Below are 57,238 nucleotides of genomic sequence, written 5' to 3'. Positions count from 1 at the left end.
GGTGATTACCCACCGCCAGAGTCCGGGTGAGGTCGATCCGGCGGTCGTCTCGCCCCGGGTTGCCGCGCTGCCCTTCCGTCTGCCGGTCGCGGTGAAGGCCGGCGGGCCGGCGAAGACACGCTTGGCGCACGCCGCGCGGGACGGGATGATCCCGGCATGACATTGGTCGGCCGGGCGCAGGAACTCGGTGACGTCCTCGCCGCGGTACGCGATCCGCGGACCGGCGTGGTTCTGGTCACCGGCGAGGTCGGAGTGGGCAAGACGCGACTGCTCGACGCCGTGTCCGCCGCGCTTCCGGCCGTCCGCGCCTGGGGCACGCGGGGACTCGCGCACGTCCCGCTGGCGGCCCTGGCGCACTTGGTCGACCCGGCGACGACGTCGCTCGCGAACATGGTCGCCCAGGTGCTCCGGGCGGTGCCGGCCGGAGCGATACTCGCGGTCGACGACCTGGACGGTTGCGACGAGGTCTCCCTGGCCGTCGCGGTGCGGGTGGCCCGCGACGCCGGACGCACGCTGGTCAGCACCGTGCGGACCACCGACGGTCGCGTGCCGGCCGTCGTGGCCGAGTTGGCGGCGGCGTCGAACACCATCGTCCTGCCGGTCGCGCCGTTCGACCGGACGTCGACCGAGCAACTGGTTGAGACGCTGCTCGACGGCCCGGTGGACGCCGGAGTGGTGGACGACGTGTGGCGGCGCACCGGCGGGAACGCGCTGTTCGTCACCCAGCTACTCGATGGTGCGCGGCGCTCCGGCGCGTTGCGCCGCTCGGCGGCCGGCTGGCATGCCGTCCGGCCGCTACCGATCCCGGCCGGGCTGCGGAGCCTCTTGCCGACCCGCCTGGCGGGCCTGCCCGACGACGCCGTCGCCGCCGCCCGCTTCCTGGCCGCCATCGGCCGGGCGAACGACGGCGAGATCGAGCACGCCGGGCACCTGGCCGGAATCGAGCACCTGGTCGGCCACGGGATAGCCGTGTGGGCGGCGGAGACCGTGCGTTTCGTCCACCCGCTGTTCGCCGAGGTGCTGTGGGACGACCTGTCCCCGGCCCGGCGTCGAGCCGTACTCCGGGAACACCTTGCGGTCGCTCGCAGCCTCGCGCCGCACGACCACGTACGGTGCACCATGCTGAGCCTGGACGCCGGCGAGGCGGTGGAGCCGGCGCCGCTGCTGGCCGCGGCCCGCGTCGCCGCCGCCGGTGGCGCGACCGACGTCGCGGTGCGGCTGGCCCGGGCCTGCCTCGACCGGGTCCCCGACGTCTGGGCCACCCACCACGAAGCGGCCGTCGGCGCCGCCCTCGTCCTCGCGGTCACCCTCTGGGAGACCGGGCGCGCCGACGAGGCCGGGACCGTCCTGCGGGACGCGCTGGAGCGCACCCCGCCCGGCGGGGACGCCGCCCTGCTCGCCGTGACCCTGCACAAGGTGATCCTCTGGGGCCATTACGACCTGCCCGCCGCCCAGGACGTGCTGCGGCAGCAGTTCGCCCGGTATCCCGCCGGGGCGCCGGTCGGGGCCCTGTTCGCGGTCGCCGAGGTGGACGCCCTGGCCTACGCCGGAATGCCGGACGAGGCGCTGGCGCTCGCGTCCGGCATCGGGGACGGCACCGGACTGCCGCTGCCGGTCCGCACCATGCTGGCGACCGGCCGCAGCAACGCCCTGGCCCACATCGGACGGACCGCCGAGGCGGTCGCCGTCGTCGAGGAACTGCTCGACCAGATCGCCGGCGCCGGGCCGGAAGCCGCCGCCGGCACCCGCGACAAGCTGCTCGTCTACGCGAGCCACGCGCTGCGCGAACACGGCCGCTTCGACGACGCCGCCCGCACTGCCGAGCGCGCCTACGACAACTCGCTCGCCGACGGCGTCGTCTTCGAACGCGCCTGGGCCGCCGTGTGCGTCGGCGCGGCCCGGCTGCAGGCGGGCCACCTGGACGACGCGGCGCTCTGGGCGCGGCGCAGCCTCGTGACCGCGTCGGCCGCCGGGATGACGGACTGCACCCGGGTCGGCCTGTCCGTGCTGACCGCGGCGTACGGATCCCGCGGCCGCGCTCCGGACCAGGCGTGGGTGCAGCACCTCCGCTCGCCGGAGGCAGGCCTGGGGTTTCTGCGGCACACCGTCCCGATCGCCCTGAGCTGGGCCGCGCATGCCGAGGGTCACCACGCGGTCGCCCGCGACGTGCTGCGGCAGGGGCAGGCCCGGGCCGCTCAGGAGCGGGCGGTGGCGGCAGAGTCCTGGATCCTGCACGAGCGCCTGCGGATGCGCGACGGCGCCGGGGTGCGCGCCCGGCTGGCCGAGCTGGCGGGGGGCTCCCCGATCAGCGCCGCCCGGCTCGCACTGGCCACCGGGCTGGAACGGGCCAGCCCGGAAACCCTGCTCGATGCCGCGGCGGCCTTCGAGGCCACCGGTTCGCCCCTGTATGCGGCGGAGGCCGCGGCTGCGGCCGCCCAAAGCGCGACCGGCCGGGTCGCGGCCGCCGCCCGGCGCCGGGCCGACGAGTTCGCGCGCCGGGTGGGTGACCCGCCCACCCCGCTGCTGGCCGGGTCACCCGCGCCCGCCGACCGGCTGACCTCCCGTGAGCGCCTGGTCGCCGAGCTGGCGGCCGGCGGGGCGAACAACGCCGAGATCGCCGGGCGGTTGGTCCTGTCGGTGCGGACGGTGGAGAACCATCTGTCCCGCGCGTACGCGAAGCTCGGCATCACCTCGCGGGCCGAGCTCGCCCGGTCCGGGCTCGGGAAGCGGTAGGGGATGTCAGCAGGTGCCGCCGGATGCGCAGCCCCCGGCGCCGCTGCCCGGCGCCCCGTCGAGCGGGCTGGGCAGGTCGGGCCGGGTCTCGGGGTTGGCGGTGTTCCAGCCGGTGCCGACGACCATCGGCCCGACGTTGCTCCGGTCCTCGTCGCCGGAGAACAGCGAGATCAGGTCCCGCTTGTGCAGGACCGCATTGACGTCGTCGTCGGTCCAGACGCCGATCACGTCCGGGGCATTCTGAGCCGGGAGGACGGTCGTGCCCTTCGCGGTGAGCAGGGCGCCCATCGCGGCCGCCGCCACCTTGTGCGAGAGCCAGGCCGTGCCCGGCAGAACCCGGCCGGAATCCTCGTCACCGGTGGTCATCCCACCGGTGCAGTTCTCGCCCTTCTCGTCGCACTTCTCCCGGTTGGTGCTTGATCTCTCCGTGCCGTCGACCTCGGACCTCGTCTGCGTGTGCTCCTTCGCCGTCCCGGCGCCCTTCTGGGTGTCGGTGGTGTCCCGCCGGGAGGCGTCGTTGTGGTCCATCCACGATTGGCGGACCTCCTTGAGAACGGTGCCGTTGGCGTCACGCACGGTCTGGTCGTGGTGCCACCGGCCGGTCGGGTCCTGATACACCTCGTCGGTGGAGGTCGCCGCCAGGTTCAAGTCCGAGTCGTAGTACTCGGTGTAGCCGCTCGTGGTGCAGATGATCTCGCACCCCGCCAGGCTTGGCCAGGACCGGGACGAGGAGCCGTCGATGTACCCCCGGACGATCGTCTCCCCATCTTCGACCGCTTTGCCCTCCTGGCCACCGTGCGCGGCCGCCCATATCCCGGTCGAGTCGTCGAAGTCGCCGTACCAACTCGGGTCGAATCGGCCGAGGTCGATCTTCATGTTCTTCCCGGAGCCGTCGGAGTCGAACAGGCCGAAGGACAACCCGGTCACCCACGGCATGTCGAGTCCCGCGCTCTTGAGCAGCCCGTCGTCGATCCCGGCGAGCGCGAAACTGTCCCGGCGGGTGGGGATACCGAAGACCTCGGACGGCAGCCCCGATCCGGCGCCGGCGCCCGCGTACCACTTCTTTTCCAGGCCCGCGACGAACTCCGACGGGAAGACGGCCCACGTGCCGTACCCGAGCTCGTAGGTCGGCAGTTTCCCGTCGAGCGTCGCGTCGAGCACCTTCCGCAGTAACGGACGGCTCGCCGGGTCGAGCGGATCGGAGCCGAGGGCGATCTCGTCGGCGTCGGCCGTACCGTCACCGTCGGAATCCACCACCTGCAGCGCGAGGTAGCAGGCGGACAGGTCGCACACCCGCAGGTCGGACCGGTCACTGCCGCGCCGCCCGTCGTCGGCCCGGGCGGCCGGCGCGCGAAGAATGGACAGCAGAAGGGCACCGCAGGTCAGGACCGTCATGGCGGCCCGGAACCGAGCATCGGATCGGGAGAGCATCATGAGCCGAACCTAGGAAGCGGCCGGCCGTCTGTCCTGAGTGGTGAGTACTCAAACGCGTTTCCGTCTCGGAGCGGCGTCCGCAGACCACCCCGCATTTGCGGTGGCACACCAACGCACGTGAGCGTCCGCGGCGCGTCAGGCGGCGGTGGCTTGCTCCAAGGGAGAGGCCGGCTCGTTCTGACCGAGCACCGCGGCATAGGTGAAGCCGGCGATCAGCCCACCCATGATCGGCGCGACGATGAAGAGCCAGAGCTGGCCGAGCGGCCCGCTGCCGGCGAACAGGGCAGGGCCGATCGAGCGCGCCGGGTTCACGGACGTGTTCGTCACCGGGATGCTGACCAGGTGGATCAGGGTGAGGCTCAGCCCGATCGCGATCGGAGCGAAGCCCCGTGGCGCCCGGGTGTCCGTCGCGCCGAGGATGACGAACAGGAAGACGGCGGTCAGCACGACCTCAGCGACCAGCGCGGCCGTCAACGAGTAGCCGCCGGGCGAGTGGCTGCCGTAGCCGTTCGTCGCGAAGCCGGACTCGGTGGCGTCGAAGCCGGGACGGCCGGCCGCGATGACGTACAGGACCCCGGCACCGGCGGCACCGGCCACCACCTGGGTCACGATGTACACGGGCGCGTCCCGCCACGGCAGCCGGCCGGCGGCGGCCAGACCTAACGTCACCGCCGGGTTGAAGTGGCCGCCGGACACGTGCCCGACGGCGTACGCCATCGTCATGACGCTCAGCCCGAACGCGAGGGCCACCCCGAGAAAGCCGATACCCAGGTGGACGCCCGCGGGCGTGCGGAACCCGGCGGCGAGGACCGCGGACCCGCAGCCGGCGAATACCAACCAGAACGTGCCCAGGAACTCGGCCGCGACGCGCTTCGGCATGGTTGGTGCGGAGGTAGCCATGTCCGCCAGGCTCGCATGACTCCCAGCCCCGCAGCAGGCGTTCACTCGTAAGAGCAGCCCCGGAGGCGATCCCTGGCCGGATCGGGACGCCTACCTAAATACGGCGAGGTCGCAGCGCCCAATCGGTTCACATCGGCCGGCCTCCCACATCGGGGTCGAGCCACCCCCGTTGTACATGGCTCGACCCCGACCGCGGAGTCCTCCCGGTCACCGAGCATGGTCGCGCACAGCTAATAAAATGCTGTCGCCGAGGCTCGGCGGACGTGACGGACGACGGGAGACCATGGTGGAGGTCCGCCTGCTGGGTCCGGTGGAGATCTGGGCGGACGGCCGGCCGGTCGAGATCGGTCCACCGCAGCGACGGCACACGCTGGCGGCCCTGGCGGTCGATGCCGGTCGCCCGGTCACGATCGATGCGCTTGCCGTCCGGGTGTGGGACGAGCCGCCACCGGCGGCGGCCCGCATTCTGCAGGTGCACCTCACCCACCTGCGGCGGCTGCTGGCCGAAGCCGTGGGCACGCCACCGACCCGCCTGCTGCGCCGCTCCAGCGGCTACGTCCTCGACATCGCGCCCGAACGGGTCGACGCCAACCGGTTCGCCGACCATGTCCGGCGTGCCCGCGGCGCCGACCCGTCCACCGCGTTGACGCTGCTCCGCACGGCCCGCGGGTGCTGGCGGGCCGAACCGCTCGGCGGGCTGAAGGGCGGCTGGGTCGAGCGCTGCCGGCACGCGTACGGGGCGCTGTATCTCGACGCCACGGTGGCGTGGGGGCTCGCCGAGCTGCGGACCGGCAACCCGCTCGCCGTGCTCGGGCCGCTGGTCGAGCTCGCCACTGATCACCCGCTGACGGAGCCGCTGGCCGACGTGGTGATCCGCGCCTATGCCGCCGCCGGCCGGCCCGCCGATGCGCTGGCGTACTACGCGGAGTTCCGCCGTCGGCTCGCGGACGAGCTGGGCACCGATCCCAGTGCCGCCCTGCAGGCACTGCACCAGGCCATGCTGCGAGGGGAACCGGTGGCGACGCGGGAGACCGCCGACGTGGCGGCCGGAGTGCCGGTCACCGTTGTCGTGCCGGCCCAGCTCCCGGCGGATGTTCCCGGTTTCGCCGGCCGTGCCGCGACCCTGCGCATCCTGGACAACCTGCTCACCGAGACGGCGATGGCCGTCGCCGTGGTGTCCGGCACCGCCGGGGTGGGCAAGACCGCCCTTGCCGTGCACTGGTCCCACACGGTGCGGTCCCGCTTCCCGGACGGCCAGATTTTCCTGAGCCTGCGCGGCTTCGACCCCACCGGACAGGTCGTCGCACCGCAGGAGGCGCTCCGCAGCCTGCTCGATGCGCTGGGCGTCGCACCCGAGCGGGTGCCGGCCGGCCTCGACGCGCAGGCCGCCCTGTACCGCAGCGTGGTGGCCGGCCGGCGGATCCTCCTGGTGCTGGACAACGCCCGCGACGCCGAGCAGGTCCGGCCGTTGCTGCCGGGCACCGCCACCGTTGTCGTCGTGGTGACCAGCCGAACTCAGCTCACCGGCCTGCTGACCGACGGCGCGTCCACCGTGCCGCTGGGCGTGCTGTCCTGGGTGGAGGCCGAGGAGCTCCTGACCAACCGGCTCGGTCCGGGGGTCCTCGCGCAGCGCCACGCGCTCGATCAGGTCATCGCGGCCTGCGCCCGGCTGCCGCTGGCGTTGAGCATCGCCGTGGCCCGGACCCGGCAGACGAACTTTCCGCTGACGGCGCTCGCCGCCGAGCTCAGCCAGGTCGGTGACCGGCTGACCGCGTTGGAGGTCGGCGACCCGGCCGGTGATCTGCGGGCGGTGCTCTCCTGGTCGTACGCCGCCCTGAGCGAGCCCGCCGCTCGGCTGTTCCGGCTGCTCGGGCTCACCGTCGGACCCGACTTCGACGTCCCCGCGCTGACCAGCCTGGCCGGGCTGCCGGAACGCGAACTGCGCACACCCCTGCGCGAGCTGACTCGGGCAAGCCTGGTGACCGAGTACGACCTCGGCCGGTACAGCCAGCACGACCTGCTGCGCGAGTACGCCGCCGAACTCGCTCGCCGCGATGACGCGCAGGACGTACACCGGTCGGCCACCGTCCGCCTGCTCGATCACTACACGCACACCGCGTACGAGGCGGATCGCCTGCTCAACCCGGCCCGCGAAGCTATCGTGCTGCCCCTCGGCGAGCCGGCCGCAGGCGTGTCTCCGGAGCCGCTCAAGGATCACGGCGCCGCGCTGGCCTGGTACGGCGCGCACCGTCCCGTCCTGGAGGCCGCGCTGCGGCAGGCCGCCGCGGTGGGGCTCGACCGGCTCGCCTGGCAGCTCGTCTGGTCGCTGGACACCTATGCCGCCCGGAAGGGCCACCTGCATGATCAGGCCATGGCCTGGCAGACCGCCATCGAGTGCGCGGACCGCCTCGGCGAACTGCCGGCGCGCGCCTACGGCCACGGTGGCCTGGCTCGGGCCGACCTCCGGCTCGGCCGCTACGCCGAGGCGGACGACAACCTGAACCGCGCGCTGGAGCTGTTCACGACGATGGGCGACCGCAACGGGCAGGCACGCACCGAGAAGCACCTCGCGTACCTGTGGGGCCAGCGGAAGCAGCCCGCGATCGCCCTCGGGCACGCCCGCCAGGCCTTGGCGCTCTTCGCCGGCACCGATGACCGGACCGGGCAGGCCGAAGCGCTCAACGCGATCGGGTGGTACCACGCGTTGCTCGGCGAGTTCGAGCACACGCTGTCGTACTGCCGGCAGGCGCTGGAGCTTTTCGAGGCGGACGCCGACCTGTTCGGCGCCACCAGCGCCTGGGACAGCCTGGGATACGCCCACCACCACCTCGGTCGGCACACCGAGGCCATCGACTGCTATCAGCACGGCCTCACCTTGGCCCGGACCCTGGACCACGACCTGTTCGTCGCCGATCTGCTGGTGCACCTCGGCGAATCACACCGCGCGGCCGGGCGCCCCGCCGAGGCACGCACCGCGTGGACGGAGGCGGAACAACTGCTGACCGCCCTCGACGACCCGAGCGCCGCAGGCGTCCAGGAGTCACTGCGCCAACTCGACGACTAACTAGACCGGCCTCTACCCCGTGACCTCGAAGTCGTTACCTGCAACTTTGTCGCGCGCCAGCACTACTTCAGACCATTGCCACCAGTCAACCGGATTGTCCCGGTGCTGGAGAAAGATGGGGCGAGGCCGCATCAGCAAGGCGATTGACCCTGTCCCACCTTCTCACGCACCCTCCGGACCACTACTCGTGGTCGAGGTAGGTGTCCCAATCCGGTTCCCCCGGTCCAGGCCGCAGGTCAGTACCGGAACTCAGCCGTAGACGGATGCCGTCTTCCCATTCGGTCGCCCACGCCCGCAGGTCTTGGATCTGCCGGTCGTCAAGGCCGTAATCGGTGAAGGTGCGGTCATCGCGGTCGTCGATCGAGGCGAGCCGGTCAGCGAGGTCGGACAGGGTGAAGTGCGGGGCGTGTCGACGGCCGAGGCGCTCAAGGTCGCTCGGGGTATATCCGGATCGTGCTGCTGCTTGCACGTCGATGAAGTCGCGGTGCAACGCCCGGTCGTGCAGGGCGCGTCGGCCAACTGCTCGACGATCTGCGGTAACGGCAACGGCGAGGCAGTCGCGAAGTCGACATCGTGCGAGGGCCTGCTGGTCAACTCATGCATGGCGATGGCGTACCCACCCGCAAGCACCAGACCCAAGTCGTCGCCGGCGTCGAAAGCGATCTGAGCGAGCCGTCGGTGGAAGTCGTCCATCCGGGTCAGGCCGCCGCGAGGCCGGGTAGGCGCTGCTCCCAACGACGGGTCACCTGCGATGTCGTTGCTCGGCACAGCCGGGGCCAGTCGCCGCGCAGCAGGTGGGGGTCCACGTACCTGACGATGTCTTCGCGTTGGCCGCAGTCGAGCAGGATGGAGAACAGGGCGAGCCGGTTCGGCAGATGCACCACGCCGCTGGCCGGCCCACGGAACTCATCCCACGACTCAGGGATTCGCTGCTCCAGCCCCTCGAATCGATCGGGCAGTTCACTGGCTTCCATAGCGAGATTATGACGCACCGGACTTGTCAGGTCGCACTCTTGGTCGACGGGGACCGCATACCGAGGACCAGGATTGGGACGCCTGCCTCGACAAATAGTCGCCGGTCGACCCATGCCTCGCAGCCGGGGCGGGCGTTGTATTCACTGTGATTGCGCCTCTCGCTGACGAGCAGCTCGGGTCCATGTCGCGGCGTCATCCGGCCTGGGATGCCGTTGGGGTCGGCACGGTGGTGGTGCCGACGGTGGTGCTGGCGCCGCTGATGACGCAGGCGCCGTGGGCGGACGATCAGCTGAATGTGTACGCCTTCGGCGGGGTCTACCTGGACCGGCCGTGGGAGGTGCCGGTCGACGCGTTCCGGGCGGTGCCCTACTTCCTGAACCTCGGCAACTTCCGGCCGCTGGGGCGCACCTACGAGTGGGCCCAGAACGTCGCCGTGTTCGCGCTGTCGGACGTGTTCGGGATTCCGGTCAACGTCGGGCTGCGGCTCGCGGCTCTCGTCACGGCCATCGTGCTGACCGGCTGTGCGGTGCTGTTCGCCGCGTACGCGACCGGCCGCACCCGGCCGTTGCGTACCGCCCCGCCGGTGCCGGTGGCGCTGCTGCCGTTCGCGGTCGGCGGCGGTCTCGTCGCCGCCGGGCCGGTGAGCACCACCGTGCTGTTCAGCGGCCTGTATTTCATGACCAGCAGCCTCGTCCTGGCCGTCGCCGCGTGGGCCTGCGCAACCGTCGGCCTGCCGCGGCTGTCGCTCCTCCGGGGCACGCTGGCCGTCCTGGCCGGGGCCGCGATCGCCGCCTTCAACGAGATGGCCTGCCTAGCGATCCCGCTCTGCGTCGTCGCGGTCGGCCTGCGCGCCCGGCTGGTGTTCGCCGTCCGCCTGCGGAACATGCTTCGCGACAGCGGGGTCCGGTTCGTGCTTCTACTGTGCGCCGGGTTCCTGCCGGTCATCGTGCCGGTGCGGATGGCCATCGCGGAGACCTGCAGCCGCGGCGACTGTTACGAGGGGTCGGCGGTCTCCCTGCCGGGCGCGGCGGCCGCCGTCCCCGACCGCCTGATCTCCTGGCTGCCGCCGCTGATGTGGCAGTGGGCGACCGCGGGAACCCGCGGCTGGCTGGCCGCGCCGGTGACCGCTCTCGCCGCGGCCGCCCTGCTGGTCGTCGCCGGGCTGCTGCTGCGAGCCCTGCCGGCCCTGCCGAGCCTGGACGCTCGGCAGACGCTGACCCTGGCCGGCGTGTCCGCGACGGTCCTGGCCCTGGCCGCCGGGATCGCGTCTCTCAACGTCTGGATGCAGCAGGCCGCGGCCGCGGGCCAGTACGGCGTCGGCTGGCGCGACAGTGCCCTGACCACGGTCGGCGGCAGCGCCCTCGTCGTCGCCGCGGCCACCGCACTGCCCCGGGCTCGCCGGTTGACCGCCGCCGTGACCCTGATCGCACTGAGCGGCGTCACGGTGGTCTCGGCCGCGGCAAACAGCGCCTACCACCAGCGCTCCGCGACGGAGCGCGTGCCGTACCTGCACAACCGGATCGCCCAGGAGATCGCCGACGTCGACCCCACCGCCGACGGCGACCACCGCCGCTGCGCGCTGCGCACCCGCCTGCTGTCGGTCAAGAACCCCCTCGACACCCAGCGCATCGACCAGACCCTGGACGCCGCGACCGCTCAGGCCGCAGGCCGCCGCTTCTGCACTCGAGCCCCGAACTGGCCGGGCCCGCTACCGCTCTACCGCGACGCCACCGCCTGACCGAACGCTCACCGCCAGACGGAGAGCCCATGGCTCGGCCACCGATGCGGTCGGCCGGCAGTCCCCGGGGACTCGGCAAAGGCTGGGTGATGGCAGGGCGCGGAACCCTATGTTGCGCATGATCAGTTGGCAAGGTCTTCCGCTCAGCGCCACATGAACGATGAACAGTCCTAACTGGAGTGTCGCCACAACCTACCCGTTACGCCGTGACAGTCGGTCGATGGAGTCATGACTGCATGCAACGCCACGTGAGTATGGTCCCATCGATCCAAATTCCCGGTTCCCAGGTCAGGACCTTTCCAACGTAGCGCGGGCGCGGACTTTCCGCCGTCGCCCAGAGGGTGAGCGATGATGACTGCAGGAGCGCGCCAGCGTCTGCGTGCGCGGCGGCCGTTCGGCAGCGGAACGCGGATGTTGTTTCCCATTGCCCTGATGGTGTCGGCGACAGTGCTGTTCTCCCTGGTGTGGCAGTCGGTCGGGGAGCAGTCCACCTTCGCCTCGCTGGAGCGCGACGGCATCCGGTACATCCAGGCGCTGGAACCGTTGGAGATCGCGTTGACGAATGCGGAATCCGTGGCGGTCCGCGGCGGTTCGGCGCCACGCGAGCCACTGGCCCTTGCGGTCGCTGACGTCGCCAAGGCCGACAAGGAGCTCGGCGAACGGTTGCGCACCGAGGACCGATGGACCGAGTTGCGGACCAAGGTCGAGTCACTTCCCGCCGAGGGTGCCGCTGCGCCGATCATCGCCGCGTACGGCGGGGTCAGCGAACTGCTGCTGGCCCTGATGGACAAGGTTCGCAACACGTCCCAACTGATCCGCGACCCGGAGGTCGACACCTACTACCTGGAGGACGGCGCGGCCCAGGAACTGCCCGAGGGCATCGTCGCGGCCGCCCAGTACACCGATCTCCTGCTGAGCGTCGTCGGCGAGTCCCCGGCAGCCCAGGCCAAGGTGGCCGACGACGTCAGGTCCGCGTATTCAGGCCTGGCCGGCAACGCCAAGGACCTCTCCGACGACATCCGACTGGCCGTGGAGGGCTCCGACGGCGGGGCGCTCGGAACCGCGCTGCTGAGCAAGCTCGACCGCTTCAACCGGTCGATCGACGACCTGGCGCCCTTGATGTCGCCGCTGTCGAACGGCACGGGCCGGATCGACACGGCCAAGGTCGTTCGTTCCCGCGACGAGATGCAGGCAGCCGCGGCGGACCTCTCGGCGACGCTCCTCACCCAGATCGACAGCGCCCTGGCCGACCGGCTTGCGTCGCTGAGCCATCGTCGTCTCCTGGCGATCGGAATCCTGCTGGCGCCGGTGCTGCTGGGGCTCGCGCTGGTCGTGCCGTCGCTGGTGGCCCGGCGGCGCCAGGACAAGGGGGCACCGCCGCGGGAACGGCCGACGGCGGGCCGGCACGATCCGGCGCACCCGGCGCCGGCTCAGCCAGTGACCGTACCGCCGACTCCATGGCCGACCGGTCCGGTGCAGCGGCCCGAATCCCGGCCGAGCGAGACGGCCGGCTCCGAATACGCACGGTGGGAGCAGTTCAGTGCTCCTCAGTAAGCTCCGTATCCGCGGCAAGCTGACGCTGCTGGTCATGATCCCGCTGCTGGCGATGGCCGGCCTGGTCCTGCCCGTGATCCGCAACCTGGTCACCGACGCCAACCGGGCGAACGACGTCAACGCGGACGCCGTGGTGGCCGGGCAGGTCGGGCCGCTGTTGCAGGACCTCCAGCGCGAGCGGCTGCTCTCGGTCGGCTATCTGCTCGGCGCCGTGGACGCGGACGCCCTCCAGCTGCAGATCGCGGCGGTCACCGACCGGGTCCGCGACATCCGGCTGGACCTGGGTGACGAGCTGCCGTCCGCGGTGCGCACCGAGATCGACAAAGTGGCGGACCTGAACAAGGTGCGGCAAGGGGTGCGATCCCGGACCATCACGCCCGATCAGGTGCTCGAACAGTTCGCCCCGGTGCTGGACGACATGATCGAGTCGCTCCAGCTCACCCAGCACGCCGACGCCGGCAGCACCGCCGGTCGGCAGCTCATCACGCTGGACGCCGTGCTGGGCCTGAACGAGTCCAGCACCGAGAGCACGGCGCTGCTCGCCGTGATGGCGGCGGGTGGCGACATCGATGGCATGGCCGAGCGTTACCGCGAGGAGACGGTGGAGTACGAGGTCTATCTCGATCGGTTCGAGGCCTTCGCCACCCAGTCCGAGCGGGAGCTGTACGACCTGGTGGCATCCGCGTTCCAGGAACGCGTCGGCCAGAACTTCAACGCCAGGCTCGAGGCCGATCCGGCCAAGACGATGGCGGCGCTACCACTCGACACTCTGTTCCCCACCCTCCAGTCGTTCAGCGTGCTGGGTGGCTTCGTCGAGAAGCGTCTCGTCAGCGACACCACCGCGCTGGTCGACCAGCAACGACGGGAACAACTGACTATCGCGTACGGGATCGGCGCTCTTGCCCTTGTCGTTCTGCTCGCGGTTTTGATTCTGGTGGCGATCGTGGCCCGGGCCGTGGCGGTGCCGCTGACCCGGCTGAGCCGTTCGGCCGAGCAGGTGGCCGAAGCCGGTGAGGCGGAACTGCGGCGGGTGGCCGACGACGAGAGCGAGCCGGACGAGCCGGTGCGGCTCGACGTGCTCGACGTGAACACCAACGACGAGATCGGCGAGCTGGCGCGCGCCTTCGAGCGTGTCCGGAACACCGCGTCCCAGCTCGTCGAGCGCCAGGTCCTCAGCCGGCACAACGTCGCTGAGATGTTCGGCCACATCGGCCGGCGTACCCAGAACCTGGTCGGCGGGCAGGTGTCGCTGATCGACGAGTTGGAGAACGACGAGACGAGTTCGGATCGCCTGGCCAAGCTCTACCAGCTCGACCACATCGCCAACCGCCTGCGACGCAGCGCCGACAGCCTTGTGGTGATCTCCGGTGCCACCCGGGAACAGAACCACTCCGCGCCGGTCCGGCTGGTCGACGTCGTACGCCTCGCCCTCGCCGAGATCGAGGAGTACAACCGCGTCGACATCGACGTTCCGCTCGACCTGTTGCTGGCCCCCGCGGTCGTCAGCGACATGGTCCTGGTCTGCGCGGAGTTGCTGGAGAACGCCACCACCTTCTCGCCGCCGCACACCCGGGTCGCCGTCATCGGCCGGGCCGTGCCGGGCGGCGCGCAGCTGGTCGTCGTCGATCACGGCATCGGGATGCCCGACGAGCGGCTCGCCGAGGAACACGCCCGCATCGGCCGCCGCGAGCGACTCGACCTCGTGCCGACCCAGGTTCTCGGGCTGTTCGTGGTCGGCCGGCTGGCTCGGCGCCACGGTCTGGACGTCGCCCTGCAGCACACTCCCGGTGGCGGCGTCACCGTCAGCGTGCAGATCGGCGGTGGGCTGCTGGCCGGTGAGCGGGTCGCCACGTCCGCGGAGCCGGTCGAGCTCGTCGCCGTGCCGGAGCAGCGGCAGATCTCCGTCGAGTGGTCGCAGCCGCCGTGGGACACCGCCGGCCCGACGGCTCCGGCGGCCTCGGCCTCGTACCGGCCGGCGCCCGAGCCGGCGCCGCGGCTTCCGTCCCAACGCCGGCCCGACACGATATCCCGGGTCGCCGAGGCGATGGGCGATCCGCTGACCTGGAACGGCTTCCAGGTGGTTCGTAGCCTGCCGACGGCACCGCCGCACCGTGACACGCCGACGGTCACCTTCCGCGAGCCGCCGGCCGCGCCGCGGCCGCAGAGCCTGGTCCAGGCACCGATTCCGGACACGGCCCACCCCCCGGTTCCCGGGCTGAACCGGCGGATCCCGGGTGCGCGGCTGCCGGCGGGGACGTCCGCCGAGGTGCCGAGTCGGGAGCCGGTGCTCGCCGATGCGGCCGCGGCGCTGGAGGTCGTGGAGGCATTCGAGGACGGCGTTCGACGCGCGCTGAACGTCGTCGCTCCGGCTCCGCCCGGGGAGATCCGGGCGCTCAGCCGGCGGGTACCGGGAGCGACCCTGCCCGCATCCCCGAGTTCCCCTCGCCGCTCGATCGTCGACGTCGCGGCGGTCGAGCAGGATCCGGACGAGGCCCGCAGCCTCGTCGAGCAGTTCGAGTCGGGCGTGGCGCGGGCGCTCGAATTCGACGACTTCTCGCAACGAAACTGACAGTGAGCAAGGAGCGGCACCATGGACAGCATCCAGACCCCCGTCGTCGAGTTCAGCGCCGAAGTGAAGACGTTCAACTGGCTTCTCGGTTCGTTCGCCAAGAAGACGGCGGGCGTGGAAGAGGCGATCGTGGTCTCCTCGGACGGCCTGCTCATGGCGAAGGCCTCCAAGCGGGAACGGGCCGACTGCGACCGCCTGGCCGCCGTGGTTTCCGGCATGACCAGCCTGGCCGCGGGCGCGACCGAGTGGTACAAACTGGGCGCGCTGAACCGGGTCGTGGTCGACCTGGTGGACGGTTACCTGGTGATCACCTCGATCAGCCGCGGCTCGGCGCTGGGCGTCATCGCGACCAAGTCAGCGAACCTCGGCACCGTGGCGTTCGAGATGACGCTGTTCGGAAGCCGGGCGGGAGCCACCCTGACGCCGGGATTGATCGCGGAACTGAAAAGCGCTGTCCAGTTTTGAATGGCGGACATCGCGGCACACCGGACCCCGAGCCCGTCGGGAGAATCCCCCCATACCTTCGGGTACCCCCGCCCGGCGCCGCGCCGGCCGGGAGCCCGAGCCGCGCTGTCGGCAACACCGGCGAGCCGAACCGGGCGCCGGCCGACCGCTCCGCTGCCCTGCGCCCGTTCATCCTGACCGCCGGACGGGTCAACGCGGTCGATCGCGAGATCGAGCTCGAGACCCAGGTGACCGTCCGGCGTCCCGATCCACGAGTGGGCCGGCTGCCGCTGACGTCGCTCAGCCCGGAGATGCAGGCGATGGTGGCGCTCTGCGTCGAGCCAGTCTCGGTCGCGGAGATCTCGGCACGGTTGGGCCTCCATCTCGGCGTCACCAAAATCCTCGTCGGTGACCTGCGCGCCGCCGGCTACCTCGACGTGCACGTCGCCGACACCCTGAACCCGCTCACCTCCGACACCATTCTGCGAGTTATGCATGGACTACGTGCGATTTCCTGACGGGCCGAGCCCGATCCTGCCCGGCCCTGAGGTCAGGGTGGCGCCGGTCCCGGTGAAGATCATCGTGGCGGGCGGCTTCGGCGTCGGCAAGACCACCACCGTCCGGTCCATCTCCGAGATCGCCCCGCTGACCACCGAGGCTGAGATGACCTCGGTGGCCGCCGGCGTCGACGAACCGCGTGCGGACAGCCTGAAGACCACCACCACCGTCGCCATGGACTTCGGCTGCGTGACCATCGACACCAGCCTCAAGCTCTATCTGTTCGGCACCCCGGGACAGGATCGATTCGGCTTCATGTGGGACACCCTGATCCATGGCGCGCTAGGTGCGCTCGTGGTGGCGGACAGCTCCCGGCTGGACGACTGTTACCAACCGGTGGACTACTTCGAACGGTCCGGGCTTCCGTTCGTCGTCGCCGTGAACACGTTCGACGGTCAGTTGCCGTACAGCCTCGACGATGTCCGCTGGGCGCTCGCCGTCAACGAACGAGTGCCGGTCGTGACGTTCGACGCGCGCAGGCGCGCGTCGGTGCGCGACGCCCTCCTGATGGTGCTCGAACAAGCACTCGAACGCGTACGCGAAGCCGAGCTCCGGTAGGCCGTCACGGCAGGTAGATGCCCTTCATCGCGGTGATCTTTCCGTTCTTGACGGTCAGCTTGAACAACGTGCTGTTGTCCTTGACGGCCAGGAACGCGGGCAGCTTGGTGAACGACCCCGGCGTGAGCTCCGGGCCGCCGCCGGGGCCGAGCACCGCGACCTCGACGGTCTCCGCCACCGGCAGGGTGCGCACCAACTTGTTCGCGTTGACCAGCATGTAGTCGTTGGGCGGCCCGTCGGTCGCGCCCGGATTCTCCTTCTGGGAGGCGGCGAGCGCCGCATCACCCGTCAACATCTCCACCTTGTCGAACGAGACGGTGCGGGCACCCGTGTCGACCTTCACCAGGTAGGCGTCGTGGACGCCGTCCGGCAGCGAATTCTTGCCGGGCGTGGCCGTGCCGGACGGGCTCGCGGGCGAGCCGGCTGCGCTCGCAGCCGGAGCGGCGCTCGTGGTGGTCGCCGTGGCGGACGGGGCGGCGCTGTCCTTCTGAGCGCTACAGGCGCCCAGGGCCAGGGCCCCGCCCAGCACCGACAGGATCAGGCCGCGGTGGGCAAGGCGTCCGGCAGTCGTTCGGGGCATGTTCGTGTCGCTCCTCGGTCATCCCTCACTGGTCCACACAGCGTATGGAGACCAAGGCACCCGGAGATCCCGGATTCCTGCCACATCGGCCCGGCCGGCACCGCCCGGGCGTGGCGCTAGGAAGCGTCGTCGGCGCGCAGGGGGCGGATGTTGTTCGGGGCGGCCTCCGACAGCTGGGTCAAGGCCTGGACGATGCGGTCGGCCGGCATCGGCTTGCAGAAGTGGTAGCCCTGGGCGGTGGGGCAGCCCAGGGCGATCAGCGCCTCGCGCTGTTCGGTCGTCTCCACGCCCTCGGCCACCACCCGCACGCCCAGGCGGGCGCCCAGCTCGACGGCGCCGCGCACGACGGCCTCGGCGGCGGCTGAGTCGATCATGTCGTCCACGAAGGAGCGGTCGATCTTAATCTCGTGGACCGGCGCGCGCGTAACTATCGCTAGGGACGAATAACCGGTGCCGAAGTCGTCGAGGGAGATCTGCACGCCGGAGTCGCGCAGCGCAGCCAGGACCTCATCGACGATGGCCTGCTCGCTCACGGCGACCGACTCGGTGATCTCGAGGACCAGACGGGAGGCGGGGGTGCGATGACGACGCAGGGCGTCCGCCACCTGGGCGGGGAAACCCGGGTCGAGCAGGCTGCGGGCGGACACGTTGACCGAGACCGGCAGCTCGACGCCGGCCAGGTTCCATGTCGCGGCGGCGGCCAGGGCCAGGTCGAGCACCCGGTGGGTGAACGGGGTCAGCAGCTCGGTGTGCTCGACGGTGCGGATGAAGTCGTTCGGCGAGAGCTGGCCGCGGCGTGGGTGCCGCCAGCGGACCAGGGCCTCGACGCCGGTGGGCGCGGCGGTCACCAGGTCGACCGCGGGCTGCAGGTGCAACACGATCTGGTCGTCGACGGCCAGCGCGTCCTGCAGCTCGGCGAGCAGCGCCAGCTCGTCGGTGGTCAGCGCGTCCTGGCTGGTGTCGTAGGTGGCGATCGCCACCTCGGTCCGCTTCGCCTGGTCGAGGGCGAGCGAGGCGCGCCGGACCATCTCGGTGAACTCCACCCGGCCGGCGCGGGCGACAACGACGCCTACGGCGATCTCCACTGCGAGGCGTACGCCGGAGACCTCCATCGGCTGGCCGATGGACTCGACCAGCTCGCGGGCCCGCCGGACGGCCAGCGGCAGCGGGCTGGGTGTCTCGTGCAGCGGGGTGGCCGAGTCGGTGAGCGTGGCGATCGCCGGGATGAGCAGCGCGAACTCGTCGTCGCCGGTGCGCGCCACCAGCTCGGCCTCGCGGGTCAGCTCGCCGAGGCGCTCGGCGATCAGGGCCAGCACCTCGTCGCCGCAGCGGTGCCCGAGCGTGCCGTTGACCTCGCGGAAGCCGTTCACGTCGAGCAGGAGCAGCGCGACGTGCCGGTCGCGTTCGAGAGCGCGGAGCATCTGGTCGCCGTCGGCCAGCAGGCTGGCCCGGTTGCGCACGCCGGTGAGCTGGTCGTGGGCGAAGTTGTAGGTGGCCTGTTCGCGCAGCTCGGCGACCTGGACGCCGGCCGCCGCATCATGCAGCGCCGCGGCCAGTGCGTCGCCGTAGGCGGAGATCGCGGCTTCGTCCCGGGGCGCGGGCAGGGTCGGCGCGGCCAGCCACACGGTCAGCTCGCCGACCACCTCGCCGGCCACCGCCATCGTCCGGGTGATCGCCGGGCCGGGCAGGCCGGCCAGCAAGTTGTCCTGGCCGGGGCCGTCCTGGGCGTAGCGGTGCCCGCCCTCCGGGGTGTGCACCTCGAGCTCGACGCGACGGGCGCCGAAGACGTCGAGCGCGCCGCGCAGGCCGGCCGCGGCCACCTCGCTCTCGGTGCCGCCGGGCAGGGCCGAGGTCGCGGCGGCGAACGCCTCCCACATCCGGCGTTCCTCCTCGGCGCGCAGGTGGAAGCGGTAGGTGCGTTGCAGCAGCCACAGCCCGGGCACGAAGGCGAGCAGCCAGGCCGGGCCGCGGACCAGGGCGAACACGGCGCCGAGGCCGACCAGGATGTTGCCGACGACCATCGGGATCTTCGCGTACGGGATGCGGGCGAAGATCTGGCCGGTGGCGGCGTCGCGGTGCAGCGTGAGGGTGAGCGCGGCCAGGCCGAACGTGATCAGCAGATAGGTGAGCGCCCCGGCGACCAGCGCGCCCTGGGTGCGGACGCTCAGCACCGGCGCGTCGCCCCCGATCAGCCGGGCGACCGTGGCGGCGCCGGCCGCACCGAGGGTCAGCGAGGCGGCCAGGTGCGCCAGCTCGGCGACGTTGCGGTGCTCGTCCAGCCAGGACAGCAGCGCCCAGGCGGCGATCGCACCGGCCATGGTGGCCAGCGGCAGCCAGCCGGGTGGCGCCACGACGAAGCCGATGATGAACGCGGCTTCGCCCCAGGAGACGGAGACGACGCCGCGACCGAGGCGGAATCGAAGCCGGGCAAGCTGTCCGGCCGCGACGAGCAGCGCCGCGAGACCCACCCCGGCCATTACCGAGAGTGGACGGTCGGCGGGACGTGACACGGGCAACAGGACCCCGGCGACGGCCACCAGAACGGCGATTCCGACGACTCCGGCGGTGAGCGCCCGGACCGCCCGAGAACGCCCGGCGAGGCCTGCCGCGTCGATCCATGATCGACGGACACCGGCCCGGGCGACCGGCGGGGCGGTCACGAGTTGTCCCTGGTTACGAGCGGCACACGCGAATGCACGTGCATCTGCAGGAGCGAATGCCGGGGGCGGGGAATGGTCATTTCGAGCGCCCCCTTCCGCGCAGGGTCGGGGGCCGTTGGGACCCCCGGCGGAAGGCTAAATCAATCCCGATGAACACAACAAGGGTTGACGCACGACCCGTGGCCGTGTTTCGTCAGACAATTACGGAGCGTGTTGTCCACTCAGGCCGGTGCACGGCCTGCGACGTGGTCAAACGCGGCCCTGATCGCCTTCTGCGCGAGGGGCCTCACTGTCCGTAGTAATGCCTTTGACCTCGACTTCCGCAGGGGCTGCAGTAGCCTGCGATCGATCCTGGTCGACATTCTGCTCGGCCGATGCGGGGCCGGACTGTTCGAGATCGGCATTCAGGCGCGCGATCTCAGCTTCACGCTGTGTCTGCTCCACGTCCGAAAAACTGTCGGGAAGCCGACGCAAGCGCTTATTCATATTGCGAATCAGCAGAACAGTCGCTATGACCAGCAGCACGATCACGAACAGGCCCATCGGGCCGGCCAGACCGCCGGACCGGGTGTCGCCGAAGTTGTTGACCGCGAAGAGGTTCACACCTCGGATCGTACTGCCGACTCGTGGATGCCGGTGAAGAGGTCGGACTCGGGAATCGGGCTGTCGACCAGCGAACGGGCCAGCTCGAAGTCCTCCGTCGGCCACACCTTCTGCTGGAGCTCCAGCGGGATGCGGAACCAGAAGCCGTCCGGGTCGACCTGGGTGGCGTGCGCCCGCAGCGCGTCGTCACGGGTGTGGAAATACTCTCCGCACTCGATCCGGGTGGTGATCTTGTCGCCGCGGTCGTCGCGGTCGGACCACTTCTCCAGCCACTCCGTGTACGGCGACTCCAGGCCGGCGGCCAGCATGCCCTCGTGCAGGGCCAGCATGCGGGCCCTGGTCCAGCCGGAGTTGTAATAGAGCTTCATCGGCTGCCACGGCTCGCCGAGCTCCGGGTACTTCTCCGGGTCGCCGGCCGCGTCGAAGGCCACCACCGACACCTTGTGGCACATGATGTGGTCGGGGTGCGGGTAGCCGCCGTTCTCGTCATACGTCGTCATGACGTGCGGGCGGAACTCGCGGATCAGCTTGATCAGCGGCTTTGCCGCCTCTTCCGGGTCCTGCAGGCCGAAGCAGCCCTCGGGCAGCGGCGGCAGTGGGTCGCCCTCGGGCAGGCCGGAGTCGATGAATCCGAGCCACGCCTGGTCGACGCCGAGGATCTCGCGCGCCTCGGCCATCTCGGCCCGGCGGATGTTGGTGATGTCGGCCAGCACCTCGGGGCGGTCCATCTTCGGGTTGAGGACGCTGCCGCGCTCCCCACCCGTACATGTCGCAACCAGCACTTTCACGCCCTCAGCCACATACTTGGCCATGGTGGCGGCGCCCTTGCTCGACTCGTCGTCGGGGTGGGCGTGCACCGCCATGAGACGCATCTGCTCGGTCACCGTGTGAACTCCCTGCCGGTCAACCCATCGGGGCCTGCTGCGAAGATGGACTCTGCCATTCTGGCCGATCCCACCGACAAGAACTGCACGAGAGGTCGTCAGGTGAGCGAGACGCACACCACAAACCCGGTTTTCCCGCCGGGCCGCTACGGGCGCCGGCGCGAGCGCCGGCGCAGACCGGTGCTGTCGATCATCGTCCTGGCGCTGGTCATGGCGGTGTCGGTGCTGCTGTCGATCAAGCTCTACCAGCGGTACGGGCAGACCGACTACGAGCCGCAGATCGTGGGCTGGGAGGAACCGGCCGACACCACGATGCAGATCAAGTTCACCGTCCGGGTCCCGGCCGGCGGCGCCACCGAGTGTGTGCTGCGCGCCCGCGACTTCGGAGGCAACGAGGTGGGCCGCCGGACCGTGGTGGTCCGCGCGGCCGCCGGCGCGACCTCGATCGAGGCCGAGGAACCGGTGCCCACCACCGCGCGGGCGTCAGTCGGCGACATTCTCGGGTGTCAACCAGCCGATTGACCCCCTGCCGCTGCCGTCGTTATTAGTGCAAGATCGAGCATTCCAGGCACCATGCGTACCGCTGGTAAGCTTGGTGATTCGCTCCGTTCAGCATGCGACGGCGAAATTGAAGCGTGCCCCCTGTTCCAGCAGCGTTCCCGTTTCCAGCAAGGAGATCGACCGTGTCCAGTTCAGAGGCGCCCAAGACTTGGCTTTCTCAGGACGCTCACGACCGGCTGCAGGCCGAGCTTGACGAGCTGATCGCCGGCCGGCCCGCGGTGGCCGCGGAGATCAATGCTCGCCGCGAGGAGGGCGACCTGCGGGAGAACGGCGGCTACCACGCCGCCCGCGAGGAGCAGGGGAAGCAGGAAGGCCGCATTCAGTACCTCAAGGAGTTCCTGCGGAACTCCGAGGTCGGCGAGGTCCAGGCGGCCGATTCGGTGCAGCCCGGCTCGGTCGTGACGATCTACTTCGACAACGACAAGAGCGACACCGAGACCTTCCTCCTCGGCTCCCGCGAGATCGCCTCCACCACCGACCTGACGGTCTACAGCCCGGAGTCGGCGCTCGGCAAGGCGATCCTCGGCACCGCCACCGGCCAGACCGTGACCTACACGGCGCCCAGCGGCGCCGACATCAAGGTCACCGTGGTCAAGTTCGGCGCCTTCGAGGGCTGAGTTCTGATGGGCCCGCTCAGTAGCTGAGCGGGTCCATCCGGTAGCCCGCCCCGCGCAGCGCGGTGATCAGCGCCGCCGAGTGGTCCGGCCCGCGGGTCTCGACCGAGAGCGCCACCTCGGCCTCGCCGAAGCTGAGCCGCGGGTTCTGCCGGGAGTGCGCGACGTCGACCACGTTCGCCCGCTGCTCCGCGATCTCGGCGAGCAGCCGGGCCAGTTCCCCCGGCCGGTCGTCGCAGCGCACCGCCAGCCGCAGGAAGCGGCCCGCCGAGGTCAGCCCGTGCTCGATCACCCGCAGCAGCAGCATCGGGTCGATGTTGCCGCCGGACAGGATCGCCACCACCGGCCCACCGCCCGCGGGCACCGCACAGGCCCCGGTGAGCAGCGCCGCCACCGCCGCACCGCCGGCCGGCTCCACCACCATCTTGTGCCGCTCCAGCAGCAGCAGGAGCGCCGCCGACAGATCCTCGTCGGTGACCGTGACGATCTCGTCGACCAGCTTGCTGACGTGCGCGAAGGTCAGGTCGCCGGGCCGCAGCACGGCGATGCCGTCGGCGATCGTGACGCCCCGCGCCAGCTTCACCGGCGCGCCCGCGGCCAGCGAGGGCGGATAGGCGGCGGCCCCGCTGGCCTGCACCCCGACGATCCGGATGTCCGGCCGCAGCGCCTTCGTCGCCACCGCGACACCGGAGATCAGCCCACCACCGCCGGTCGCGGTGACGATGGTGGCCGCCTCCGGCAGCTGTTCGAGGATCTCCAGGCCGACGGTGCCCTGCCCGGCGATCACGTCCGGGTGGTCGAACGGGTGGATGAGGATGGCCCCGGTCTCGGCCGCGAAGAGCTGGGCGGCTTCGAGCGCGTCGTCGACACTCGTCCCGGCGTACTCGATAGCTGCGCCGTACCCCCGGGTGGCCATCACCTTCGGCAGCGGCGCACCCTCCGGCATGAAGACCGTGGCGCTCGCGCCGAGCAACTCGGCGGCGAGCGCCACCCCCTGCGCATGGTTTCCGGCACTCGCGGCGACGACGCCGCGCTTGCGCTCGGCGTCGGAGAGACGCGAGATCCGGGTGTACGCCCCGCGCACCTTGTACGACCCGGCGCGCTGCTGGTTCTCGCATTTCAGCCAGATCGGCACCCCGGTGATCGCGGACAGCGGGCGGGACTCGATCAGCGGGGTGGTCGAGACGACCCCGGTAAGCAGTTCACGCGCCGCCCGGACATCAGCGAGGGACAGGAGCTCCATGGCACCGATCGTGCCATGGAGCCGGTCACCCGAAAGCGTGACGTTGCCAGGGGTTGCGGACCTCGAACTGACCGGCGATGCCGAGCAGCAGCAACTCCGAGTCGGGCGGCCCGATGATCTGCACGGTGAGCGGCAGGCCATCGGGGCGGACGCCGACCGGGAAGACGATGGCCGGGAGGCCGGCCACGTTCCAGGGTGCGGCGTACGGGGCGTACTTCATGCTCACCGACATGTTGTGCCGCCAGGACCCGGTCGAGTACTGCTCGGCGGCCGGCGGCGCCGCGGCCAGGGCCGGGGTGACCAGCACGTCGACGTTGTGGTCGGCGAAGAACTTGATCGACGCCTCCCGCCAGGCATCCCGGTGCGACTGCTTGACCAGGCCGGCCTTCCACGCCCACTTCCCGAGCCGGATGTGCTGCCGGGTGCGCGGCTGCAGCTTCGACACGTCCAGCTGGCGCGACTCGCGGTAGGCCGACGCGAACCAGGTGGCCAGCACCCGCAGGCCCAGCGAGGTCGGGTAGCGCGGCTCGGCGGTGACCGTGTCGTGCCCGGCATCCACCAGCAGTTTCGCGGCGGTGGCGACGGCCTGGCGGTTGGGCTCGTCGGGCTGCACGCCGACCACCGGCGACCGGGTCGAGATGCCGACCCGCAGCTTCCCCGGCTCGACCAGCTTGGCCGGCTCGCGGCCGGCCAGCACCGAGAACCCGAGCACCGCGTCGGCCACCGTGGTGGTCAGCACGCCATTTTCCACCAGGCCGAACCAGCCGTCGATGCCCAGCTCGGCCGGGATGACGCCGCGGCCCGGCTTGAGCCCGACCAGCCCGCAGCAGGCGGCCGGGATCCGGATCGAGCCCAGCCCGTCGTTGCCCTGCGCGATCGGCACCAGCCCGGCGGCCACGGCCGCGGCCGAGCCGCCCGACGAGCCGCCCGGCGTGCGGTCGCGGTCCCACGGGTTGCGGGTCGGCACGTCGGTGTCATCGGTGACCGCCCAGAGCCCCATCTCGGGCATCCGGGTGACCCCGACGACCACCGCACCGGCCCCGCGCAACCGGCGGACCACCTCGTGGTCCACCTCGGCGACCGGGCCGCGGGCCGCGGCCGACCCGCCCCAGGTGGGCAGGCCGGCGACGGCCGTATTTTCCTTCACCGCGACCGGCACCCCGGCGAGCGGGAGGTTGGCCAGGTCTTCCTGGTCGTCGACCTTCTCCGCCTCGGCGAGCGCCTCGCCCGCGCGAACCACCCGGAACGCGTCCAGGGAGGGTTCGGAGATGGCTATCTGTTCCAGCGTCTCGGCGACGACCTGAGTGGCCGACACGTCACCGCGCCGCACCGCCCGGGAGATCTGCTTCGCCGTGGCCCCCACCCAGCTCGTGCCGTCCGACATGCCAGCTCCGTTTACATTCAGCCGAGTGCCTGCTCCAGGTCGGCGAGCAGATCGTCAACGCTTTCGATGCCGACAGACAGTCGCACGAGATCGGCGGGGACTTCAAGCGGTGAGCCCGCTGCGGACAGGTGTGTCATCTGACCCGGGTGCTCGATGAGCGATTCGACTCCGCCCAGCGACTCGGCCAACACGAACAGTTTCGTCCGATTGCAGATCTCGATGGCTGCCTCCTGGCCGCCGGCCGCGCGGAACGACACCATGCCGCCGAACCGCTGCATCTGCTTGGCGGCCGTCTCGTGGCCCGGGTGGGTGTCGAGGCCCGGGTAGTAGACGCGGGCCACGGCGGAGTGCTCGTTGAGGTATCCGACGATGCGCTCGGCATTGTCACAGTGCCGCTCCATGCGTACACCCAAGGTCTTGATCCCTCGAAGCGTCAGCCAAGCGTCGAACGGACCGTTGATCGCGCCCATCGCGTTCTGGTGGAAGAGGAGCTGGTCGCCGAGTTCGTCGTTCCCGACGACCAGGGCGCCACCGACCACGTCGGAGTGCCCGCCCAGATACTTCGTGGTGGAGTGGACCACGACGTCGGCGCCGAGCGCGAGCGGCTGCTGGAGGTACGGCGAGGCGAACGTGTTGTCCACGGTCAGCATCGCGTCGTACTCGTGCGCGAGCCCGGCCAGCGCCGCGATGTCGGCGATGTTGAGCAGCGGGTTCGTCGGCGTCTCCGCCCAGATCATCCGGGTGTGGCCGGGCCGGAACGCGGCGCGCACCTGGTCGAGGTCGTCGAGCGGGACGGCGGTCCAGTCGAGTCCCCAGTTCTCGGCGACCTTGGCGAACAGGCGATAGGTGCCGCCGTACGCGTCGCCCGGGATGACCACGTGGTCACCGGGGCGGCAGACGGCGCGCAGCAGCGTGTCCTCGGCGGCGAGACCGCTCGCGAAGGCCAGGCCGCGACGGCCGCCCTCGATCGCCGCGAGGCACTCCTGGAGGGCGTCGCGGGTCGGGTTGCCGGAGCGGGCGTACTCGTAGCCCAGACGTGGAGCGCCGACGGCGTCCTGGGCGTAGGTGGAAGTCTGGTAGATCGGCGGCACCACCGCGCCCGTTCGCGGGTCCGGTTCCTGGCCGGCATGGATGGCGAGGGTGTCGAAGCCGTAGCTGTTAGCCGTCATGGTCCGCAAGGTTAGTCTCGCCTGGTGGCGGACTGCGTGTTCTGTGCGATCGTGGCGGGCTCGGTGCCGGCCTTCAAGGTCGTCGATTCCCCTGATGGCGTGGGTTTCCTCGATACCCGGCCGGTGTTCAAGGGCCACGTGCTGGTCGTCCCGCGCACCCATGTGGTGACGCTGCCCGAGCTGCCACCCGCCGATCTGCCCGGATATTTCGGTCTTGTGCAGCGGGTCGCGGCGGCCGTGCCCGAAGCCCTCGGCGCGACCGGCACCTTCGTCGCCATCAACAACATCGTGTCCCAGTCGGTCCCGCACCTCCACACTCATGTGGTGCCGCGGACGAAAGGGGACGGACTGCGCGGCTTCTTCTGGCCACGAACGAAGTACGCCGATGATGCCGAGGCCACTGCCTACGCCGAGAAGATCGCGGTAAGGATTACCTAACTCCCGGCGTTGCAGAGACCGGATGAAGGGAGTGACCGTGTTCCTGCGGCACAAGAAGCTCGAACTGCCCACCCCCGACCAGGCCCTGCCCGGCCGCCTCATCGAGATGCCGGTCGCCGACACGCACACCGTGCTCGGCACCCCGCTCAAGGGCCCGTGGCCGGCCGGCCTCGAGGTCGCGGTCTTCGGCATGGGTTGTTTCTGGGGCGCCGAGCGCATCTTCTGGCGACTGCCCGGGGTGTACTCGACATCGGTCGGCTACGCCGGCGGCTTCACCAAGAACCCGACCTACGAGGAGACCTGCTCCGGTACGACCGGGCACACCGAGGCGGTTCAGGTGGTCTACGACCCCAGCAAGATCGCGTACGAGGACCTGCTCAAGGCGTTCTGGGAGAACCACGACCCGACCCAGGGCATGCGCCAGGGCAATGACGTCGGCACCCAGTACCGCTCGGCCGTATACACCACGACCGACGCCCAGCTGGCCACGGCGACGGCGTCGGTGGAGGCCTTCCAGCCGGTGGTCACCAAGGCCGGCCGCGGCCAGATCACCACGGAGATCCGCCCGCTGACGCAGTACTACTACGCGGAGAACTACCACCAGCAGTACTTGAGCGACACCAAGAACCCATACGGCTACTGCAACCACGGCCCTACCGGGCTCAACTACTGTGCCCCTCCGACGCAGACGGATACCGCATCCTGACAACGGCGACCGCCCCGGCCATCTGGCTGGGGCGGTCCTGATCCGCACGCCGTCCTGCTAATTTCCAGCTCATCGGGAGGACATCGTGCGCGCTGCCGGCACGTCCGTTCGGCGACCTTGAGTCAAGTCAGATCCAGGTCACACCCACCGGCACATCCCTCACCAGGATGGGGTTGACCGCCACCACGTTGTTGTAGTCGAAGTCGCACTTGGCTGCCCCGGCGGGCGTGATCGGGTTTTTCTTCCCGTCAGTCATGAGGAACCAATCATTGGAGCCTCTGGGGCTGGCGATGTGGATATCGGCACTGAATTCAGGGCCCTCGGCGATGTCCCGGATATCAGCCCGTTGTTTGATGTCGTCGAAGCTCCGGAAAAGAACGTGGAACGATGCTTCGTTTGCGAGATGACGTCGGTAGCCGTTCGGATCTACCAGGTAAAGCTCGTTCATCCCGATACCGTCGGTGTCAGTGATGAGAGAGCAGGTCAGATCGAGGCGCGGGCGCGGCGCCGCCTGTCCGGGCATCGCCTTTGCCGGACCTGACACCAAGCTACTGATCATTACGGCGACCGCAGCCGCCCCAATCCGAAATTGTTTTCGATTCACCAGAAACCCGCCCTCAGACTCGGATGACAGTGTCCGGATCGATACTCCGTCAGCCATCCTCCGTCCGCAGCCAATTCGGAATCTGAGACGCACCTTGGTGAACACGGCCAGCAGATCGAAGTTCCGCGCCGGGCGGAGGTGCTGCAATCCCCGCACCTGTCGCCTGCGCTCGCTCATACGCCGAAGGGCAACCGCTACCGAGCGCCCCTTCAACTCAACGGATAAACTGCATCCTGCATTACTGCGCCCCTGCACACAGAACCGAATGCGGGTAGCCGCGATGTTGTCGCCATGTTCCACAATGGCAACCGTGAATCGCTGGAATCGTCGCCGCGATGCCCGACCCGAGACTGGAACAGCCCCATCGCGGCGGCCGAGGCTGCCACGCACAGACAGCCCCTCAGCGAGGGGACTACGCCGCAAAGGGGTACCCGCCCCGCCGCCGCCACGCCCCGACTGGTGGCAACGCGGCACCGCAATCGGTGGCCTCGTATCAGTGCTCCTGGTCGGTTGTACCCGTTCGGTTCCCATGGAGCGCCCGGGCGCTGATCGTCCCGCTCTCGGACGCCTCTAGGCTCGGGCCATGGTCGTGCAAGCGGTGATCGGGGCGTTGGTCGGACTGGCCCTTATCGGCTGGGGTGTCCGCGTCCTCGTGGGCGGTGAAGCCCCCGTACTCAAGGCCAGAGGGCGGGCCTGGCGAAGCGTGTCCGAGGCTGCCGTGTTCTGGTTTCTGCTGGGGGCTGCTGTTTTGGTCGGCCCGTTTATCTGGGTTGCGGGAACCGCCCGCTGGTTGGGGCCTGATGCCGGCTTCTGGCTCATCTTCGTTCCTTGGCCGTTAGCCATCCTCGCCGTCGCGTGGTTCAGGCCTCGCAAGGCCGCGGATCTTCGCGGACAGTCGGAATAGGCCACTTCATGGTCGGCGGATGCAAGATCTGCGACGTACCGCCTTCGGACGGGTAACTGCATCCTGCACCGAACGGCATGACCTGCCCGGTGGGCGTGGCCAAGACCGCCTCGTAACGGTCTTGCACTCCGGCTGGCACCACCTGACCGCGGTCAGTTGGTGCCAATTTTGTACAGACTTCGCGCCAATAACTGCCTATACTTCGAGCATGACCGTCGTGCCGTTCACCGACGCCCGTAACCGCCTCTCGGAACTCATCGATGAGGTGACCAGAACGCATGAGCGGGTGGAGATCACGAGGCATGGCCACCCCGCCGCGATACTCATCTCTGCCGACGACCTTGCGGCCCTGGAGGAGACGCTGGATGTTCTGTCCAGTGCCGAGGCCATGCGGCAGCTCGCTGAGTCCAAGGCGGCTGTCGAAGCCGGTGACGTCCTCGACAGCGACGAACTCGCAGCATTGATGGCGAAGCGGTCGAGGCGAGCAAAGTGACCGACCCCGCGCCCGGCCGCTACCGGCTTCAGGTGGCCGGGCCGGCCGCGCGTGCCCTCGCCGGACGACTGCCCGAGAAAATCGCCGCAGCCGTCTACGAGTTCATCACCACTACCCTCCTCGACAACCCGCAGCGGGTCGGTAAACGACTTCTTCTACCGCCGTTCGAGGGCACCTGGTCGGCCAGACGTGGCACCTACCGCGTCCTTTACGAAATCGACGAAGACGGCCTCGTCGTGACCGTGACGGCGATCGAACACCGCGCCGACGCATACCGGTCTCGCTAAATCGCGCTTCGCCGCCTGGCGGAGCGCGCTGCGGGGATCCGCCTGAGCAAGTCGCTCGCGGCATATTCATGCCCCCGGTGGAAAAAGATCGACATGTCCCGACATCTTTCGCACACTGGGAGTCGACCCCCGACCACCCTGGGAGGTGCGCGCGTGTCGACTTTTCGCAGCGAGGAGGAGCGAGCCGCCTGGGCTCTCGCCGAATCCCTCACCGAGCAGGCCGGCAAGATGATGCGGCAGGCCGAGTCCGCGCTCGAGACCTGGAAGATGGGCAAGGAGATGAACCGCCTGCGCTGTGAGCGCCGCGGCATCAGCGCCTCGGACGCCGAGATCCGGTGGTCCGGGTCGGCCAACGCGAAGAACGCGCTGACCGACAACAGCTTCCACGTCGGGCTCGCGACCATGTATTTCAGCGCGGCCACCGCCAGCTACTCGCGGGCGCTCTACCTCCGCAGCCGGGAGAGCCTGGCCTAGCGCTTGTCCTTCTCGACGGTGGGTGCCGCGGCTGGGCGCGGAGTGTCGGACGGCGCGGCCGAGGCCGGTGCCGCGAGGGCCAGGCCGAGCACGGCTCCCGCGCTGATCAGGCCGATGCCGGCCAGCGAAATCGGGCGACGGTCGGGCTTCTCCATGTGCAACCTCCAAGCGGCGGCGAAACCGGCCACCAACGGTGCCAGCAGAAGCTGAGACGAAGCTGTGCGGAAGCTGCCAATCGATTGGCCTGTGTATGTAACGGTCGGTCGGGCACCATGAACAGATGGAGACCGCCAGCGAAACAGAACGCAAATACGACGTCCCGGATGGCTTCGTGCTGCCCTCGCTGGCGGGCACGGCGGGCATCCGCGACACCACCGGTGCGCAGACCCACGAGTTGGATGCCACCTACTTCGACACCGATGACCTGACCTTGATGCAAAACCGGCGGACGTTGCGCCGGCGGACGGGCGGCGAGGACGCCGGCTGGCATCTGAAGACTCCGGGCAGCGGCAACAGCCGCACCGAGCATCGCCTGCCCTTGAACGGGGACAAGAAAAAGGTGCCGGCCGAGCTGCGCGGCCAGGTCCGGGCGATCATCCGGCGCAAGGGTCTCAAGCCGGTCGCCCGTCTGCGTACGCATCGGGTCGAGACGCCGCTGCGCGACGCCAAGGGCCGCACGCTCGCGCTGGTCGCGCAGGATCAGGTGACCGCCGAGTCGGACGGCGTCGAGCAGCGCTGGCAGGAGATCGAGGTCGAGCTGGTCGACGGCGACGCCGCGCTTCTCGATGCGGTCGAGCGGCTCCTGCTCGCCGCGGGCGCCACGCCGGCCGCCGGCCCGTCCAAGGTATCCCGAGCCCTCAACGGCCGCCTGGAGAAGACAACCCCGAAAAAGCCGAGGGGCAAGGTCAACCCCGTGTTTGCGTACGCCCGGGAGCAGCGCGACGCCCTCGCCGAGTTCGACCCGGGCGTGCGGCAGGGCGACCCCGAGTCGGTACACAAGATGCGGGTCGCCACCCGGCGCCTGCGCAGCTCGCTGAAGACCTTCAAGCGTTCGTTCCCCGGCTTCGACGAGGTCGCGCCGGAGTTGAAGTGGCTCGCCGACCTGCTCGGCGAGGTGCGCGACGGCCAGGTGCAGAAGGGCAAGCTGCTGGCCGGGGTGGAGGAGTCCGGCGACCAGTTCACCGAGGTGGCCGCACGGATCCGGCAGCACCTCGACGACCAGGTCGAGCGGGGCCGCACGGCTCTCGCCGAGGCGCTGGAGAGCGAGCGCTACCTCGCCCTGCTCGACCGCATCGACCGCCTCAGCGACCTCCCCGGCAACGGTGAGCCGACGCCGATCAGGCGGGCCGCGAAGAGCCTGGCCAAGGCGGACGGCCTGCTCGACCAGGCGCTGGCCGACGGCGCGGACGCCGAGCTGCACGACGCCCGCAAGGCCTACAAGCGCGCCCGGTATGCGGTCGAGGTCTTCGCCGGTGGCGCCGGCAAGCCGGGCAAGCAGCTGGTCAACGCCCTCACCGACCTGCAGGACGTGCTCGGCGCCCACCAGGACTCGGTGGTCGCCCGGGAGCTGCTGCACGAGCTCGGTCCGGACAACTTCTGGTTCGGCGTGCTGTGGGCGCGGCAGGAGCAGGTCGGCAAGGACACCTACGCCGAGTTGCCGGTGGTGGTGGAGTCTTCGCGAAAGAAGAGTCTTCGCAAGTGGCTGGCCTGAAGTTCATCTGGGCCGGGTATGAAATCGGGTTATGCAGGCGGACGCACCAGAAGAGTTCCAGGACGATCAGGTCACCGAGGCCTACGACGGGCCGATCACGACGCTGGGCGGCTACCGGGTCGCCGATGACGACGACGATGACCCGGTCCTGCTCAACGCGGACGGCAGCCCGGTGGACACCTGGCGCGAGGACTATCCGTACGACGAGCGGATGTCCCGCCACGAGTACGACCGCCACAAGCGGCTGCTGCAGATCGAGCTGCTGAAGTTCCAGAACCACTGCAAGTCCACCGGCGAGCGGATGGTGGTGCTGTTCGAGGGCCGGGACGCGGCCGGCAAGGGCGGCACGATCAAGCGGTTCATGGAGCACCTGAACCCGCGCGGCGCGTCGGTGGTGGCGCTGGAGAAGCCCAGCGAGAAGGAAAGCACGCAGTGGTACTACCAGCGCTACATCGACCACCTGCCGTCCGCCGGTGAGATCGTGCTGTTCGACCGTTCTTGGTACAACAGGGCCGGCGTCGAGCGGGTGATGGGTTTCTGCACGCGGGCGGAGTACCTGGAGTTCATGCGGCAGACCCCGGAGCTGGAGCGGATGCTCGTGCGCTCCGGCATCCACCTGGTCAAGTTCTGGTTCTCGGTGACCCAGGGCGAGCAGCGCACCCGCTTCGCGATCCGCCAGGTCGACCCGGTCCGGCAGTGGAAGCTGTCGCCGATGGACCTGGCCTCCCTCGACAAGTGGGGTGACTACACCGAGGCCAAGGAGGCGATGTTCTTCTACACCGACACCGCGGACGCCCCGTGGACGGTGGTGAAGAGCAACGACAAGAAGCGCGCCCGCCTGGAGGCGATCCGGCACGTACTGAGCCGCTTCACCTACGAGAACAAGGACGACGAGGTGGTCGGCCGCCCCGACCCGCTGATCGTCGGCCCGGCCTCGCTAGCGGTCGAGGGCACCGAGATGTCGCCCCGGGTATTCCCACGGTTGTAGTGATCTAAATTCGTTGGCGGCGGGCCCTCGACCTGGTTAACGTGGCCGTACACGTGAAGGGAGGTGGTCCAAAGTTGGATAGCAACGGGACTCGTGAGGTGGCTGTCCGCTAGCCGCTGTCCTCGACAGCTTGTTTGAGCGTCGAGACCGTGTGGCAGCGGTCGCGGCGAATTTCAGGCAGCCATCCGACCCCTGGGGATCCGGCCTTGTCCGACCGGACCACGACTCGCTTCGCGTGCGTGGAAGCTCCCCGGGGGTCGACCATATTCAGGAGTCGGTGATGCGCGAGCTGGTCGTGCTCGGTACGGCGAGCCAGGTTCCCACCCGACACCGCAACCACAACGGCTACGTGCTGCGCTGGGACGACGAGGTGATCCTCTTCGACCCGGGCGAGGGCACCCAGCGCCAGATGCTGATGGCCGGCCTGGCCGTCACCCCGCTGCGCCGGATCTGCATCACCCACTTCCACGGCGACCACAGCCTCGGCCTGCCCGGCGTCCTGCAGCGCATCTCGCTCGACAAGGTGCCGCACCCGGTGACCGTCCACTACCCGGCGGCCGGCCAGGAGTTCTACGACCGGCTGCGGCACGCCACCAGCTACTGGGACAACGCCGACATCGTCGCCTCCCCCGCCGACGGCGCGATCTTCGAGACGGAGACCCCGGCCGGGCGCCTCACCGCCCTGCCGCTATGGCATTCCCTCCCGACGTACGGCTATCGCCTCACCGAGCCGGACACCCGCCGGATGGTCCCGGCGCTGCTGGCCGAGCACGGCCTGGCCGGCCCGGCGGTGGGCGAGCTGCAACGCACCGGCCGCCTCGGCGACGTGACGCTGGAGCAGGTGAGCGAGGTCCGCCGCGGCCAGACGTTCGCGTTCATCATGGACACCGGCCTGTGCGACAACGTGTTCGCCCTGGCCAAGGACGCCGACCTGCTGGTGATCGAGTCGACCTTCCTGCAGGAGGACGCCGTCCTGGCCGCCCAGGTGGGCCACCTGACCGCCGCCCAGGCCGCCGCGATCGCCCGCGACTGCCAGGTCCGCACCCTGGTCCTCACCCACTTCTCCCAGCGCTACCCGGACCCGGCGCGCTTCCTGGCCGAGGCCCGGCCGTACTTCGACGGCGAGATAGTCCTGGCCGAGGACCTCATGCGCATCCCGGTGCCGGCCCGGCGATAGCGTGTTGCGGTGACTGCCACCCTCCGTACCGGAAAAGACGTTGATCTTTTTGAAGTCGGCGCTTTGCATTTCCGGTCCCGGGCCGACGCCTACGCGCACATCCTCTCCGCGGAGGCGCTCGAGTCGCCGTCGGGTGACGCGCTCGGCGCCTGGTGGAGCGAGCGGTGGACGTGGGAGAGCGACACGCATCGGCTGACCGTCGCCGAGCAGGACGGGCGGCTGGCCGGTTTCAGCTACGTCGGGCCCAGCGAGGTCGAGGGGGCCGCCGAGCTCTACGCCATCCACGTCGACCCGGAGCTGGTCGGCAGCGGTATCGGGAAGCTGCTCATGGTCGACGCGCTCGATCGGCTCGCCGAGATCGGCGACCGGGCGGTGCTCTGGGTGCTCGAGGAGAACACCGTGGCCCGGCGTTTCTACGACCGCGGCGGCTGGCGGCCGGACGGTGTCACCCGGGTCGAGCCGATCAGCGGGGTGCCGGTGCCGCAGCTGCGCTACGGGCGGGAACTCACGCGTCCGGGCGACTCGCACGCCGCCCGGACGCTCCCCCTTGATGTGTGAGCTCCTGCTCTCATCCTCGGCGCCGGCCGGGCGGTCGCACAGGCAAGGAACCGGCAAAACGAGCGGCAATCAGCGGGACATCGCCACGTGGAACTGGTCGCGCTCGGCGTCGGCCAGGCCGAACGCGTCGGCGAGCAGCCGCACGGTCTCCGGGCGCGGCCGGCCGGCCTTACCGGACTCCAGGTAGCGGATGGTGCGCACGCTCAGCCCGGTGCGCTCGGCGAGGTCCTCCTGGGACAGACCGCGGCGCAGGCGGTGGGTGCGGATGGCGGACTCCGCGGCACGGCCGGGGGCAAGCTTCCGGCGCAGGTCGGCGGCTTGCGGATGGCCGAGGTCGACGAGGATTTCGTACGCCTGCCGCCAGCGTTCCGCCGCCACGCCCGAGTCGCGCACCGTTTCATACAGGTCGCCGAGGTGGGCGAGGATCTGCGCCTCCAGCACCGGATTGTCGGTCTTGCGGGCCAGCCGCAGCCCCTCCTCGAAGTGCCGGGCCGCGTGGTCGTGCTCGCCGACGGTGAGGTGCAGCATCCCGAGGCTGTCCCGGGTGACCGCCTCGTTCTCCCAGTCGCCGACCCGCTGCTGCAGCGCGAGCGCCCGCTTGAAGAACGGCAACGCGGTCGCCGGATCGGCGCGCTGCGCGTAATACCACCCCACCGCCAGCGCCGCCTTGCCCTCCCAGATCGGGTCGCCGGCCGTGCCGAACAGCTCCAGCGCCGTCCCGGCTTCGGCCAGCGCCCGCTCCTGATCCCCCTGCAGCCACCACAGGTAGGACAGGATGAACCGGCATTCCGCGACGCCGGCCACGTCACCGGCCTCCTCGACCAGGGCGAGAGCGCGGCTGAGATTGGCCTGCGCCTCGCCGAATCGCTGCCGGCGACCGTCGGCGACGGCGAGGAACGAGTACGCGTACGCCAGGGCCGGCCCGTCGGCGAGGGTGGCCGCCGCATCCAGCGCCACCGCCCACGCCGCGCCCTCGTCGTCCCAGCGGCGCTCCTCGTTCAGGAACGAGTCGAGCGCCCAGCTCAGCTGCCACGCCTGGGTGTCCAGCCCTTCGTCGCGGGCCTGCCGGACGGCGGCGAGCAGCGTCTCCCGTTCGCCGCGCAGCCAGTCGATGGCGGCCTTCATGTCGACGAGCGGGCTGGGCCGGCTGTCGTCGGCGGGCGCGCCGAGCGACATCGGGATCGGCGCCCGGGTCGGGTTGAGCACGAGATCGGCCTGGTACGCCGTGTGCGTGTAGTGGTCGAGCAGCCGGGTCAGCGCACCCCGGCGGCCGGTGACCGGCTCCTGCTCGCGGGCCTGCTCGGCGGCGTAGACCCGGATCAGCTCGTGCATCGCGAAGCGGCCCGGCACCGGCTCGGTCAGCAGCCCGGCCTCGACCAGCTCGCGCAGCGTGCGCCGGGTCTCGACGGGCGGCTGCCCGTTCAGCGCGGCGGCCGCGGCGAGCGCGATGTCCGGCCCGGCGGCCAGCCCGAGCAGCCGGAACAGGCGGGCCGGGTCGGGGTTGAGCCCGTGGTAGGACCAGGAGAAGACGGCCCGCACCCCGCCGGGGCGGCCGTCGTCGAGGGCGTCGAGGCGGTTGGCCGGGCGGCGCAGCTCGGCGGCGAGGGCGGCCAGCGCGGCGAGCGGGTAACCCGCGGTGCGGATGCGGGCGGCGGCGAGGGTGATGGCGATCGGGAGACCGCCGCAGGCCCGGATGATCTCCGCCTCGGCCGACGGTTCGGTCTCCTCGGGGCCGAGCCGCCGCCGGAACAGCTCGGCGGCGTCGGCCGGGGGCAGCACGGCGACCTCGAGCGGCCGGGCGCCGACCGCGGCGATCAGGCCGGTCAGCCGGCCGCGGCTGGTCACCACGGTGCGGGTGGCGTCGCCGGCCGGCAGCAGCGGGCGCACCTGCTCGTCGTCGCGGGCGTTGTCGAGCACCAGGAGCAGGCGCAGCGGCGCGGTCAGCTCGCGGTAGAGGCCGAGCCGGCCGTCCAGGTCGGCGGGCATCGCGCCCGGTTCGACGCCGAGCGCGGCGAGCAGCAGGCGCAGGGCGTCGGCCGGCTCGCGCGGCGCGGAGTTGTCGAAGCCGCGCAGGTCGAGTTGTAGGCGGCCGCCCGGGAAACGTTTGGCGGCCGAGCGGGCCCACTGCACGGCAAGGGCGCTCTTGCCGGTGCCGGGCGGGCCGAAGACCACCGTCACCCCGGCCGGTTCGGCGTCGAGCCGGGCCATCTCGGCCTCGCGGCCGGTGAACCCGGCGACGGCCGGCGGCAGTTGCGCAGGAACGGGCATGGTGGTCGCCGCACCTCCACTATGGACCGCTTCCACTATAGGTGGGCGGGAGCGCGCGACCGAGTTATTGCGGGGGAACCTGTGGTCACGCGCTCCCGCCAACCGCCCCGCCCAAACCGGGGGTCGCGCCTGGCCGGAGGCGCTGGACCAGCGGAGGCGTGCCGGTCCTACCAGTTCAAGGGCGGGTCCTTGGTGCGGGATGCCGCGGCGCTGGCGGGGCGCAGCGGCGTCACCGCCGGGAGACGTCGGCCGGGCTGAAAAGCCGGGGCCTGCCGGGGGAGGTCAAGCTGTCGGCGACGTCGGAGCCTTTTCGATGGAATTGTCAGTCGTAGTAGGCACCCCGGTTACGGGACCGTTCGTGCCGGTCGACGTTGTCCCCGAACCCGGGCATGGCCCGGATGCTGTTCAGGTCGTGCCGGAGAGTCCAGGCTTCCCGCCACGGCCGCCGGGATGCGGCGTCGGCGCGTTCGGCCAGCCGGCGCGGGGCGCACGGCCACCTCCATCCACACCAGACGCAGTTGCCTTCGTGATCCGCCCCGGCGTGCCGCCCCAGCATCTGCTGGGCGTCACGCCAAAGAAGGCGATCCACGATGTCAGGCGGCACTGACTGGTCGGCGATGACCATTCGTCACACTCCGTCGGGACGTGTTGCAACCTCCGGTACGTCAGATACAACCGCAGCAGGCTCACCCTCAGTCGGACAACAGGTGCGATCCGTGACTGTCGCTGTTCGCCCTGGGCGGACGGGAGCCCGGCATCGGCCCCGCCGGCCTGGGTGTTGCAGGCTTCATGGATACCGAACACACGGGTGTCGAACCTGGGGCACTTGATGCCTACAGCCGCGTCGTGACCGGTGTCGCCGCCAGCCTGCTCCCCTCGGTCGCCGCCCTCTCGGTGCGCACCGCTCGCGGGGCCGGCGCCGGCTCGGCTGTCACCTTCACCGACGACGGATTCCTGCTCACCAACGCCCATGTGGTCGCCGGCGCGACCGGCGGCGCCGCCGATTTCGCCGACGGCACCGAGACGAAGTTCGACGTGATCGGCGCGGACCCGCTCTCCGACCTCGCGGTGGTCCGGGTGCATCACCTGGGCGCCCCGGCCGCGCCGCTCGGCGACGCCGACCAGCTCAGGATCGGCCAGCTGGTGGTCGCGGTCGGCAATCCGATGGGTCTGGCCGGCTCGGTCACCGCCGGGGTGGTCTCCGGGCTGGGCCGGTCGCTGCCGGCCCGGGACGGCCGCCGGGTCCGCATCATCGACAGCGTCATCCAGACCGACGCAGCGCTGAACCCCGGCAACTCGGGCGGCGCGCTGGCCGACTCGACCGGCACGGTGGTCGGCATCAACACGGCGGTGGCCGGCTACGGTCTCGGTCTCGCCGTACCCATCAACACCACCACCCGCACGATCATCGGCGAGCTGGTCGCCACCGGCAAGGTCCGCCGGGCCTGGCTGGGTGTGGCCGGTGTGCCCACCCCGCTGCCCCCGCCGCTGGCCGAACGCCTGGGCCAGAAGGTGGGACTGCGGGTGGTCGAGGTGGTCCCGGGCAGTCCGGCCGGGGCGGCCGGCGTCTACCTCGGCGACATCCTGATCTCGGCGGGCACCCAGCCGCTGCAGACCGTCCAGGCCCTGCAGCGGCTGATGCTGAGCCCGGCGATCGGCAGCAACCTGCCGATCACCCTGCTCCGCAAGAACGCCCTGGTCGACGTGGTGACCGTCCCCGCCGAACTCAACTAACTCAGATGGGTCAGTAGGTCCTGGCGGGTCAAGACCCCGGCGGGCTTGCCGTCGATCAGGACCATGGCGGCGTCCGCCTTCTCCAGGAGGGCGACCGCCTCGCCCACCGGCTGGCCGCCGCCGATCATCGGCAGCGGCTCGGTCATGTGTCGTTCGATCGTGTCGTGCAGGTGGGCCTGACCGGTGAAGAGCGCGTCCAGCAGGGCCTTCTCCGCTATCGACCCGGCCACCTCGCCGGTGACCACCGGCGGTTCGGCCTTGAGCACCGGGAGCTGGCTCACGCCGTACTCCCGCATGTAGTCGATCGCGTCGCGCACCGTCTCGGTCGGGTGCACGTGGATCAGCGGCGGCGTCCGGCCGTCCTTGCCCGCGAGGGCGTCGGCGACGGTGGGCGCGTCGCCATCGCCGGTGCGCAGGAAGCCGTACCGGGCCATCCAGTCGTCGTTGAAGATCTTCGACAGGTAGCCGCGGCCGCCGTCCGGCAGGAGCACCACGATCACGTCGTCCGGGCCGGCCTTGCGGGCCACCTCGAGCGCGGCCACCACGGCCATCCCGCACGAGCCGCCGACCAGGAGGCCTTCCTCCCGGGCCAGGCGGCGGGTCATCTCGAACGAATCGGAGTCGGAGACCTCGATGACCTCGTCGCAGATGTCCCGGTCGTAGGTGGTCGGCCAGAAGTCCTCACCGACACCCTCGACCAGATAGGGCCGCCCGGTGCCGCCGGAGTAGACCGAGCCCTCCGGGTCGGCGCCGATCACCCGGACCGGCCCCTGCTCCTTGAGGTAGCGGCCGACGCCGGTGATGGTGCCGCCGGTCCCGACCCCGGCGACGAAGTGGGTGATCCGGCCGTCGGTCTGCTTCCACAGCTCGGGGCCGGTCTCCTCGTAGTGCGACCGGGGATTGGCCGGATTGGAATACTGATCCGGCTTCCAGGCGCCCGGCACCTCGCGGGCCAGCCGGTCGGAGACGTTGTAGTAGGACCGCGGGTCCTCCGGGGCCACCGCGGTCGGGCACACGACGACTTCAGCGCCGTACGCCTTGAGGACGTTTCGCTTGTCCTCGCTGACCTTGTCAGGGCAGACGAAGATGCACTTGTAGCCGCGCCGTTGCGCGACGAGGGCGAGCCCGACACCGGTGTTTCCGCTGGTCGGCTCGACGATGGTGCCACCCTCCCGGAGCAGGCCGGCCTTCTCGGCGTCGAGCACCATCCGCAGGGCGATCCGGTCCTTGACCGACCCGCCCGGATTGAAGTACTCGACCTTCGCCAGCACCGTGGCAGAGATGCCCTCGGTGACTTGACTCAGCTTGACCAGGGGTGTGTCACCGATGATCTCGACGACATTGTCGTAGTAACGCACGCCCTAGATTACGACGACGCGATCCCGCTCCTTCTCCCACTCCAGGAAGCGCTCGGTCTCGGCCAGCACCGTGCCGGCCAGCCAGGTGATCATCACGGCGTCGTCGGCCAGGCCCAGGACGAACAGAAATGCCTCGGGAACGAGGTCGATCGGTGACACCACGTAGGCTGTGGCGGCGGCCATCATCGCGACGCGTACGCCTCCGTCGTATTGGCCTTTTGCCGTTGCCTTGAGCATCCGTGGCAGGGCCGCGAGGCGTGTGCTCAGCGACGGGCCGCCGCGGGCACCGGACATCAGCGACCTGGCCAGCGCCGTGAACGCCGCAGTTCGCTTCAAGGTCTTCGCCATGGTTTCCCCTTTCTGCTACTCCAGCATGACCTGAGCGCGCCATGATTGCCTCTCGCGGGAGCGAGTTAGCCTCGAAATCCAAGGCGGATCTGGGGGGAGTACCCGTGAGCGGCCTCGAATTCACACCACAGGACTGGCGCCGGATCAAATTGGCCGGTCAGGTCCTCGGCGGCGTGACCGGCACCCTGGCCGGCCTGACCGCCATCTCGGCGGGGCTGCTGATGCGGCAGGCGGCCGACGCCCGCCGGATCATCCCGATGGCCGAGGCACCGCCACCGCGCGGCGACGGCGTCTACGGCGCGAAGTTCGGCGGCAAACCGATCACCATGGTCGTCCTGGGCGACTCCTCGGCCGCGGGGTACGGCGTGCACCGTCCCCGCGAGACACCGGGCGCGCTGCTGGCCACCGGGGTCTCCCGCCGCCTGCGCCGCCCGGTCAAGCTCTACCGGCTGGCCGTGGTCGGCGCCATGTCGTCCGGCCTGCCCTACCAGGTCGACGCGGCGCTGGAATACGAGCCGGACGTCGCGGTGATCCTGATCGGTGGCAACGACGTCACGCACGTGTCGGCCCGGGCGATGGCCGTGCGCTACCTGGGCGATGCGGTGCGCCGGCTGCGCGCGAACGGCTGCAAGGTGGTCGTCGGCACCTGCCCGGACATCGGCGCGATCCAGCCGATCAAGCCGCCGCTGCGCTGGCTGGCCCGGAAGTGGAGCCGCGAGATGGCCGCCGCGCAGACGGTCGCGGTGGTCGAGGCGGGTGGCCGCTCGGTGTCGCTGGTCGACCTGCTCGGCCCGGTCTTCGAGGCCGACCCGGTGCGGATGTTCAGCTCCGACCACTTCCACCCGTCCGCCGAGGGCTACGCGCGGGCCGCCTCGGTGGTGCTGCCCACCCTGCTGGCCGTGCTCGGCGAGGACGACCGCCCGGCGCTGGCGGCCGGCGAGGGCGTGCGCAGCCTGGCGGAGGCGGCGCAGGAGGCGGTCAACACGGCCGGCACCGAGGTGAGCGCGGTAAAGGTCGGCGGACGCGAGCGGGGCCCGGCCGGGCGCTGGGCGGTGCTGCGCCGGCACCCGTGGTTCGGCGAGCCGCGGACCTGGTTCGGACATAAGGCGCCCGTTCCGAGCGGCCGTCCGGCGGCCGGCGCCGTAGGCTGGACTCCAGCGGATCAATAGCGCTCCGCGGTCGACAGGGCGATATAGGGAGGCGAGAGATGGCGGGGCTGAATGCACGCATCGGCAGAGCCGCGGCCACCGGTCTGCTCGCCGGGGCGGTGAGCGGGGTCGCCCTGCTCGCCGGCGAGGTGCTTGCCGCCAAGGCCCGGCGCTATGCGAAGCCGACCATGGGCCTGGCCCTGCGCACCTCGATGGGCAAGCTGTCCTCGCCCACCCTGCGCCTGGTGCTGCTCGGCGACTCGGCCGCGATCGGGGTCGGCGTGGAGTGGCTGTCCGAGACGGTCGGCGGCCAGCTGGCCCGCCTGCTGGCCGAGGGCGGCACCGAGAGCGGCGAGCGGCACGTGCTGCTCTCCAGCGTCGGGGTTGCCGGTTCGCGCTCGGCCGACCTGGCCACCCAGGTGGCGCGGGCGCTGCTTGGCGACCGGCCGGACGTGGCCGTGGTGCTGATCGGCGCGCACGACGCGACCAGCCTGCGCAGCCCGGAGGAGTCGGCCGAGCTGCTCGGCCAGGCCGTTCGCCGGCTGCGCGACGCGGGCGTCCGGGTCGTCGTCGGCACCTGCCCCGACCTGGGCGCGCTGCGCGCGATCGCGCCGCCGCTGCGCCAGGTGGCCGGCGTGCTCGGCCGCCGCATGGCGAAGGCGCAGACGAAGGCGGTCGTGGCGGCCGGCGGCGCGGTGGTCGACCTCGGCGAGGAGACCGGTGCGGTGTTCCGGGCCGACGCCGGCACGTTTTGTTACGACGGTTTCCACCCATCGGCCGACGGCTATCGGGTTTGGGCACATGCGCTCTACCCGGCGGTCGCGAAAGCGGCGATGTCCGGGGTGTAAGACACGCAATGTCCGGGTTGTCGGGACGCTGTGTGACGTTGAGATAGGGCTGTGTGACAAAGTTGCACTCGCACGGGTTGTTACTCGCTGGTTAACATCGACCCATGCCCGAAGCCGTCATCGTCGCCACCGCGCGCTCCCCGATCGGCCGCGCCGTCAAGGGGTCATTGAAGGACCTCCGCCCGGACGATCTTGCCGCCACCATCGTGGACGCGGCCCTGAACAAGGTGCCCGAGCTCGATCGCACCCTCATCGAGGACCTCTACCTCGGCTGCGGCCTGCCCGGGGGTGAGCAGGGCTTCAACATGGCCCGCGTGGTCGCCACCCGGCTCGGCCTGGACGGCCTGCCCGGTGCCACCGTCACCCGGTATTGCTCCTCCTCGCTGCAGACCACCCGGATGGCCTTCCACGCGATTAAAGCGGGCGAGGGCGACATCTTCGTCTCGGCCGGCGTGGAGACGGTGTCCCGGTTCGCCCGCGGCTCCTCCGACGGCCTGCCCTCGGCGGCGGCCGCGCTGGTCGGCGGCGGCTGGGAGAACCCGTTGTTCGCTTCCGCCCAGGAGCGCACGGCTTCCTTTGCCGAGGGCGGCAAGACCTGGCACGACCCCCGCGAGGACGGCCACGTGCCGGACGTCTACATCTCGATGGGGCAGACCGCGGAAAACCTCGCCCAGATCAAGGGCATCTCCCGGCAGGAGATGGACGAGTTCGGCGTACGCAGCCAGAACCTCGCCGAGAAGGCGATCGCCAACGGCTTCTGGGAGCGGGAGATCACCCCGGTGACGCTGCCGGACGGCACGGTCGTGTCGAAGGACGACGGCCCCCGCCCGGGCGTGAACATCGAGGGCGTCTCCGGTCTCAAGCCGGTGTTCCGCCCGGACGGCCGGGTCACCGCCGGTAACTGCTGCCCGCTCAACGACGGTGCCGCCGCGGTGGTCATCATGAGCGACACCAAGGCCCGCGAGCTGGGCCTCACCCCGCTGGCCCGGATCATCTCGACCGGCGTCACCGCGCTCTCCCCGGAGATCATGGGCCTCGGCCCGGTGGAGGCGTCGAAGCAGGCGCTGAAGCGGGCCGGCATGAGCATCGGCGACGTCGACCTGGTCGAGATCAACGAGGCGTTCGCGGCCCAGGTGATCCCGTCGTACCAGGACCTGGGCATCCCGATCGAGAAGCTGAACGTGAACGGCGGCGCGATCGCGGTCGGCCACCCGTTCGGCATGACCGGCGCCCGGCTCACCGGCACGCTGCTCAACTCGCTCGACTGGCACGACAAGAGCATCGGCCTGGAGACGATGTGCGTCGGCGGCGGCCAGGGCATGGCCCTGATCATCGAGCGCCTGAGCTAGTTCTCCCTGTTTTCCGCCGGGTTCGGCCTGCCACGAGCGGCCGGGCTCGGCGGTTTTTCATATGTGCTTGCGGACCTCGTCGACGGCGGCGGCCGCCTCGGCCAGCACCTCCGGCGCGGGCGCGGCAGCGACCAGGTCGTCGGCGACCACCCGCAGCTGGTCGGCCAGGATCATGTCGTGCTCGCGCGGGACCGGCCGGCGCGGCTGACCCTCGGCCGCGGCCCCCAGGTCGGCGAGGAGCTGGACCAGCCCGTACATCCGCTCGGCCTTGCCCTTCCACCGCGGCTGTTCCCAATGCCGCACCTGGTTGTGCAGGCGGTCGACGGCGGCGGCGAAGTCGGTCACGACGTGAGCCTAGTCCGGACGCAAAAAGGGCCCGGGCGCAGAACGGCGCCCGGACCGTGGGAGGACAGTCCGGGCGCCGGGGTGGAGCGTCAGTCTCTGCTGCTGCCCTGCAGGTAGCTGAGCAGGCGCAGGATCTCCAGGTAGAGCCAGATCAGGCCGACCAGGATGCCGAACGCGCAGGTCCAGGAGTAACGCTGCGGGAGGCCCATCCGGACACCCTGCTCGATCTGGTCGAAGTCGAGGATGAAGCTCAGCGACGCGACCACGATGCAGACGATGCTGAAGATGATGCCGATGGCACCGTTGTCCCGGATGCCGGTGTGCACGCCGAACAGCGAGAGCACGAAGTTGAGCAGCATGATCATGAACAGGCCGCCCATGACGGCGATCAGGCCCTTGGTGAACTTCGGCGTCGCGCGGATCACCCGCGACTTGTAGAGCAGCGCCATCAGGAAGAAGACGCCGAACGTGGCGACCACGGCCTGCAGCACGATGCCGTTGTAGAAGGACTCGAACGCCTCGCTGACCAGGCCGACGAACGCGCCCTCGATGACCGCGTAGGCCACCACGAGGACCGGGTTGGCCATCCGGGAGAACGAGATGATCAGGCCGAGGACCAGGCCGACGAGCGCGGCACCGATCCAGGCGGCGCCGGCCATGCTGTCGGGAATGAGGTTCCACGCGGCGATGGCCGAGATGCCGGTGATGCCGAGCAGGATGACGGTCTTGACGACCACGTCATCGATCGTCATCGGCTGGGCGACCGGCGGAGCGGCCGCGTAGCCCGGACCGGAGGGGTACGGCTCGCCCAATCCGTACCCGGCCGTCCGCTCGCGTTCGGCCGCCTGGCCGAGGCGGCTCAGAACCGGGTTCGAAGATTTCACTGTGTCCAGCCTCCCTGAGGTCAACTGCGGTCTTTCCAGGGTAAAGGCCCTACGCACCGGATGAGGGTGCCAGAAGCTGTGAGCCGCCTGAAAATACGACGACTATCTAAACAGCATGGGGCGAGAGGGATGCCCGGGGCGGGTCACGCAGAACATCTCAAACGCCGGCCGGCCCGCGCCGCGCCGGTCAACTCGTCATCGAGGAGCGCGTTGGCCTGCGGCCGCGCCAAAGTCGAGCGAACCGTACTGATGGGGTTACGAACTGCACGTTTCTTACAGGTCGCGGTAGACCTCACGGCGGTGAGCGACGGCGATGACGAGCACGATGAGTTGCTCGTCACGAACGGTGTAGACGACTCGGTGGTCGCCGACCCGGATGCGCAGCAGACCGGAGTGGCCGGTGAGGGCCTTGACACCGGCGGGGCGGGGGGCAATGGCCAGCCGGTCGATGGCGGTCACGACCCGGCGGCGCACCATGCCGTCGAGCCTGCGCAGCTGGCGAACAGCAGCCGGGGTCAGCTCGATCTTCCAGACCGACGCCGTGGGGTCGGTCTCAGGTGGGCCGTCCGGTACGGGATCGGTCACCGCTCCGCTTCCAGGTCAGCCTTGACCTGGTCCCACGGGACCGTCGGGGTGCCGGCCTCGACCTCAGCTAAGGCTTCGCCGGCGAGCCGGGCAAGGTAGGCGTCCTCAGCGTGCTCCAGGCGCTCGGCATCCACCGCCGGCACGATCGCGGCCACCCGACGCCCACGCCGGGTGATGTAGGTGACCGAGCCGGTGTATACGGCCTCGTTCACAATCTCGGCGAGACGGTCCCGGGCGTCGGTGATGCCCAACTCGTCGTCGTTGGGCAGAGGCGGAGCAGCAGTCATGCTTTTAGCGTACGAAACGTACGCTACGTACGCTAGGCCCGGCTGCCGACGACTGCCTCCCATGCATATGGTGCAACGGACTCATCGATCCGACCGAACTGGTGATCGACATGCACCCCGAACGGGAACGCGAGACCCAGATTCCGTGGCGCGATGCCGACTGTCGATGAATTCCCTCCGCCGGGCAACTCGGACGCGACGGGACGTGGTAGTCGAACTAGCCAACAGCTCACCAGAGCCACGGACCTCGGCAAACCCGCTACAGACGGGCGAGGCCGGTCATGGTGCCAGCAGTCGCGCCTTTGCTTGCTCGAACTCGACTTCGCTGAGGGCACCTTGCTGATGTAATGCGGACAGTTTCGCCAACTCGTCCGCCACCGACACGGGCATGCCAGCCGGCCCGAAGTGATTGCAGGAAGCCACGATCGCCCGTTCCACTGCGATCCGCAACGGATCGAAGGCATCCATCTGCCTCCGCGTGATCATGACCGTGTTCCGATCATGGAGTGCGTCCTTCGGCCGCCTGAAGGTTCTCGGCTGAGCGCCAGTTTCAAAGGTGATATAGCCGTTCCATATAGGAGTCGGCGCCACATACTGCACGCTACGCAACGACGTGACAGCAATCCTCGTCTCCCGATTCAAAGACAGCAGGCTGAACAAACCCTGCCGGGTGATGGTGATGGTCACTCCGTCAAACTGGACTCGCCCGCTTCGGCCTTGCACTCGCATCACCCGCGAATTATCCCAGCATGATCGAGCTCGTGGATCCGTCGTTTGGCTAATCTGTTCCTATCCCTCAGGGAGCGGAGGTAATCGAGGTAGTCCGGGTCGTGTTTGCCGTTGCCCGCCTGAAGGTTCCCACGGTGGTAACGGTGGGTGGGCAGTACAGGCCATGGCGAGGTCTGGGCCGGGGAGCGTCCACCACGCTTAGCTTGTCGTCGTCAGTCATCGTCTCCCCCTGATCCCGGCAGGAGCTTGGGAGTCACGTCCGACAAGATCAGCCGGATATGCCTGGACATGTGCTTCATAACGTCGAGTGAGCAGTGATTATCGCCGCTGGACCACGACGAGTTCATCTCGGGCACGGGTGGCGGCTACATATACCAATGACCGGGCGCGCAGTTCGGCGTCGTGTCGTTCGTTGTCGTCCAGGTCGTCGAGCCTGGCCTTCTCCGCAGCCGACTGGAACCCGACGTCGGCGAGCACGACTTTGGCGAACTCCATGCCTTTCGCCCGGTGCATTGTCATTACGAGCACCCGGCCTTCCGCCGGCCGTTCACGGTCGACTGCTCGCGCCTGCACGCCGCGCTCGTTGAGCGCGTTTACCACTCGTTCCCGCTGGAATTTGTCATGAACGAGGACGGCGATTGTCTCGGGTGCCGCGCCGTGGTCGAGCCAGGGGCGGATACGGTCCGCGATCGTGTCGAGTTCGGAGACGAGCGACTCCACGGTCTCTACCGCCGGGGTCGGCCCCGATCGAGCTGAGCGGTAGCCAGTGGCTTCTGCCTGCTCTTCAAGGTCAACGTAGTCGCCGCCGTCGAGCACCGCCATCGCGTAGCGCAGGTTCTGCGCGGTGGTGCGGTAGTTGAGGGTGAGTCGCTGCGAGCGGCCGACGATCTTGATGCCGTAGCGGCCCAGGACTGTCCGGTTGCCGTAGATGCGCTGGTGGGAGTCCTCGGCTATGAACAGGTCGTCCTCGCCTTCGGCGACCAGGGCGCGCAGCATCTGCCAGTGCGTCGGCGACAGGTCCTGGCCTTCGTCGACGAGCACGTGGTCGGCTTGGCCGCCGGTGGCGGCGAGGTGGGCGGCGGCAACGGCGGCGGCCTCGGCGAAGTCGAGAGTGCCTTCGATGCGGCACTGGGCCCGGTACGCCGCGATCAGCGCCCACACGCTGTCCCGTTTGGCACGGTCCAGGGCAACACCGCGGCTGGGCCGCCGGATGCGGCGGTATTCGTTCTCGTTCTTCACCCGGTTGGGCAGGACGACGAGAGCGTATTCGGCACTCAGGAAGGTCTCGTTGGCGATCTCCGTGGGCAGCTTCGACGATGACGCCTCGATGACCTCGCGCCACCGGCCGTTCGGGGTGCGCCCGGTGGGTGTGGACCGGGCATCACCCAGGACAGCCTGGACGGCATCGGCGATGCCGGTTCCGGCGGCGCGGATGACGGCTGCGGCCAGGGCGTCGACACCGGTCACGTAGACGCCGGGCTGGTTGAGGGCGCTCGCCTGTGGAACCGTCGGATCGAGTTGGGCAAGGCCGTCGCGCAGTGCGTCTGCCAGGTTCGTGGTGAACGTCGTCAGCACGATCCGGGCGTCTTGCTGCTCGCGGGCCAGCACCCGGGCCCGGTGGATGAGCACGACAGTCTTGCCGGTACCGGCGCCTCCGGAGAGCCGGAACGGGCCCTTGTACCGGCGTACGGCGTAGCGGCGCTGCTCCGGGTGCAGGAACACCCGCCACGACCCGAAGTCGCCCTTTTCGATGACCCGGCGAAGTTCCTCCTGGCCGTCGATGAATGCAAACTGCGCCTGGGCGGCGGGCTGTTTGAGCGAGCGCAACAGGTCGGCGTCTTCGTCGCCGGTCGGTTCTGGCGCCGCGAGTTGAAGTCGCTCGGCGATGGTGTCGATCGAGTCCGGGGTGGCCAGGTCGACCAGGAGCATCCCGAGCCAGCCGTCGTGTTGCTGGGCGAGGTCGAGGATCGCGTCCTCATCCGGCGCGGCCAGTGCCAGATCAGCGATGTCGGCGGGAACGCCGAGCCGGTCGACGAGGTCATCGCGGGTGCGCCCCAGCCGACCCAGGAGAGGCTTGGCCCGCGACGGCGGCGGGACAGCGGGATGAGCGGCCGGTTCCGCTTGCTCGATCTGGGGCAAGCCGTTGATCGGGTTGACCTTGAGACGGACCCGGGCGGCGATAGCGATGGCATCGTCGTGGGGCCAGACGCCGTGGATGACGTAGTGGCTCTCACCCGCGCCGTCGAGCCGGAACATCACGGCGCGCCAGAACTGGTCGACGCGGCCGGTGCGCACGCGTGAGTCGGCCGCGCCGGCGATCGGTTCGAGGTGCAGACCGGCGGTGGTGTCGTCGGCGGAGAGCTTCTGCAGGAAGGTCATCGCCTTGGCCTTGACCGAGCCGTCAATCTTGACGGGCCACTTGGTCATGATAATCGTCGGCATCAGCTCTCCCCGCGGTCGGTGGTGCCGGTCAGCGCCGCGACGATGGCGTCCGGTTCCGGCTGCACCACGTGCCAGCCGGCGGAGGTCAGGTCCGCCCGGTCCTCGTCGGGCATGTCGTAAAGGTCGACGGCGATGTGCACGCGCGGCCAACACATGTCCATGGGGATGCCCTGCGGGCCTTCCACGCCGATCTGCGGCGCTTCGAGGCCGCCGTGGATGGCGAGGAGCCGGATCAGGTCGCGTTCGACGCCGAGCGCGGCCGACTCGTACGCGGATGCCCAGCTCTCGTCCGCTCCGTCGGGGAGACCGTCGGCGGTGTCCAGCTCCGGGGTGGCCGCCGCTGTGACCGCGCTCCCCACTCGGCTGGAGGTCGTGATGACGGTGGGCCAGTCGCGGAGCGACATGGCGTTGGACAGTTGCAGCCATAGCCGCCAGGCATCGGCGTGTGCGGCGTCGAATGCCTGCTCCCGGTCGTCCAGCACGAGTGCGGCGTGCACTGCCGCCCTGGTCGGTTCGACGACGACGGCGAGGGCACCGAACTGCCGCACCAGGACGGTCCGGTCGCCGGGCGGCAGCTCCTCTGCTAGCAGCGCAGCCCGCCCGACCGCGGCGAGGCTGATCCCGTCGGCACAGGTGCGGCGAGACTGGCCGTCGACCAGGAACATCGGCACGGCCCGCGCGACGATCCCGAGGTCCACGGGCTTGGGCGCGGACACCCAGGCGAGCAGCCAGGAGATCGGGCCGGCCCGCAGCCCCTCGTACGCGCTGGGCGCGGCCTGGAACGGTGCCTGCTTGATCAGCCTGGCGACGGTGGCCTCGGAGAACCACGCCGGGGCGGCCGGGGCTTGCTGCTCGGCCGCGGCGATGTCGGCTGCGGTCACCGCCAGGACGATGCGGCCGGTGTCGCGCAGAATCTGGCGCTTCTCGGCGTCGTCAGCGAGCCGGTTGCGGGACGCGACAGCGTGGAAGGCGTGCCCGTCGGTGAAGACGGCGACGGCCGGTATGGAGGTGTCGTTGGATTCCAGCAGGAAGTCGGGGCGGGAGTTCTCGACGTTGACCTGCGGGGTGAGGGTCCATTGGCGGTGGTCGCCGGGCAGGGTGAAGCGCAGGGCGTTGCCCCACGGTTTCGGTACCTCGGTGGTGGCTGCCCCGATCGCGGTCAGCCGTTGCGTGATCAGCTTGCGGAAGCGTTGTTCTAGGTGTGATTCGGGGCTGTCCTGCGGTGGGGTCCTGACCAGCGTCCACGATGGGCCGTCGGCGGTGTCGGCGTCCTCGTCCAGGCCGAGCAGGTGGGCGAGGTGCCGTTCGGCCGAAGCGCGGGACGTACGGCGCAGCAGGGTGAGCGGGGTGAACGGCAGTAGGCAGCGGTGGCAGGCGAGGCGTTCCTCGTGCCGGCATTCGCAGTCGTGCACCCGCTGCCAGGCGAGCGCGAGCAGGTCGCGGAGCAGTTCCGGGGTGGCCAGGTCGGCCAGGTATCCGGTGCCGCCGGGCACCACGTCGTGCAGCAGCAGGGCGTCGTGGTTGTCGGTGCCGTCGCTGAGGGTGGGGTCGACGACGTGCTCGACCCGCAGGTGGTCGGGGTGTCCGCCGATCTGTTCGCGCAGCCCGAGCAGGACGGCGGCGGCCAGGCTCGGCACGGCGAAGTCGTCGCCCAGGGTGACCGCGTACGGCAGGCGCAGCAGCAGCCCTTGGGTGCGCAGGGTGCGCGAGAGGGCGACGGCGACCGTGTTCTCCACGGCCGACTTACGGTACGGGCACCAGGCGCGGTGCTCGTGCGGGCGGTTACGGCCGGAGTCGGTGTCGAGCTTGCCGCATCCGCTGCACACCCGGAACAGTGAGCCGGTGCGTTCGTCGGCCGAGATGATCCGCGACGTGCCGTGGCCGGGGACGCCGACGTTCAGCCAGCGCAGGTCCATAGTGCGCAGATAGGTGCAGCCCAGCCCGGTGTTCTCGGCGAACCACTTCTCGCCCGCAATGCCGGCCGGGTCGATGTCGGCGGCCGAGATGAGCTGGAACGGGATGTGGTCGCGTTGGTCACGCCGGTCGGAGATCTTCACCTCGTCGCGGCGCACCTCGGCCGAGACGTGTGAAAGTTCGACGACATCGAGGCGCTGACCGGTGTCGGCGATGCCGGTGCTGCCGCACCGTGGGCATTTGGGGATCTGTTGTTCCTGGCCGGTGGCGGCGATGTCGGCGGCGAATCCGCAGGCGGGGCAGAACACCCAGGGACGAATGGATTCGCCGTCGATGCCGAGGTCGATCGCGTCGACGGCGATCTCCCACCCGCGGGCATAGAAGGTGGCGCCAGGCGCGAACTCCCGGATGGCCTGCGCCGAGCCCCGCTGGAACTGGGCGCTGTCGGTCTCGAACTCGCCGGAGTCGGGGTTGGTCCAGCTGATCCCGACGGCGAGGGTGACAGTGTCGTCGAGGAGCGTGTAGTTGGGCAGCAGGCCGTGCTCCTCGAGCACGCTGATCCAGTATTCGCCGCGTAGGTGCCCGAGTTGCCCGCCGATCAGCTTGCGGGTGGTCTTGGCTGACCGCAGGGCCCGCTTGTCGTCGTCGGTGGCGGCCGGCGACACGGCCTGGGCCTCGAGTTCGGGCAGCACCTTGTTGATCTCGGTCTGCCGGCGCTTGAGCGTCTCGACGGTTTGCTGCCAGCGACGACTGGCCGCGTGCACGTGCCCGGCGAACACGCTGGTGCCAGCCCCGGCACTCGGGTTGACCCAGTCGGTGAGCGCGACGACGGTGGCTTCGGGCAGCGAAGCGAAGGTGTCGGTGAACCGGCGCACTGCGGCGGCACCACCCGCCTCGGCGGCGGCGATGAGTTCGCCGAGGAACGAGTCCGGTTCGCTGGCTCCGATGGCCTTGCTCGCGCTGTTCGGGTGAGTGTGCCGTGGGTCGCGGGCCATGCCGTCGACGAGGCTGGCGGTGAACTGGCGGCGCAGGATCTCCTCAGCGCTCAGGTAGGTGGCCGGCGGGCGGACCTCACCGTTGATGACCGACAGCGGGTCGCCGAGCTTGGGTAGTTGGTCGCCGCGCCCGGTGAGGTAGGCCAGGTTGAGGGCGTTGCCGGTGAGACGCCCGGCCCGCCCGACCCGTTGCAGGTAGGACGCGACGGTGCGGGGCAGCGACGAGAGCAGGACGGTGGACAGGTCGCCGATGTCGATACCCATTTCCAGGGTGGGGGTGGCGACCAGCACATTAGGTGCCTGCGGCTCGGTCGAGGACTTCTTGAAGCCGTCCTCGTAGCTCAGCCGGGTGGCGTCGTCGAGCAGGCTGGTGTGCTCGCGCGCGACGATCCGGCGCATGTCCGTGGAGGCGTAGAGCCGGCGGTAGAAGTTGTCGGCCAGCGCTTCCCGGGTCAGCCGGCCGTGGCAGCGCACCAGCATGCATGGTGCGCCATCGAGCTGGTCGACGGTGGTGCGACTGCCCGGCACCAGCGCCCGGCAGGTGTCGCAGGCCAGTAGATGCCGTTTGGCGGTGAGGTCGTCGAGCCTGGCCGGGGCGACGACAACACCGGACGGCGGGATCGCGTAGACGGTGGCGCCGCTCTGACTGGTGACGGTGGTGAGGACACCGTCGCGGGCCAGCCGGTCCAACAGCAGCCGGGTGAGCCGCCCACCGTCGGCGGGGCTGACCGACAGCGCCCGCGAGGTCCAGCGCGCGAACCAGGACTGCGCCGAGGTGACCGCGTCCAGGTCGCTGTCGCGGACCGGGTTGACCGCGCCGCCGACGCGTGGATAGCTGGGCGCCGGCCGCGTGTTGGGAAACGCGGGCATGCCCTCGCCCCGCGGCCGGCCACCCCAGATGGACCAGCGGTTGCCGTCCTCCTGGCGGAAGGTGGTGAACCAGGGATGGTCGATCGCGCCCTGTGCCCGCATCCGGTCCAGCACACCGCGTACCCACTGCACGAGGGTCTCGTCGGCCGGTTCGGCGTTGTCCGGCCCGAGCGGGTTCTGCACGGCGAACCCGGTCAGCACGGTCCGGGCGGCGGCGGCCATCCGGGCCGGCTGGCCCGCCTCCACCTCGACGATCGCGGCACCGGTCAGTTCGAGCGTCCGGCCGGTGCGCGAGTTCATCCCGAACTCCAGAGCCACATCGAGCGCGAGCCGCTTTCGGACCCGGGACATCACCCTGGCGGGCACCCCACGCAGGGTCTTCGACTTCCAGAACGGAGTGAACGACTCCCGGTCGACGCAGTCCGGGCCGAGCAGCCGGTACCGCTGGAAGTCATCCTCACCGGTACGCCGGATCGCGTCCTCGACCAGCGCGTCCAAGGTGAGGCTGCCCGGTGCGATCGCGGCGTTGAGTGCCGCCCGCAAGGTCAGCGTGTGCGAACGGGCTTCCACAAAACCGGCCCGGTGCGCAGCGTCCTGCACCGAGTCGGTGAAAACCAGGGCCTTCTTCTCCCGTACGTCCAGAGCCGCCGAGCCGAACAACGTGGACAGTGACACCGACAGCAGGGTGGCGATGGCGCTACCGAGGAACCGAATACCGTCCGGCTGGGCGCAGGACGGGCAGGTGTCGTGCCGAGCGTGCTCGTCGGCGTCCCGTCCGGCGCTGGTGAGCACCGGCAGGATCCACCCGTCGCGCAGATCCGGGTCGTCGTCGCCTGGCGCGGCAGTGAGCAGTTCCCGGCCACGCACCGAAAACCAGGCCAGCCCGTCGGGGTGCCCGGCCCCGTCGTAGGCGGCGTTGGCTTCGGCCGGCGCGTAGAGCAGTGCCCGGAAACGGCCCTCGCGGGAGGCGTGATTACGCCGGATGGTCTCGTCGTCGACGGCGAGACCGGTGCCGACCGGGGCGAGCGCGACGCCCCAGCCGGACCGGCCGCAGAAGCGGCAGTAGACGGCCGGGAACGACGGCCGGATGTCCTCGGTGTCGCCGCCGGCTACCGGCGGACCGTCGTCGCCCCAGCGGAACCGGGCGGTGGTGTCGGCGGCCCGGTCGATGCGGGTGAGTTCACGCACCCATAGGTGCACGTCGACGGCGAGCGCGTCACGGCCGGCGACCGCCCGGATGTGCCCGAGAGCTGCCACCACCGCGGTGATCGCCCGCGACCAGTCGGTGTCGAAGCCGTCCGCCGCGAGGCTGGAGGTGCGCCGGTCGGCCTGGCTGGCGATCCGGCGGACCAAGTCGTCCACGCTAACCGCATCGGCGGTCTCGTAGGCTAGCTCCTGCACCAACGGGTGGGCCTTCGCCAGGGCGAGCAGCAGATCCGGCTCGGCCGCAGCGAGCCGGTCCCGGTCACCGGCCCAGAGCAGACCCAGGACGGTACGGGCGAGAGCCGCGCCGTCCGGGTCGGCGCCAAGCGCGTCGACGGCAGCCCGTACCTCCTCGGCCCGGAACTCGTCCGCGACGGCGAACCCGGCGTCGGCCACGGCGGTCTCCGCGTCACCCACCCATTCGGCAAGGTCCTGCCGGGACTCGGTCACCACGGCGTCGGCCGGGAACGGCTCACCGAAGACGGTTTCGGCGAAACCCAGCATGGCACCCGGGTCACCCTTGTCCCCGAGGGTCGCCGACGTCGCCACCGGCGTGATCAACCCGAGCGGCCGGAACCGGGCGTTCTCGGTGATGGCCGGGTCGCCCTCGCTCCAATGGCTCTTCAGGGCCAGGCCGAGCCGCCGTAACAACATCGCCACGTCGGTGCCCTGCGCGCCGTCGTACGTGTGGAACTCGTCGAGCACCAGGTAACGCAGGCTGGTCGCGGACTGCCGCCACAGGTTCTGGTCCTCGTGGCGCAGCAGCAACTGGTCGAGCATCTTGTAGTTGGTCAGCAGGATGTCGGGGGCAGTGTCGCGGATGATCCCGCGGTCGGTGATCAACCCGTCCGCGGTGACAATGGTCCGCGGCTTGTCCTTCTGCCCGGTGTAGAGCGCCGCCGTGATCGAGGCCAGCTCCGGGTGGCTGGTCAGCAGCCCGGTGAGGCGGGCGGCCTGGTCGTTGGCGAGCGCGTTCATCGGGTACAGGATCAGCGCCTTGGTCCCGGGGACGCCCTCCAGCCGGGCCCGGCGCACATGGTCCAGGATCGGGTGCAGGAACGCCTCGGTCTTGCCTGAGCCGGTGCCGGTGGTGACCAGCGTCGGCTGCGGACGCCGCTTGCCCAGCGAGGTCAGCCGGGCGAACGCGGCGGCCTGGTGACCGTACGGGGCCGGGCCCGCATACCAGTCGAGGTGCTGCCGCCAGCCCGGCTCGGCCGGGCGGAACGGCAACCGCAGGTGTACGTACGGGCCCTTGAACATGCCGCTGACAGGGTCGGACAAAAACGTGTCGAGACCGTCGCGTGCGTCCGCCTCAGTTAACGCGAATGTCGTCGTCAGGTAGTCGACGAGGCTGTCCCGGACGTTGGCCGCCTGGACGGTGGGCAGCAGCTCGGTCACGAACGCTCCCGCAGCCGCTGCTCGAAGACCGCGAACGCCTCCCGCATGTCCGCCTCCCGATCCAACGTCACAAACGGCAGTTCATAGGTGTACGTGTTCCTCGCCTGGTTGGTCGCGGTGCGCTCCTCGGCGGTGATCCGGTCGCCCTTCTTGCGCCAGACTGTGAGCACTGAGTTGGGCACGAGCCGACCATTCGCGTCGTAGATGTAGACGTTGCGGTCGTAGCCACGCAGCACCGCGAACTGGGTTCGGTAGATCGAGCACAACTCGTCTGCGGTCAACCCAAGCGCAAGCGCGACGAGCGCATCGATCTCCACGAGCGCCTGCCGCCGATCGGCTGCAACCCGCAACGGCGTCTCGGGGGTCCACTCGGGGCCGACCCCTCCGAGGGAGGCTTGCCGCTCGTGTGCGAAACCACCGGCCCAGACATCCTTGGAGAACTCGTTTTGGTAGCAGTCCGTCCACAGATCGGCGTAGGCGTTGGTCACGGCGTTGAGTCGCAATGCTCTCAGCACGAGTTCTGGCTGGGCGGCATGTGTTTCGACAATCGGAAGGCGGCTGAATGAACCCTCGTAAATGCCACTCAAGGGCGCAGTCCGGATCAGGTAGTCGGCGAGAAGTGATCCGGCGAAGGCGACCACAATTGCGATCTGCCGACTCGATGCGGATGAACCTACACAGAAGACTCCGTTGACATGCGCCGCGCCGGGCGGAATGATTGCCGGAATCAGGGTTCGCTCGTTCTGAATATCAGCCATCGCTCGCCAGGCAACGCGGTAGTAGTCACGGGCAGGATCAGGGTGCTCCTCGTCGCCCCAATCGGTGTAGGCGCAGTCATAGTCGTATTGGTCGCCGACGGGTTGGTAGGCCGTGGCTGGGATCGCGTCGGTCGAGAGCTGCTCGAAGTCCGTAGCGGACCAGTCTTGGTTGTTTCGCAGTGACCTGTTCGGTGTCTTGTATAGGGGCGTCGAGACGAACAGATGTGGCCCCTGCAGAATCACGTCATCCCAAGAAGTCGGCACGCCCCACCCTGATTCGAAGTAGCCTTTCCTCCTGTCGTCCTTCTCATGCCAGCCAGCAGAAAAGCGCAGTCCGAGCTCGCCGATGCGCTGGGCAGTTGCCAGTTTCTGGAGCACTGCGGTGCTGGACTGGTTCACCGCGTAGACCATCCGAGTCTGGCGCACTGGAACTTCGTCGTTCTCCATGGTCGCGTGCCATACACGGAGCAGTTCTTCGGCAACATGGGTGATTCGCGAACGATGTGGGCGCACGTCCCAGCGGCCCTCGTCGTCTTTGAGTCCCGGCTCTGGTCCGGATCCGTCGTGGATCAGCGACCGATCTGCTGTATCGGGGTGATACAGCGAGCTTGCTTGGATGAAACGCGGCGAAGCCTTCCTCGCTCCGTACACTGTAATGCCGAAGTGATTGTGGTGATGGATCTCAAATAGTTTGAGTTCGTTCACAAAATGCCAGTGGCGGCGGAGGCGTAGGTAGAGTTCGTTACGCAGCACACCTGCCTTTTTATCGGTGAAGTGCGAATTTAGATGAATCATGCCAATCGTGCCCCGGGCCGATTCATGCCGCCACATCACCTCCATGAAGCAGCGGTACAGATCCGGTTGGAGCCCCTGCAGGTGCGGATACTGTGCAACCGACCCAACGAACGCCGCGATCGACAGCACCTCCACCATGCCGTCGACGACCAGTTCGGTCATGCCCGGCAGTGCCAGGGTCGCGGCCCGTTTCTTGGCGACCTGTGCCTGGCTCGGCTTCAGCGCCAACTGCCACCATGGATCGCCCTCGGCCAGCAGCGCGTCCACGTCTGACCGGGGCCGCACCCAGGGCGGGTTACCGACCTGGAGGTCGAAGCCGCCACGGGCGAACACCGTGGCGAAGTCCAGTTGCCAGTGGAAGAAGCCCTGCCGCTGGGCGATGCGTTCGCATACCATCAGCCACGGATGTTTTCTC

49 protein-coding genes and 2 pseudogenes are annotated in these 57,238 nt (G+C 70.0%); 25 read left to right on the top strand and 26 right to left on the bottom strand.

Translation table 11 applies throughout. The annotated features are described in order from the left end of the window. Positions 1 to 156: 156 nt before the first annotated feature. On the top strand, positions 157 to 2,733 hold the full coding sequence (locus Adu01nite_RS44950) for a helix-turn-helix transcriptional regulator (RefSeq protein ID WP_203735529.1): 2,577 nt from the start codon (positions 157 to 159) through the stop codon (positions 2,731 to 2,733). Positions 2,734 to 2,739: 6 nt separating this feature from the next. Here the strand turns inward: Adu01nite_RS44950 and Adu01nite_RS44945 are convergent, their stop codons facing one another. Next, complete coding sequence (locus Adu01nite_RS44945) at positions 2,740 to 4,167, bottom strand: thrombospondin type 3 repeat-containing protein (RefSeq protein ID WP_203735528.1); 1,428 nt, start codon at positions 4,165 to 4,167, stop codon at positions 2,740 to 2,742. 135 nt (positions 4,168 to 4,302) lie between these two features. Further along, complete coding sequence (aqpZ, locus tag Adu01nite_RS44940; RefSeq protein ID WP_203735527.1) at positions 4,303 to 5,067, bottom strand: aquaporin Z; 765 nt, start codon at positions 5,065 to 5,067, stop codon at positions 4,303 to 4,305. Between the two features lie 283 nt (positions 5,068 to 5,350). Here aqpZ and Adu01nite_RS44935 point away from each other — a divergent pair, with 283 nt between their 5' ends. Beyond that, positions 5,351 to 8,131, top strand: coding sequence for an AfsR/SARP family transcriptional regulator (locus Adu01nite_RS44935; RefSeq protein ID WP_203735526.1), 2,781 nt, complete (start codon positions 5,351 to 5,353; stop codon positions 8,129 to 8,131). Positions 8,132 to 8,203: 72 nt separating this feature from the next. On the opposite strand, the pseudogene Adu01nite_RS49200 reads toward Adu01nite_RS44935, so the two are convergent. Both Adu01nite_RS49200 and Adu01nite_RS44930 read right to left on the bottom strand, forming a co-directional pair. Further along, positions 8,204 to 8,297 (bottom strand): annotated as a pseudogene (locus tag Adu01nite_RS49200) (DUF255 domain-containing protein); the annotation flags it as partial. 15 nt (positions 8,298 to 8,312) lie between these two features. Continuing rightward, complete coding sequence (locus Adu01nite_RS44930) at positions 8,313 to 8,621, bottom strand: hypothetical protein (RefSeq protein ID WP_203735525.1); 309 nt, start codon at positions 8,619 to 8,621, stop codon at positions 8,313 to 8,315. Here Adu01nite_RS44930 and Adu01nite_RS44925 point away from each other — a divergent pair. Then, positions 8,616 to 8,798, top strand: coding sequence for a hypothetical protein (locus Adu01nite_RS44925; protein ID WP_203735524.1), 183 nt, complete (start codon positions 8,616 to 8,618; stop codon positions 8,796 to 8,798). The genes Adu01nite_RS44930 and Adu01nite_RS44925 overlap by 6 nt on opposite strands. Before the next feature lie 31 nt (positions 8,799 to 8,829). Here Adu01nite_RS44925 and Adu01nite_RS44920 read toward each other — a convergent pair whose 3' ends face one another. Then, positions 8,830 to 9,105, bottom strand: a complete 276-nt coding sequence (locus tag Adu01nite_RS44920) for a hypothetical protein (RefSeq protein ID WP_203735523.1) — start codon at positions 9,103 to 9,105, stop codon at positions 8,830 to 8,832. 182 nt (positions 9,106 to 9,287) lie between these two features. Between Adu01nite_RS44920 and Adu01nite_RS44915 the strand changes: the two genes are divergently transcribed. The 6 genes from Adu01nite_RS44915 to Adu01nite_RS44890 all read left to right on the top strand — a co-directional run bounded on the left by Adu01nite_RS44915 (position 9,288) and on the right by Adu01nite_RS44890 (position 16,527). Further along, the gene (locus Adu01nite_RS44915) at positions 9,288 to 10,844 is read left to right on the top strand and encodes a hypothetical protein (RefSeq protein ID WP_203735522.1); all 1,557 of its coding nucleotides are present in this window, start codon (positions 9,288 to 9,290) and stop codon (positions 10,842 to 10,844) included. Between the two features lie 411 nt (positions 10,845 to 11,255). Then, positions 11,256 to 12,398, top strand: coding sequence for a hypothetical protein (locus tag Adu01nite_RS44910; RefSeq protein ID WP_203735521.1), 1,143 nt, complete (start codon positions 11,256 to 11,258; stop codon positions 12,396 to 12,398). Next, on the top strand, positions 12,385 to 14,967 hold the full coding sequence (locus tag Adu01nite_RS44905) for a sensor histidine kinase (protein WP_203735520.1): 2,583 nt from the start codon (positions 12,385 to 12,387) through the stop codon (positions 14,965 to 14,967). The genes Adu01nite_RS44910 and Adu01nite_RS44905 overlap by 14 nt, the downstream gene beginning before the upstream one ends. 21 nt (positions 14,968 to 14,988) lie before the next feature. Then, entirely contained in the window at positions 14,989 to 15,432 is a 444-nt protein-coding gene (locus tag Adu01nite_RS44900) for a roadblock/LC7 domain-containing protein (RefSeq protein ID WP_203735519.1), read from the top strand. Then, positions 15,429 to 15,929, top strand: coding sequence for a DUF742 domain-containing protein (locus Adu01nite_RS44895; RefSeq protein WP_239133192.1), 501 nt, complete (start codon positions 15,429 to 15,431; stop codon positions 15,927 to 15,929). Before Adu01nite_RS44900 ends, Adu01nite_RS44895 begins: the two co-directional genes overlap by 4 nt. Continuing rightward, positions 15,907 to 16,527 carry a GTP-binding protein gene (locus Adu01nite_RS44890; protein WP_203735518.1) on the top strand — a complete coding sequence of 207 codons (621 nt, stop codon included), beginning with the start codon at positions 15,907 to 15,909 and terminating at the stop codon, positions 16,525 to 16,527. Before Adu01nite_RS44895 ends, Adu01nite_RS44890 begins: the two co-directional genes overlap by 23 nt. Before the next feature lie 4 nt (positions 16,528 to 16,531). Here Adu01nite_RS44890 and Adu01nite_RS44885 read toward each other — a convergent pair whose 3' ends face one another. From Adu01nite_RS44885 to mca, 4 genes are all read right to left on the bottom strand, one after another. Then, complete coding sequence (locus Adu01nite_RS44885; protein ID WP_203735517.1) at positions 16,532 to 17,107, bottom strand: hypothetical protein; 576 nt, start codon at positions 17,105 to 17,107, stop codon at positions 16,532 to 16,534. 116 nt (positions 17,108 to 17,223) lie between these two features. Further along, the gene (locus tag Adu01nite_RS44880) at positions 17,224 to 19,767 is read right to left on the bottom strand and encodes a bifunctional diguanylate cyclase/phosphodiesterase (protein WP_239133191.1); all 2,544 of its coding nucleotides are present in this window, start codon (positions 19,765 to 19,767) and stop codon (positions 17,224 to 17,226) included. Positions 19,768 to 20,016: 249 nt separating this feature from the next. Continuing rightward, the gene (locus tag Adu01nite_RS44875; protein ID WP_239133194.1) at positions 20,017 to 20,310 is read right to left on the bottom strand and encodes a hypothetical protein; all 294 of its coding nucleotides are present in this window, start codon (positions 20,308 to 20,310) and stop codon (positions 20,017 to 20,019) included. Between the two features lie 56 nt (positions 20,311 to 20,366). Then, positions 20,367 to 21,254 (bottom strand): mycothiol conjugate amidase Mca, encoded by an 888-nt coding sequence (mca, locus tag Adu01nite_RS44870; protein WP_203735515.1) that lies wholly within the window; start codon positions 21,252 to 21,254, stop codon positions 20,367 to 20,369. A gap of 45 nt (positions 21,255 to 21,299) precedes the next feature. On the opposite strand from mca, the gene Adu01nite_RS44865 reads away from it, so the two are divergent. Beyond that, complete coding sequence (locus Adu01nite_RS44865) at positions 21,300 to 21,776, top strand: DUF4307 domain-containing protein (RefSeq protein ID WP_203735514.1); 477 nt, start codon at positions 21,300 to 21,302, stop codon at positions 21,774 to 21,776. A 161-nt stretch (positions 21,777 to 21,937) separates the two neighbouring features. Continuing rightward, positions 21,938 to 22,432: a transcription elongation factor GreA gene (greA, locus tag Adu01nite_RS44860; protein WP_203735513.1), complete on the top strand. Its 495-nt coding sequence runs from the start codon at positions 21,938 to 21,940 to the stop codon at positions 22,430 to 22,432. Positions 22,433 to 22,448: 16 nt separating this feature from the next. Here the strand turns inward: greA and ilvA are convergent, their stop codons facing one another. The 3 genes from ilvA to Adu01nite_RS44845 are packed head-to-tail and all read right to left on the bottom strand — an operon-like array spanning position 22,449 to position 26,225. Further along, positions 22,449 to 23,672, bottom strand: coding sequence for a threonine ammonia-lyase (gene ilvA / locus Adu01nite_RS44855; protein WP_203735512.1), 1,224 nt, complete (start codon positions 23,670 to 23,672; stop codon positions 22,449 to 22,451). A gap of 25 nt (positions 23,673 to 23,697) precedes the next feature. Beyond that, on the bottom strand, positions 23,698 to 25,056 hold the full coding sequence (locus Adu01nite_RS44850; protein ID WP_203735511.1) for an amidase: 1,359 nt from the start codon (positions 25,054 to 25,056) through the stop codon (positions 23,698 to 23,700). Positions 25,057 to 25,073: 17 nt separating this feature from the next. After that, on the bottom strand, positions 25,074 to 26,225 hold the full coding sequence (locus tag Adu01nite_RS44845; RefSeq protein ID WP_203735510.1) for a cystathionine gamma-synthase: 1,152 nt from the start codon (positions 26,223 to 26,225) through the stop codon (positions 25,074 to 25,076). Between the two features lie 24 nt (positions 26,226 to 26,249). Between Adu01nite_RS44845 and Adu01nite_RS44840 the strand changes: the two genes are divergently transcribed. Further along, positions 26,250 to 26,663 carry an HIT family protein gene (locus Adu01nite_RS44840; RefSeq protein ID WP_203735509.1) on the top strand — a complete coding sequence of 138 codons (414 nt, stop codon included), beginning with the start codon at positions 26,250 to 26,252 and terminating at the stop codon, positions 26,661 to 26,663. 37 nt (positions 26,664 to 26,700) lie between these two features. Then, positions 26,701 to 27,369, top strand: coding sequence for a peptide-methionine (S)-S-oxide reductase MsrA (gene msrA / locus Adu01nite_RS44835; protein WP_203735541.1), 669 nt, complete (start codon positions 26,701 to 26,703; stop codon positions 27,367 to 27,369). 127 nt (positions 27,370 to 27,496) lie between these two features. Here msrA and Adu01nite_RS44830 read toward each other — a convergent pair whose 3' ends face one another. Then, on the bottom strand, positions 27,497 to 28,150 hold the full coding sequence (locus tag Adu01nite_RS44830; RefSeq protein ID WP_203735508.1) for a hypothetical protein: 654 nt from the start codon (positions 28,148 to 28,150) through the stop codon (positions 27,497 to 27,499). A gap of 406 nt (positions 28,151 to 28,556) precedes the next feature. Between Adu01nite_RS44830 and Adu01nite_RS44825 the strand changes: the two genes are divergently transcribed. From Adu01nite_RS44825 to Adu01nite_RS44810, 4 genes are all read left to right on the top strand, one after another. Next, the gene (locus Adu01nite_RS44825; RefSeq protein ID WP_203735507.1) at positions 28,557 to 28,877 is read left to right on the top strand and encodes a hypothetical protein; all 321 of its coding nucleotides are present in this window, start codon (positions 28,557 to 28,559) and stop codon (positions 28,875 to 28,877) included. Positions 28,878 to 29,085: 208 nt separating this feature from the next. Further along, complete coding sequence (locus Adu01nite_RS44820) at positions 29,086 to 29,370, top strand: type II toxin-antitoxin system Phd/YefM family antitoxin (protein ID WP_203735506.1); 285 nt, start codon at positions 29,086 to 29,088, stop codon at positions 29,368 to 29,370. Beyond that, on the top strand, positions 29,367 to 29,657 hold the full coding sequence (locus Adu01nite_RS44815; protein WP_275414782.1) for a type II toxin-antitoxin system RelE family toxin: 291 nt from the start codon (positions 29,367 to 29,369) through the stop codon (positions 29,655 to 29,657). The genes Adu01nite_RS44820 and Adu01nite_RS44815 overlap by 4 nt, the downstream gene beginning before the upstream one ends. A 153-nt stretch (positions 29,658 to 29,810) precedes the next feature. Next, complete coding sequence (locus Adu01nite_RS44810; RefSeq protein ID WP_203735505.1) at positions 29,811 to 30,131, top strand: hypothetical protein; 321 nt, start codon at positions 29,811 to 29,813, stop codon at positions 30,129 to 30,131. Here Adu01nite_RS44810 and Adu01nite_RS44805 read toward each other — a convergent pair. Further along, on the bottom strand, positions 30,128 to 30,286 hold the full coding sequence (locus tag Adu01nite_RS44805; RefSeq protein WP_203735504.1) for a hypothetical protein: 159 nt from the start codon (positions 30,284 to 30,286) through the stop codon (positions 30,128 to 30,130). The genes Adu01nite_RS44810 and Adu01nite_RS44805 overlap by 4 nt on opposite strands. A gap of 125 nt (positions 30,287 to 30,411) precedes the next feature. Here Adu01nite_RS44805 and Adu01nite_RS44800 point away from each other — a divergent pair, with 125 nt between their 5' ends. The 4 genes from Adu01nite_RS44800 (at position 30,412) to Adu01nite_RS44785 (ending at position 34,565) form a co-directional block, all read left to right on the top strand. Next, positions 30,412 to 31,842, top strand: a complete 1,431-nt coding sequence (locus Adu01nite_RS44800; RefSeq protein WP_203735503.1) for a CYTH and CHAD domain-containing protein — start codon at positions 30,412 to 30,414, stop codon at positions 31,840 to 31,842. Positions 31,843 to 31,873: 31 nt separating this feature from the next. Further along, positions 31,874 to 32,830 (top strand): polyphosphate kinase 2, encoded by a 957-nt coding sequence (ppk2, locus tag Adu01nite_RS44795; protein WP_203735502.1) that lies wholly within the window; start codon positions 31,874 to 31,876, stop codon positions 32,828 to 32,830. A gap of 280 nt (positions 32,831 to 33,110) precedes the next feature. Further along, positions 33,111 to 34,007: a ribonuclease Z gene (locus Adu01nite_RS44790; protein WP_203735501.1), complete on the top strand. Its 897-nt coding sequence runs from the start codon at positions 33,111 to 33,113 to the stop codon at positions 34,005 to 34,007. A gap of 9 nt (positions 34,008 to 34,016) precedes the next feature. After that, on the top strand, positions 34,017 to 34,565 hold the full coding sequence (locus tag Adu01nite_RS44785; RefSeq protein ID WP_203735500.1) for a GNAT family N-acetyltransferase: 549 nt from the start codon (positions 34,017 to 34,019) through the stop codon (positions 34,563 to 34,565). A gap of 69 nt (positions 34,566 to 34,634) precedes the next feature. Here Adu01nite_RS44785 and Adu01nite_RS44780 read toward each other — a convergent pair whose 3' ends face one another. Both Adu01nite_RS44780 and Adu01nite_RS44775 read right to left on the bottom strand, forming a co-directional pair. Continuing rightward, positions 34,635 to 36,833 carry a tetratricopeptide repeat protein gene (locus tag Adu01nite_RS44780; RefSeq protein WP_203735499.1) on the bottom strand — a complete coding sequence of 733 codons (2,199 nt, stop codon included), beginning with the start codon at positions 36,831 to 36,833 and terminating at the stop codon, positions 34,635 to 34,637. A 322-nt stretch (positions 36,834 to 37,155) separates the two neighbouring features. Beyond that, entirely contained in the window at positions 37,156 to 37,422 is a 267-nt protein-coding gene (locus tag Adu01nite_RS44775) for a hypothetical protein (protein ID WP_239133190.1), read from the bottom strand. A gap of 257 nt (positions 37,423 to 37,679) precedes the next feature. Here Adu01nite_RS44775 and Adu01nite_RS44770 point away from each other — a divergent pair, with 257 nt between their 5' ends. After that, positions 37,680 to 38,567 carry a S1C family serine protease gene (locus tag Adu01nite_RS44770; protein ID WP_239133189.1) on the top strand — a complete coding sequence of 296 codons (888 nt, stop codon included), beginning with the start codon at positions 37,680 to 37,682 and terminating at the stop codon, positions 38,565 to 38,567. Here the strand turns inward: Adu01nite_RS44770 and Adu01nite_RS44765 are convergent. Then, the gene (locus Adu01nite_RS44765; RefSeq protein WP_203735496.1) at positions 38,564 to 39,925 is read right to left on the bottom strand and encodes a cystathionine beta-synthase; all 1,362 of its coding nucleotides are present in this window, start codon (positions 39,923 to 39,925) and stop codon (positions 38,564 to 38,566) included. The two genes, Adu01nite_RS44770 and Adu01nite_RS44765, sit on opposite strands and share 4 nt — an antisense overlap. Before the next feature lie 3 nt (positions 39,926 to 39,928). After that, entirely contained in the window at positions 39,929 to 40,273 is a 345-nt protein-coding gene (locus tag Adu01nite_RS44760; protein WP_203735495.1) for a YkvA family protein, read from the bottom strand. 104 nt (positions 40,274 to 40,377) lie between these two features. On the opposite strand from Adu01nite_RS44760, the gene Adu01nite_RS44755 reads away from it, so the two are divergent. The 3 genes from Adu01nite_RS44755 to Adu01nite_RS44745 all read left to right on the top strand — a co-directional run bounded on the left by Adu01nite_RS44755 (position 40,378) and on the right by Adu01nite_RS44745 (position 43,618). After that, positions 40,378 to 41,442 carry an SGNH/GDSL hydrolase family protein gene (locus Adu01nite_RS44755; protein ID WP_239133188.1) on the top strand — a complete coding sequence of 355 codons (1,065 nt, stop codon included), beginning with the start codon at positions 40,378 to 40,380 and terminating at the stop codon, positions 41,440 to 41,442. 38 nt (positions 41,443 to 41,480) lie between these two features. Further along, on the top strand, positions 41,481 to 42,269 hold the full coding sequence (locus tag Adu01nite_RS44750) for an SGNH/GDSL hydrolase family protein (RefSeq protein ID WP_203735493.1): 789 nt from the start codon (positions 41,481 to 41,483) through the stop codon (positions 42,267 to 42,269). A 104-nt stretch (positions 42,270 to 42,373) separates the two neighbouring features. Continuing rightward, entirely contained in the window at positions 42,374 to 43,618 is a 1,245-nt protein-coding gene (locus tag Adu01nite_RS44745; RefSeq protein ID WP_203735492.1) for an acetyl-CoA C-acetyltransferase, read from the top strand. Between the two features lie 57 nt (positions 43,619 to 43,675). On the opposite strand, the gene Adu01nite_RS44740 is transcribed toward Adu01nite_RS44745, so the two are convergent. The 8 genes and pseudogenes from Adu01nite_RS44740 to Adu01nite_RS44705 form a co-directional block, all read right to left on the bottom strand. Continuing rightward, on the bottom strand, positions 43,676 to 43,963 hold the full coding sequence (locus Adu01nite_RS44740; protein ID WP_203735491.1) for a hypothetical protein: 288 nt from the start codon (positions 43,961 to 43,963) through the stop codon (positions 43,676 to 43,678). A gap of 89 nt (positions 43,964 to 44,052) precedes the next feature. After that, on the bottom strand, positions 44,053 to 44,847 hold the full coding sequence (locus Adu01nite_RS44735; RefSeq protein ID WP_203735490.1) for a Bax inhibitor-1/YccA family protein: 795 nt from the start codon (positions 44,845 to 44,847) through the stop codon (positions 44,053 to 44,055). Between the two features lie 273 nt (positions 44,848 to 45,120). After that, entirely contained in the window at positions 45,121 to 45,432 is a 312-nt protein-coding gene (locus Adu01nite_RS44730; protein WP_239133187.1) for a type II toxin-antitoxin system RelE family toxin, read from the bottom strand. Next, a complete protein-coding gene (locus Adu01nite_RS44725) occupies positions 45,429 to 45,719 on the bottom strand; it encodes a type II toxin-antitoxin system Phd/YefM family antitoxin (protein WP_203735489.1) in 291 nt (96 codons plus the stop codon). The genes Adu01nite_RS44730 and Adu01nite_RS44725 overlap by 4 nt, the downstream gene beginning before the upstream one ends. Positions 45,720 to 45,998: 279 nt before the next feature. Next, positions 45,999 to 46,448 (bottom strand): SHOCT domain-containing protein, encoded by a 450-nt coding sequence (locus Adu01nite_RS44720; RefSeq protein ID WP_344520645.1) that lies wholly within the window; start codon positions 46,446 to 46,448, stop codon positions 45,999 to 46,001. Between the two features lie 318 nt (positions 46,449 to 46,766). Further along, a complete protein-coding gene (locus Adu01nite_RS44715) occupies positions 46,767 to 48,890 on the bottom strand; it encodes a UvrD-helicase domain-containing protein (protein ID WP_203735538.1) in 2,124 nt (707 codons plus the stop codon). Then, positions 48,890 to 55,270, bottom strand: a complete 6,381-nt coding sequence (locus Adu01nite_RS44710; RefSeq protein ID WP_203735487.1) for a DEAD/DEAH box helicase — start codon at positions 55,268 to 55,270, stop codon at positions 48,890 to 48,892. The genes Adu01nite_RS44715 and Adu01nite_RS44710 overlap by 1 nt, the downstream gene beginning before the upstream one ends. Beyond that, a pseudogene (locus Adu01nite_RS44705) lies at positions 55,267 to 57,238 on the bottom strand (class I SAM-dependent DNA methyltransferase); the annotation flags it as partial. The gene Adu01nite_RS44710 and the pseudogene Adu01nite_RS44705, both read right to left, overlap by 4 nt.

The sequence above is a fragment of the Paractinoplanes durhamensis genome, from assembly GCF_016862175.1.
Lineage (GTDB): Bacteria > Actinomycetota > Actinomycetes > Mycobacteriales > Micromonosporaceae > Actinoplanes > Actinoplanes durhamensis.
This window is presented reverse-complemented; position numbering and strand designations above follow the sequence as displayed.

Bases quoted from the DNA above. Each gene is read 5' to 3' on its own strand.
- Adu01nite_RS44845 (WP_203735510.1), bottom strand. From the start codon at position 26,225: ATGACGGCTAACAGCTACGGCTTCGACACCCTCGCCATCCATGCCGGC.
- Adu01nite_RS44790 (WP_203735501.1), top strand. From the start codon at position 33,111: ATGCGCGAGCTGGTCGTGCTCGGTACGGCGAGCCAGGTTCCCACCCGA.
- Adu01nite_RS44890 (WP_203735518.1), top strand. From the start codon at position 15,907: ATGGACTACGTGCGATTTCCTGACGGGCCGAGCCCGATCCTGCCCGGC.
- Adu01nite_RS44920 (WP_203735523.1), bottom strand. From the start codon at position 9,105: ATGGAAGCCAGTGAACTGCCCGATCGATTCGAGGGGCTGGAGCAGCGA.
- Adu01nite_RS44935 (WP_203735526.1), top strand. From the start codon at position 5,351: ATGGTGGAGGTCCGCCTGCTGGGTCCGGTGGAGATCTGGGCGGACGGC.
- Adu01nite_RS44725 (WP_203735489.1), bottom strand. From the start codon at position 45,719: ATGACTGCTGCTCCGCCTCTGCCCAACGACGACGAGTTGGGCATCACC.
- Adu01nite_RS44760 (WP_203735495.1), bottom strand. From the start codon at position 40,273: ATGGCGAAGACCTTGAAGCGAACTGCGGCGTTCACGGCGCTGGCCAGG.
- aqpZ (WP_203735527.1), bottom strand. From the start codon at position 5,067: ATGGCTACCTCCGCACCAACCATGCCGAAGCGCGTCGCGGCCGAGTTC.
- Adu01nite_RS44875 (WP_239133194.1), bottom strand. From the start codon at position 20,310: ATGGGCCTGTTCGTGATCGTGCTGCTGGTCATAGCGACTGTTCTGCTG.
- Adu01nite_RS44945 (WP_203735528.1), bottom strand. From the start codon at position 4,167: ATGATGCTCTCCCGATCCGATGCTCGGTTCCGGGCCGCCATGACGGTC.
- Adu01nite_RS44915 (WP_203735522.1), top strand. From the start codon at position 9,288: ATGTCGCGGCGTCATCCGGCCTGGGATGCCGTTGGGGTCGGCACGGTG.
- Adu01nite_RS44885 (WP_203735517.1), bottom strand. From the start codon at position 17,107: ATGCCCCGAACGACTGCCGGACGCCTTGCCCACCGCGGCCTGATCCTG.
- Adu01nite_RS44820 (WP_203735506.1), top strand. From the start codon at position 29,086: ATGACCGTCGTGCCGTTCACCGACGCCCGTAACCGCCTCTCGGAACTC.
- Adu01nite_RS44780 (WP_203735499.1), bottom strand. From the start codon at position 36,833: ATGCCCGTTCCTGCGCAACTGCCGCCGGCCGTCGCCGGGTTCACCGGC.
- Adu01nite_RS44715 (WP_203735538.1), bottom strand. From the start codon at position 48,890: ATGCCGACGATTATCATGACCAAGTGGCCCGTCAAGATTGACGGCTCG.
- Adu01nite_RS44745 (WP_203735492.1), top strand. From the start codon at position 42,374: ATGCCCGAAGCCGTCATCGTCGCCACCGCGCGCTCCCCGATCGGCCGC.
- ilvA (WP_203735512.1), bottom strand. From the start codon at position 23,672: ATGGAGCTCCTGTCCCTCGCTGATGTCCGGGCGGCGCGTGAACTGCTT.
- Adu01nite_RS44950 (WP_203735529.1), top strand. From the start codon at position 157: ATGACATTGGTCGGCCGGGCGCAGGAACTCGGTGACGTCCTCGCCGCG.
- Adu01nite_RS44750 (WP_203735493.1), top strand. From the start codon at position 41,481: ATGGCGGGGCTGAATGCACGCATCGGCAGAGCCGCGGCCACCGGTCTG.
- Adu01nite_RS44800 (WP_203735503.1), top strand. From the start codon at position 30,412: ATGGAGACCGCCAGCGAAACAGAACGCAAATACGACGTCCCGGATGGC.
- Adu01nite_RS44830 (WP_203735508.1), bottom strand. From the start codon at position 28,150: ATGAGCGAGCGCAGGCGACAGGTGCGGGGATTGCAGCACCTCCGCCCG.
- Adu01nite_RS44900 (WP_203735519.1), top strand. From the start codon at position 14,989: ATGGACAGCATCCAGACCCCCGTCGTCGAGTTCAGCGCCGAAGTGAAG.
- Adu01nite_RS44825 (WP_203735507.1), top strand. From the start codon at position 28,557: ATGGTCGTGCAAGCGGTGATCGGGGCGTTGGTCGGACTGGCCCTTATC.
- Adu01nite_RS44805 (WP_203735504.1), bottom strand. From the start codon at position 30,286: ATGGAGAAGCCCGACCGTCGCCCGATTTCGCTGGCCGGCATCGGCCTG.
- Adu01nite_RS44910 (WP_203735521.1), top strand. From the start codon at position 11,256: ATGTTGTTTCCCATTGCCCTGATGGTGTCGGCGACAGTGCTGTTCTCC.
- Adu01nite_RS44865 (WP_203735514.1), top strand. From the start codon at position 21,300: ATGGACTCTGCCATTCTGGCCGATCCCACCGACAAGAACTGCACGAGA.
- ppk2 (WP_203735502.1), top strand. From the start codon at position 31,874: ATGCAGGCGGACGCACCAGAAGAGTTCCAGGACGATCAGGTCACCGAG.
- Adu01nite_RS44720 (WP_344520645.1), bottom strand. From the start codon at position 46,448: ATGCGAGTGCAAGGCCGAAGCGGGCGAGTCCAGTTTGACGGAGTGACC.
- Adu01nite_RS44850 (WP_203735511.1), bottom strand. From the start codon at position 25,056: ATGTCGGACGGCACGAGCTGGGTGGGGGCCACGGCGAAGCAGATCTCC.